This is a genomic window from Aquabacterium sp., assembly GCF_044226965.1.
GTDB lineage: Bacteria > Pseudomonadota > Gammaproteobacteria > Burkholderiales > Burkholderiaceae_C > Pseudaquabacterium.
On record NZ_JBGAGA010000006.1, the window covers coordinates 57,133 to 111,886 of the forward strand.

Sequence of the window (54,754 nt, forward strand, 5' to 3'; positions counted from 1 at the left end):
GGTTGCTGTGGGGGCTCAAGCGGCTCGAGCACTGGCGGCCGGCGCCGGGCTGGCCCTTGCTGATGGTGCGGGCGCTGCTGGCCTGTGCGGTGATGGGCGCCGGCCTGGCCTGGGCCGCCAGCGGCTTCGACTGGTTGGCCCTGGGCGCCCACGAGGCCCGGCGCGCCGGACTGCTGGCGCTGGTGATCACCGCGGCCGTGCTGGTCTACTTCGGCACGCTGGCCCTCAGCGGGATGAACCTGCGCCAGGCCTTCCGCCGTCAGGTCTAGACTGCGGGCCATGAGATACCTGCCCGAGCAGGCACCCAGCCCGCTGGCGTACTTTGCGGCGCTGGTCGCCGATGACGACCACTTCGCGCTGCTCGAAGCCGCGATCACCGTGGCCCAGGACGACCATCCCCAACTCGACATTCAGGCCGTGCTCGACGAGATCGACGCGCTGGCCGAAAGGCTCAAGCGGCGGCTGCCCGCCGACGCCTCGGCGATGCAAAGGCTGCGCGCGCTGAACCGCTACTTCTTCGAGGAGCTCGGCTTCTCGGGCAACGTCAACAACTACTACGACCGGCGCAACAGCTACCTGCACGAGGTGCTGGCCACGCGGCGCGGCATCCCGATCACGCTGGCGCTGCTGCACATCGAGCTGGCCTCGCAACTGGGCCTGACGGCGCGCGGTGTGTCCTTTCCCGGTCACTTCCTGGTCAAGCTGCGCATGCCGCAGGGCGAGGTGGTGCTCGACCCTTTCAGTGGGCGCTCGCTCTCGCGCGAAGAGCTGGACGAGCGGCTGCAGCCTTACCGCCGGCGCCACGGCCTGGGCGGCGAGGACGAGACACCGCTGGGCCTGTACCTGCAGGCCGCCGAGCCGCGCGAGGTGCTCTCGCGCCTGCTGCGCAACCTGAAGGAGATCCACCGCAGCGGGGGTGACTGGCCGCGGCTGCTGGCGGTGCAGCAGCGACTGGTGCTGCTGCGGCCCGATGCCGCCGAGGAAGTGCGCGACCGTGGCCTGGCCTGGGCGGAGCTCGGCCGCTGCGACGAGGCGGTGCACGACCTCGAAGACTACCTGGCGCAGCGGCCCGACGCGGCCGACGCCAGCGGCCTGCGCGAACGGGTCCGCGAGCTGCGCCGGTTTGGCGCGCCGCGGCTGCACTGAGCGCTACTCCTAGAATGCGAAATGGCACGCGCGGGCCCCGCCGGCGCGTGATCGCACAGGCCGCCAACCCGGCCCATCCGTCGCCGGCCCCGGCCGTGCACCTACGCAGACGATGACGCTGACGCCCGCCCAACGACAGACGCTGACCTGGCTTGGTCTCGGCCTGGCCGCGTGCCTGTTGCTGTGGCTGCTCGCGCCGGTGCTGACACCCTTCGTGATCGCCGCGGTGCTGGCCTATGTGCTGCACCCGCTGGTCGAGCGTCTGGCCGCCCACCGTGTGCCGCGCGTGGCAGCGGTGGTGCTGGTCGAGGTGCTGGCCCTGCTGCTGATGCTGGCCCTGCTGTTGCTGCTGGTGCCGGTGCTGGTGAAGGAAGTGCCGCTGCTGAAGGCGCAGATCCCGCCGCTGCTGGACAAGCTGGACCAGGCGGCGGCGCCCTGGTTGCAGCAGTACGGCATCCAGATCAGCCTGGATTTCGCCAGCCTCAAGCAATGGCTGTCCAAGCTGCTCGATGCCAACATGGAAGACTGGCTGGGCGCGGCGCTCAGTTCGGCGCGCATCGGCGGCAGCGTGCTGCTCTCCGTGCTGGGCAATGCGCTGCTGGTGCCGGCGGTGCTGTTCTACCTGCTGATGGACTGGCCCAGGCTGATGCACCAGCTGCACGAACTGGTGCCGCCGCGCCTGCGCGCCAGCTCGCAGGGCTTTCTCGACGAGTGCGACAGCATGCTCGGCCAGTACCTGCGCGGGCAGCTGGTGGTGATGGCCGTGCTGGCGGTGTATTACGCCGCCGGTCTGGCCCTCGCTGGCTTCGACCTGGCCTTGCCGGTGGGCGTGTTCACCGGCCTGGCGGTGGCGATTCCCTACGTCGGGTTCGGCCTGGGCCTGCTGCTGGCGCTGCTGGCCGCGCTGCTGCAGTTCGCCAGCGTGAAGGGGGTGATCGTCGTCGCGGTGGTCTATGGCATCGGCCAGCTGCTGGAAGGCTTCGTGCTGACCCCGCGGCTGGTGGGCGAGCGCATCGGCCTGAGCCCGCTGGCGGTGATCTTCGCGTTGCTGGCCTTCGGCCAGCTGTTCGGCTTCGTCGGCGTGCTGGTCGCGCTGCCGGTCAGTGCCGTGGCGGTGGTGGCGCTGCGCCGTGCGCGGGCCAGCTACCTGGCCAGCCGGTTGTACCAGGGATGAAGCAGATCCCGCTGGCCATCACGCCGCCCCCAGCGGTCGGTTTCGACTCGCTGCTGGTCGGACCTAACGCTGAAGCGGTGCAGCACCTGCGCACGCTCGCGCTGCCCGCGGCACCGGTGTACCTGTGGGGGCCCAGCGGCACCGGCAAGACACGGCTGCTGCAGGCGCTGGCCGCGCAGCGCCAAGCCGAAGGCGAGCGCATGGGCTGGTTCGACGCCGACGATGCCTTGCCCTGGACGCTGGACGAAAGCTGGAGCCTGGTGGTGGTGGACCGCTGCGAGGCGCTGGATCCGCAACGGCAGCAGGCGACCTTCGCGCTGTTCGTCGAAGCCGGCAGCCATGGCGTGCAGTGGGCCGCCGCGGGCCGTCTGCCGCCGGTGGACCTGCCGCTGCGCGACGACCTGCGCACCCGCCTGGGCTGGGGCCATGTGTTCGCGCTGCGGCCGCTGAGCGAGGGCGAAACCCGTGCTGCGCTGCGGCGCGAGGCCGACCGCCGCGGCATCCTGCTCACCGACGATGTGATCGACTACCTGATGACGCGCTTCGAGCGCGACCTGAAGTTCCTGATGAGACTGCTGGACCAGCTGGGCGAATACGCCCTCTCCGAGCACCGCTACGTGACGGTGCCGCTGCTGAAGAAGATGCTCAACGAAGAGGGCCTGGAGGCCGGCGCATGAGGCTCGCCCTGTTCGACCTGGACGGCACGCTGATCGAAGGCGATTCCGACCATGGCTTCTCCGAATTCCTGATCGCGCTGGGATGGGTCGATGGCGACGAGTTCCACCGCCGCAACAACGAGTTCTACAAGCACTACCAGGCCGGCTGCCTGGACATCCACGCCTACATCGATTTCGCGACGGCGCCCTGGCGCGAGCGCGCGGCGGACGAGCAGCGGCTGGCGATGCAGCGCTTCATGGCCGAGGTGATGGCGCCGCAGATCAAGCCGGCGGCGCTCGACCTCGTGCGGGCGCACCAGGCCGCGGGCGACATCGTGGCAATCGTCACCGCCACCAACGAGTTCATCACGCGGCCGATTGCCGATGCCTTCGGCGTGGCGGACCTGATCGCGGTGCGGCTCGAGCGCGATGCCGCCGGCCGTGTCACCGGCCGCATCGACGGGGTGCCTTCCTTCCGCGAAGGCAAGATCGCCCGTGTCGACCAGTGGCTGGCTGCACAGGGCCGGCGCTGGGAGGCATTCACCCACACCGTTTTCTACAGCGATTCCACGAACGACCTGCCGCTGCTCGAACGTGCCAGCGAGCCGGTGGCCACCAACCCCGGCCCGGCCCTGGCCACCATCGCGGCCGAACGCGGCTGGCGCATCCTGAAGCTCTTTGCATGACCACTCCATGATCAAACGACTGATCGACAAGCTGCTGGGCAAGCCCGCCAAACCCGCTGCAGCGGCCGAAGCCGCCGCGCCGACCGCGCCGCGCATCCCGCTGGGCCACCGCGTCGAAGTGCCTGCCAGCGAGCACGGCATCGACCCCTCGCTGGTGGACGAGCGTGCGGTGAAGGTGGTGCATGCGCTGAAGGAGGCCGGCTACGAGGCCTACGTCGTCGGCGGGGCGGTGCGCGACCTGCTGGTGGGCCGCCGGCCCAAGGACTTCGACGTGGCGACGAATGCCACGCCCGAGCAGGTGAAGTCCCTGTTCCGCCGCGCCTTCATCATCGGCCGGCGCTTCCGGCTGGTGCACGTGATCTTCGGCCGCGGCCGCGACCACGAGGTGATCGAGGTCTCGACCTTCCGCGCCTACCTCGACGCCAGCGAAGCCACGCAGATCGAGGGCAACGAGAAGACCTCGAAGGCCGAACTCGCCGGTCAGGCCCATGCGGTGGATGCCAGCGGGCGCGTGCTGCGCGACAACGTCTGGGGTCCGCAGATCGAAGACGCGGCACGGCGCGACTTCACCATCAACGCGATGTACTACGACCCGGAGACGCAGATCGTGGTCGACTACCACGGCGGTATCGGTGACGTGAAGCAGCGCGTGCTGCGGTTGATCGGCGACCCCGTCACGCGCTACCGCGAAGACCCGGTGCGCATCGTCCGCGCGGTGCGTTTCGCGGCCAAGCTGGGCTTCGGCTTCGAGGCGAAGACCGGCGCACCGATCCAGGAACTGGCGCCCCTGCTGGCCAACGTGCCGGTGTCGCGGCTGTTCGACGAGATGATCAAGCTGCTGCAGACCGGCCATGCGCTGGCCAGCATCGAGACCCTGAAGGCGCAGGGCCTGCACCGCGGCGTGTTCCCGATCCTCGACGCCGTGTACGACGACGTGCGCGCCACGCCGCAGCAGCAGGCCTTCGTGCGCCAGGCGCTGGCCGACACCGACCGGCGCGTCAACGAGGGCAAGTCCGTCGCACCGAGCTTCCTGCTGGCCTGCCTGCTGTGGCACGACGTGCTGGCCGGCTGGCAGCAGCGCAAGGCCGATGGCGAGCATGTGATCCCGGCGCTGCAGCAGGCCATCGACGCGGTGTTCGACGCCCGCATCGGCGACATCTCCGGCCGCGGCAAGCTGGGCGCGGACATGCGCGAGATCTGGATGATGCAGCCGCGCTTCGAGCGCCGCCAGGCCAACACCGCGTTCTCGCTGATCGAGCAGCCCCGCTTCCGCGCCGGCTTCGACTTCCTGCGGCTGCGCGCCGACGTGGGCGAGGCGCCCACCGAACTGGCCGAATGGTGGGAGGACTTCTCGCTCGGCGATGACGACGAGCGCGACGCCCTGCTGGCCGCTGCGCGGGAAGCCGCACGGCCGGCGCCGCGGCGCGTGCCGGCGCGTGCCGCGGCACCGGCACCGGCCGCCGGTGCGCCGGCAGCGCAGGAAACCGACGACGAAGCCGCGGAGTCCGGCGAGGCGGACGACACCGGCCCGCCCACCGGCGCCGAGGCGCCCGCGCGCAAGCGCCGTCGCCGCCGGCGGCGCTCGGGCGGCGGAGCGGGTGGCGCTGCGGCCGAGGGCGGCGGCGAGGGCGGCGCGGCACCATGATCGCTGCGCCACGCCCACGCGCTTACGTGGGCATCGGCGCCAACCTGGGTGATGCGCGCGCCACCGTGCGTGCGGCGATCGAGCGCCTGCGGCCGCTGGGGTTGCTGCGCGCTTCGAGCCTGTACCGCAGTGCGCCGGTCGATGCCCAGGGCCCGGCGTTCATCAACGCGGTGGCCGAACTGGAGAGCCCGCTGCCGCCCCATGCGTTGCTGGCGGCGCTGCAGTCGCTGGAGGCCGAGTTCGGTCGCGAGCGGCCCTACCACCATGCCCCCCGGACGCTGGACCTGGACCTGCTGCTGCACGGCGACACGGTGCTGCACACCCCGACGCTGACCCTGCCGCACCCGCGCCTGCACCTGCGGGCGTTCGTGCTGAGACCCTTGCTCGAACTGGCGCCGGCGCAGCGCGCGCCCGGGCTGGGCCTGCTGGCCGAGCACCTGCCGGCCACCGCCGGGCAGACGATCGAGCGCCTGACCTGAGGCCCGACGCGGGCGGCCCGCCTACAATCCCGACGTGACGAGCCGGTGACGGTTCAATGACATCGGCGGCCCGAACGCGGCCGGACCCCCCTGGAGATCCCCCCATGCTGTTCGGCAAGCTGCTGCCGCGCGAAGGCAACTTCTTCGAGCTCTTCAACGACCACGGCAAGCACATTGCCGAGGGCGCGCGCGCCTTCATGGCGATGGTGCAGTACTACAACGACCCGTCCTTGCGCACGAAGTACGCGGCCGACGTCGACAGTGCCGAGAAGCAGGCCGACCGCATCACGGCCGAGGTGAACCGGCTGCTGCACAAGACCTTCATCACGCCGATCGACCGCGAGCAGATCCATGGCCTGATCAACGCGATGGACGACATCCTCGACCTGTTGCAGGACTCGTCCGAAGTGATGTCGCTGTACGACCTGCAGACCGTCAGCGAAGACGTGCTGCGCCTGGGCGAGATATCGGCCAAGTGCTGCGAGCGTGTGCAGCATGCGGTCGGCCTGCTGCCCAAGCTCAGCCAGCCCAGCGTGGCCGAGGCCGCGCTGAAGACCTGTGAGGAGATCGACCGGCTCGAATCCGACGCCGACCGCGTGATGCGCTCGGCGATGAGCAAGCTGTTCCGCGACAACATCGAGGTGCGCGAGCTGATCAAGCTCAAGGCGGTGTACGAGCACCTCGAGTCGATCTCCGACCGCTGCGAGGACGTGGCCAACATCATCGAGGGCATCGTCCTCGAGAACTCCTGAACAGCGGCGTACGCCGCGGGTCTCCACGCATGGATGCCATCCAGGTCAGCTTCTGGGTCGTCGCACTGCTGGTCGTGCTGGCGGTCGCGTTCGATTTCATGAACGGGTTTCACGACGCGGCGAACTCGATCGCCACCGTCGTCTCCACCGGTGTGCTCAAGCCGCAGCAGGCGGTGCTGTTCGCGGCGGCGTTCAACGTCGTCGCGATCATGGTGTTCCACCTGAACGTGGCCGCCACTGTCGGCAAGGGCATCGTCGAACCGGGTGTGGTCGACCAGCACGTGGTGTTCGGCGCGCTGCTGGGCGCCATCAGCTGGAACGTCATCACCTGGTGGTACGGCATTCCGTCGTCGAGCTCGCATGCGCTGATTGGCGGCATCGTCGGCGCGGTGATCGCGAAGGCCGGCGCCAACAAGCTGGTCGGGGCCGGCATCGCGAAGACGGTGGCCTTCATCTTCGTCTCGCCGCTGCTGGGTTTCCTGCTCGGCGGCCTGATGATGGTGCTGGTGGCCTGGGTCTTCCGCCGCACGCCGCCGTTGCGGGTGGACCGCTGGTTCCGCCGACTGCAGCTGCTGTCGGCCGGTGCCTATTCGCTCGGGCACGGCGGCAACGACGCGCAGAAGACCATCGGCATCATCTGGATGCTGCTGATCGCCACCGGCAACGTCGCCACTGGCGACAAGCTGCCGCCGGCCTGGGTGATCTGGGCCTGCTACCTGGCGATCGGCCTGGGCACCATGTTCGGCGGCTGGCGCATCGTCAAGACCATGGGCCAGAAGATCACCAAGCTGAAGCCGGTGGGTGGTTTCTGCGCCGAGACCGGTGGTGCGATGACGCTGTTCATCGCCACCGCCATGGGGGTCCCGGTGTCCACCACGCACACGATCACCGGTGCCATCGTCGGTGTCGGCTCGGTGCGGCATCCCTCGGCCGTTCGCTGGGGTGTGGCCGGCAACATCATCTGGGCCTGGATCTTCACGATCCCGGCGTCGGCCTTCGTCGCCGCCGTGGCCTACTGGGCCAGCCTGCAGTTGTTCTGAGCCCGGCGGCGTCAGTGCTGGTCCGCCTGCTCGGCCTGCCACTCGAAGTACTTCTGGCCGCTGAAGGCCAGCGTGCCCATCAGCACCGCGCCACCGACCATCAGCGCCGCGACAACGCCGATGACCGCCGGCCAGCCCCCCGGCTGATCGGAAGCAAAGCGTGCCTTCCAGCGTTCATCCGGCGTGAGACCGATCACGATGGCCGCGAGCATCGCCTGGCTCAGCATCAGGCCGAGGATCGGGATCAGCAGCCAGGCCAGGTGATCGTCCTGCCCCAGCGCACGCATGCGCAGCACCCCGACCAGGCCGGCCAGCGTGGGCCAGGGGTGCAGCCAGGCCCACACATCGCGCCGGCCATGCAGGTAGAAACGGTGTGCGCCGACGCTGCCCCCGAGCAGCGCGAGCCAGGTGGCCAGGGCCTTGGATTTGGCGCGCATCAGGCAACTCCGTTCGCGGCCGCGAGGCTGTCGCCGGCACCGAGGCCCCGCTGCATCAGCACCACGTCGAGCCAGCGCTCGAACTTCCAGCCCGCCGACTTCAGCAGGCCGGTGTGCTCGAAGCCCAGCGCGGCATGCAGGCCGATCGAGCCCGCGTTGGCCGAGTCGCCGATCACCGCCAGCATCTGCCGAGCGCCCAGCGCTTCACAACGCGCGACCAGTTCGGCCAGCAGCAGGCGCCCCAGGCCCAGGCCGCGTGCGTCAGGGCGCAGGTAGATCGAATCCTCCAGGCAGAAGCGGTAGGCGCGGCGCGGACGGAAATGGTTGGCATAGGCATAGCCCAGCACCTGCTGGCCACGCTCGGCCACCAGCCAGGGCAGGCCCTTGGCGAGAATGTCGTCACGGCGGCGCGCCATTTCGGCAGCATCCGGCGCTTCGAGTTCGAAGGTGCCGGTGCCGTGCAGCACGGCGTCGGCATAGATGGCGGTGATGGCGGGCAGGTCGGTCGCGGCGCTGGGGCGGATCAGCAGCTTGCTCACGGGAGGCTTTCACGCCTGCACTGGCAGGCATCGGATCGCTTGCAGTTTATAATGCTTGGTTTCGGCGCTGGTCGGTGGGAACACCGGCGTATCTACGGTGCCGAAGCGGCGCTGGCTTCCGGCACTCGGCAATCGATGGGCCGGTGGCAGCACAACCGATGGCTCGGCCTCGCGTGTCTCCTTGGCTGGTCTGTCGCCTCAGACATTTCGGAAGATCAACATGGTCGTCATTCGACTGGCTCGCGGCGGCGCCAAGAAGCGCCCGTTCTACAACATCGTGGTGGCTGACTCGCGCGAGCGTCGCGACGGTCGCTTCATCGAGCGCGTGGGTTTCTACAACCCGATGGCCGCCGGCGGCGAGCAGCCGCTGCGCGTGGCGCTGGACCGCGTCACGCACTGGAAGGGTGTCGGCGCCCAGCTGTCGCCCACCGTCAAGCGCCTGGTGGCCGAAGCCGCCAAGGCCCAGGTCGCCCCCGCGGCCTGAAGACCCGCCAGCGCTGCCTTGCGCTCGCGCCCTGCTGACGGCTTTCGCGCGTGATGGCGCCTTCCGCTGCAGGGTTGTCCGATGAGCCCGCCTTCCCCGACGACGCTGTCGAGGTCGGCCGGATCCTCGGCGCCTGGGGCATCAAGGGCTGGATTCGCGTCCAGCCCTTTTCCACCGACCCCAAGGCCTTGTTCTCCTCGCGCCGCTGGTTTGTGCGCCCGCCCGAGGTTGCCGGCCCGAAGCCGGTGCCGCTGCCGCCGCTGCTGCGCATCACCCAGGCCAAGGAGCATGGCGATGGCGTCGTCGCCACTGCGCAGGAACTGCCTGACCGCACCGCCGCCGAAGCGATGAAGGGCGCGCGCCTGTTCGTCGCGCGCTCCAGCTTTCCCACGGCCGGTGACGGCGAGTACTACTGGATCGACCTGATCGGCCTCGCGGTGGTCAATCGCGAAGGCGCGCTGCTCGGCACGGTGACCGACCTGCTCGATACGGGCGCGCACAGCGTGCTGCGCGTGCGCCGGCCGGAGGCGGTGGCCGGTGCGTCGCTCGACGAGAGTGAGCGCCTGATCCCCTTCGTCGCCGCCTACATCGACGACGTGAACCTGGCCGAGCGACGCATCACGGTCGACTGGGGCCCGGACTACTGATCCCGGGCGCGGCCATGCGCTTCGACGTCATCACGCTGTTCCCCGAGTTGTTCGGCCCGCACCTGTCGCACGGCATCACGCGCCGGGCGTTCGAAAGTGGGCAGGTCGAGGTCCGGCTGTGGCCGCTGCGCGACCACGCGCTCGATGCCTACCGCCGTGTTGACGACCGGCCCTATGGTGGAGGGCCGGGCATGGTGATGCTGGTCGAGCCGCTCGAGCGGGCGCTCGCGGCGGTGCGGGCCGCCCGCGGCGACGCTGCGCCGGTGCCCGTGGTGCACTTCACGCCCACCGGCCAGCCCTTGACGCAGGCGCTGGTGCGGCAGTTCGCGGCCGGGCCCGGCGCGGTGCTGCTGTGCGGGCGCTACGAGGGCATCGACCAGCGCTTCATCGACCGCCATGTCACGCAGGAAGTGAGCCTCGGCGACTTCGTGCTCTCGGGCGGCGAGTTGCCGGCCCTGGCCCTGCTGGATGCCGTGGCGCGCTTGCAGCCCGGCGTGCTCAACGCCCCGTCCCACGAGCAGGACAGCTTCTCGGCCGGTCTGCTCGATTGCCCGCACTACAGCCGGCCCGAGGTGCTGCAGACCCCCGAGGGACCGCTGCCCGTGCCGGCGGTGCTGCTGTCGGGCCACCATGCCGAGATCAACCGCTGGCGACGCGAGCAGATGCTGGCACTGACCGCCCGGCGCCGACCCGACCTGATGGCCGCGGCGCGCGAGGCGGGACAGCTGACTGCGCAGGACGAGCAGACACTTGCCCGACTTGGCCTATAATTGAAGGCTTTTCGATCCTCTGCCGGGCACCGACTTCACGTCAACCCCCGATCAGCGCCGGCACGATCGCTCCAGGAGAACCCAGTGGATCTGATCCGCACCCTCGAACAGGAAGAGATCGCTCGCCTGAACAAGACCATCCCGGCCTTCGCCCCTGGCGACACCGTGATCGTCAATGTCAACGTCGTCGAAGGCAACCGCAAGCGCGTGCAGGCCTACGAAGGCGTGGTGATCGCCAAGCGCAACCGCGGCCTGAACAGCAGCTTCATCGTCCGCAAGATTTCCAGCGGCGAAGGCGTCGAGCGCACCTTCCAGCTCTACAGCCCGCTGATCGCCTCGATCGACGTCAAGCGTCGTGGCGACGTGCGCCGTGCCAAGCTGTACTACCTGCGCGAGCGTTCGGGCAAGTCGGCCCGGATCAAGGAAAAGCTGTCCTGAAGCAGGCGGCTGTGCTGCACACCGGGAAGGGCTGCCGCGAGGCGGCCCTTTTTGCTTAGCGCTATCCTTTGACATGGCCACCTTGCCGCCGGCACCGCCGCGCATCACCGATCCCTGGAGCATCCCCGTCGTCGGCAGCGACGACCATCTGCCGCCGGTGCGGCCCGCGGCGCTGACGCCCGAGGCGCTGCGCCAGCGCTTCGCTGCGCCGCCGACCTGGACGCCCGAGACCACCGGCGATGGCCCGCGCTTCCAGCTCGAGCGCGAACCCAGCCATGCCTCGGTGCTGGTACCGCTGGTGATGCGCGATGACGGCCTGCGCGTGCTGCTGACGCGCCGCACCGACCACCTGCGCGACCATGCCGGCCAGATCAGCTTTCCCGGCGGCCGCGCCGAAGACGACGATGCCGACGCGGTGGCCACCGCGCTGCGCGAGACCGAGGAAGAGGTGGGCCTGGCCCGCGCGCATGTCGACGTGATTGGCACGCTGCCGCACTACAACACCGTCACCAGCTACATCGTGACGCCGGTCGTCGCGCTGGTGCGCCCGGACTTCACGCTCGCGCTCGACAGCTTCGAGGTGGCCGAAGCCTTCGAGGTGCCGCTGAGCTTCCTGATGACGCCGGCGCACCACCGCCGCCACCGCATGGAGTTTGGCGGCCAGACGCGCCAGTTCCTGTCGATGCCCTGGACCGGCACCGCGGCCGACGGTCGTCCGCGCGACTACTTCATCTGGGGCGCCACCGCGGCGATGCTGCGCAACTTCTACCGCTTTCTCGCGGCCTGACGCGCGCTGCCGGGCGCGGCAGAACCCGTCGGTATGATGCGCGGCGATGAGTTTCTTCGCCGTCCTGTTTGCGCTGATCATCGAGCAGCTGAAGCCGCTGCCGCGCGACAACTGGGTCCACCATGGGCTGGTGACCTGGGTCAGCTGGACCGGACGCAACTTCGATGCGGGCCGCGCCCATCACGCCTGGGTCGTGTGGTGCGTGTCGGTGCTGGCGCCGGGGCTGCTGATCTCGGCGCTGTACTTCGCCATCCACTACTACAGCGTCGTGCTGGCGCTGGTGTTCAACGTGCTGGTGCTCTACCTGACGCTGGGCTTCCGCCAGTTCAGCCACTATTTCACCGACATCCGCGACGCGCTGGATCGCGGCGACGAGATCGAGGCGCGTCGCCTGCTTGCCGAATGGCGGCACCTGGACGCCAGCGAGCTGCCGCGCACCGAGCTGATGCGCCATGTCATCGAGCACGCGCTGCTGGCCGCGCACCGCCATGTGTTCGGCGTGTTCTTCTGGTTCGTGCTGCTGTCGACGCTGGGCCTGGGCCCGGTGGGTGCGGTGCTCTACCGCATGGCGGAGTTCGCCAGCCGCTACTGGACCTTTCCGAGCAAGGCGTTGGGCGCGCCGGCCAATGACCGGCTGATGCGCGTGTCGCAGACCATGTTCGCGTTGATCGACCATGTCCCGGCGCGGCTCACCGCCTTCGGCTTCGCGGTGGTCGGCAACTTCGAGGAGGCCATCAACAGCTGGCGTCGCGATGCGGCGTTGTGGAAGCATGCCAACGAGGGCGTCATCCTCGCGGCCGCTGCGGGCGCCGTGGGCGTGCAGCTGGGCGGCGATGCCGCGCCGGGCGTCACGCCCGACCGCTCGCGCACCTTCGAGGCCGGTCCGACCGAGACCCCCGATGCGGCCGGCTCGACCGGTGGGCTGCCGCCGCAGATGGGGCATCTGCGCAGCGTGGTCGGCCTGGTGTGGCGCTCGGTGATCCTGTGGATGCTGCTCGTCGCGCTGCTGACCCTGGCGAACCTGGTCGGTTGACGGCGCACCGCTTCAGTAGCGTGTTGCCGACAGCTCGGCGTGCAGTTCCTGGTAGATGCGGTAGCGCGAGGCGCTGATCTCGCCGCGCGCCAACGCGTCGCGCACGCCACAGCCGGGCTCGTGCAGGTGGGTGCAGTTGTAGAAGCGGCACTGCCCGGCATGGGCGCGGATGTCGGGCATCCAGTGCGGCAGGTCGGCGGCGGCCACCTGCCGCAGGCCGAATTCCTGGAAGCCGGGCGAATCGATCAGCGCGCTGCGGCGGGCCTCGTCCAGCCAGTACCAGGTCGTGGTCGTGGTCGTGTGGCGGCCGGTGTTCAAGGCCTGCGAGATCTCGCCCACCTGCGCGGCGGCGGCGGGCACCATGCGGTTGATCAAGGTGCTCTTGCCCATGCCGCTGGGTCCCAGCACCAATGTGGCGCGGCCATCGAGCAGCGGCGCAAGCCTGTCGGCAGCCTCGGCACCATGGGCCTTCAGCGACAGCTCGATCATGGCCACGCCCATTGCGCGATAGGGTTCGAGCCGCTGGCGGGCGGCCTCGGCCTGCGGCAGGTCGATCTTGTTCAGCGCGATCAGCGCCGGAATGCCGGCCTGCTCGGCCGCGATCAGCGCGCGCGCCAGCTGGGTTTCGGCGTACATCGGCTCGGCCGCCACCAGCACCAGCAGCTGGTCGAGGTTGGCGGCGAAGGACTTGCTGCGCCATTCGTCCTGGCGGAACAGCAGGTTGCGGCGTTCGGCGATGCGCTCGATGACGCCCTCGTCGCCGGCCGGCTGCCACAGCACGCGGTCGCCGACCACGCAGTCGCTCTTCTTGCCGCGTGGGTGGCAGCGGATGCGGCGGCCATCGGCCGCCTCGACCATGAAATGCCGGCCGTGCGCGCCGACCACCAGGCCTTCGGCCTGCGTCATGCGTGCACGGCCTGGGCCAGCGCCGCCAGGCGCTCGCTGGCCGGCGGGTGCGAGTAGTAGAAGCCGGCGTACACCGGGTCCGGCGTCAAGGTCGACGCGTTGTCCTCGTGCAGCTTGATCAGCGCGCTGGCCAGCGCGCGGCCGTCGGACTGTGCACAGGCATAGGCATCGGCCTGGAACTCGTGCCTGCGCGACAGCCGCGCCGCGATGGGCGACACGAAGAAGCCGAACACCGGCACCACCATCATGAACAGCAGCAGCGCCAGTGCCGCATTCGGCGCGCCGATGTTCGGCTGCACGCCCAGGCCGGTGTAGAAACTGCTCTGGCCGGCCAGCCAGCCCAGCAGCGCCAGGCCGGCCAGGCTCAGGCCCATCATCACGACGATGCGCTTGGTGACGTGGCGATGCTTGAAGTGGCCCAGCTCGTGCGCCAGCACCGCCTCCACCTCGCCGGGCGAAAGCTTGGCCAGCAGCGTGTCGAAGAACACCACGCGCTTGGCGGCGCCCAGCCCGGTGAAGTAGGCATTGCCATGCGCCGAGCGCTTGCTGCCGTCCATCACGAACAGGCCCTTGGCGGCGAAGCCGCAGCGCTGCATCAGGCCTTGCACGCGCTCGGCCAGCGAGGCATCGGCCAGGGGCTCGAACTTGTTGAACAGCGGCGCGATCACGGTCGGGTACAGCACCATGATCAGCAGGTTGAAGGCGGCCCAGGCGCCCCAGGCCCACAGCCACCACCAGGGACCGGTGGCCTGCATGATCCACAGGATCAGCGCTGCCAGCGGCAGGCCGATCACCGCGCTGACCAGCAGGCCCTTCAACAGGTCGATCACGAACAGTTTTGGCGTCGTGCGGTTGAAGCCGAACTGCTGCTCGAGCCGGAAGGTGCTCCAGAGGTCGAACGGCAGTTCCAGCGCGCCGCCAATCAGCGCAAAGGCGGTCAGCAGCGCCAGCTGGTAGGCCATGTCGCCGTAGTGCGCATGCACGGCCTGCAGCAGCCACACGTTCAGCCGGTCGAGCCCCCCCAGCAGGGTCCAGCCCAGCAGCACGGTGCTGCCAAAGGCCATCGTCAGGATGCCGAAGCGGCCCTTGGCCAGCGTGTAGTCCGCCGCGCGCTGGTGCGCCTGCAGCGAGACCGTGCCGGCAAACGCCGGCGGCACCGCCTGGCGGTGGGCGGCCACGTGGCGCATCTGGCGTGTCGCGAGCCAGAGCTTGAGCGCGAGCGAGAGCACCAGCGCAGCGGCGAACAACAGCGTGAGCAGCGTCGAAGACATAGCCCGCAAGTGTAGGCCGGCCGCCTTCCTTCCCCCCTGCGAGCGGGGCGGGCTGCCACAATGCCGGGATGACGGAAAACGCCCCCACCCCCAGCGCGGCGCCGGCCCTGGCCCGCAGCGAGCAGAACCTGATCTGGATCGACCTCGAGATGACCGGGCTGTACCCGGCCACCGACCGCATCATCGAGATCGCCGTCGTCGTCACCGACCCGCAGCTGGTGGCGCGTGTCGAAGGCCCGGTGTTCGCGGTGCACCAGAGCGACGCGACGCTGGATGCGATGGACGCGTGGAACAAGGGCACGCATGGCCGCAGCGGTCTGATCGACCGCGTGAAGGCCTCCACCGTGGACGAGGCCGCCGCCGAGGCTGCGGTGATCGAATGGCTGCAGCAGTACGTGCCCGCCGGCAAGAGCCCGATGTGCGGCAACTCGATCTGCCAGGACCGCCGATTCCTCGCGAACTACATGCCGAAGCTGGAAGAGTTCTTCCACTACCGCAACCTCGACGTCAGCACGCTGAAGGAACTGGCCAAGCGCTGGAAGCCTTCGGCCCTGGAAGGCTTCAAGAAGGCGCAGGCCCACACCGCGCTGGCCGACATCCACGAGTCGATCGAGGAACTCGACCACTACCGCCGCACCTTCCTCGCGCTGTAGCACGAGGTCCGACTTCAAGCCGGCAGCGGCCGGCCCAGCAGTCGCTCGAGGTCCAGCGACAGCAGTGCCTGCACCAGTTCCTGCAGGCACTGGCGCAGCGGCTCGTAGCCGGCGTGTCGCTGCAGCGTGTCCTCGTTCATGTACAGGCGCTTGTTCAGCTCCAGCTGGATAGCGTGCCGCTGCTCCGCAGGCTGGCCATGCCGCCTGACAAGCTCGACACCCTTGTAGGGGTGGTTGATGCTGACGGTGTAGCCGCGGCTGTTGAAGAAGCGCTCGATCCAGCGCGTCAGCCGCGGGTCGGCACTGCTGCCGTCGCGGTCACCGAGGACGACGTCGGCGTGCACCAGCCATGGGTGCTCGGTGGCATGGCGTTCGGCCACGGCCGGCATCGAGTGGCAATCGAGCAGCAGCACCCGGCCATGGCGCTGGTGCGCGGCCTCGAGGCAGCCGGCCACCGCGCTGTGGTAAGGCGCCCAGCAGCGGCGGATGCGCTGCTCGATCTCGTCCACCGTCAGCTGCCGGTCGTAGATCGGCGTGCCATCGTCCAGCATCCGCCACACCAGGCCCTTGCCCAGGCGCACCTTGCTGCTGCCCGATAGCCGCCCGGGCCAGGGTTCGGCCAGCAGCGCGGGGTCGATCTCGTCCAGCGCGCGGTTGGCGTCGATGTAGGTGCGCGGGAAGCGCGCTGCGATCAACGCGGCGCCCAGCGCGGGCGCGAAGTCCCACAGCGCATCGACGTGCGTGTCCTCGGCGCAACGCAGCTGCGGCAGCGGGCAGGCGCTGCGAAAGTCCGGCGGGTACTCGGTGCCGCTGTGCGGAGAGTCCAGCACCAGCCAGTGGCTGCCGGGCTGGCAGCGGACCCAGGCTTCGTGGTCTTGTGTGGCATGCATGGCGGTTGCGCGCTCAATCGAGTTCGATCTTCGCGTAGCGGGCCACGCGCTGCATGCGATCGATCTCCTTGCGGATCTGCACGCCGAAGTCCTCGGGCGTGATGTCCGAGGGATACAGGCCCTGCGCGATCAGCCGCGCCTGCAGTGCCGGGTCGGCCAATGCCTTCTGCACCGCGCCATAGAGCCGCCGCACCATCGGCATCGGCGTGCCCGCCGGCGCGACCAGGCCGAACCACGAGGGCAGGTTGTTGCTCGCCAGTGCCAGCTCGGCGAATGTGGGCACCGCGGGCAGCGCCTCCACATGCGCGGGCCAGGACACCGCCAGCGCCTTCAGCCGCCCGGCGCGGATGTGCGGCAGCGCCGAGGCCAGCTGGTCGAAATAGGCCTGCACCTGGCCGGCCAGCAGGTCGTTCAGTGCCGGCGCCGCGCCGCGGTAGGGGATGTGGACCATGAAGGCGCCGGTCGTGCTCTTGAACAGCTCGGCCCACATGTGGCTGATGGTGCCGACGCCGGCCGAGGCATACGAATACTTGCCGGGCTGCGCCTTCACCAGGCGGATGAAGCCGGCATAGTCCTTCACGCCCAGCGAGGCCGGCACCACCAGCACCGCCGGGGCCTTCACCAGCTCGGCCACCGGCGCGAAGTCCTTCACCGCGTCATAGGGCAGCTTCTTGTACACGGCCGGGTTGACGCCATGGGTGGACATGGTCGCCAGTCCCAAGGTCATGCCGTCCGGCGCGGCGCGGGCCACTTCGGCCATGCCGATCGAGCCACCGGCACCGGCACGGTTGTCCACCAGCACCGGCATGCCGAGGTCGCGGCCCAGCGGTTCGCCGATGGCACGCGCCACGATGTCGGTGGCGCCACCGGGCGGGAAGGGCACCACCAGGCGCAGCACCTTGCTCTGCGCGAACATCGCCAGCGGGAATGAACCCACGGCCGCTCCCAACAACACCTGTCGTCGTTTCATCGTCACTCCTTGCGGTTGAAGCGTCGGCATGGTGGCCGCGGGTGCGGGCAGGCACAATCGAAATTCCGGCAGCAAGTTCATTCCCCATCAGAATGTTTCGACCCCACGCCCCGCCGCTGCACCTGCTGCGTGCCTTCACCGCCACCGCGCGCGCCGGCACGATCTCGGCCGCCGCGCAAGGGCTGCACCTGACCCAGGGCGCGGTCAGCAAGCAGGTGCTCGAACTCGAGACCTGGCTTGGCGTGACCTTGTTCGACCGCGTGAAGAAGCGCCTGCTGCTCACCGCGCCGGGCCACCGTTACCTGCATGCGGTGCAGCCGCTGCTGCAGCAGCTCGACGCGGTGAGCATCGACCTGATGAGCAACCCGCTGGGTGATGGTTCGCTGCACCTGGCCAGCCTGCCGACCTTCGGCGCGAAGTGGCTGATCCCGCGCCTGCCGTCCTTCCAGGCCGAGCATCCGCGCATCACCTTGCACTTCCTGCCGTATGTCGACGGCTACCAGTTCAACCGGGCCGACCTTGACTGCGCCATCCGCTACGGCAGCGGTGAGTGGCCGGATGCCGACGCGGCGTACATCACCGGGCGTCGCATGCTGCTGATTGCGCCACCACCGGTGCGCCGGCGCCAGCCGCTGCGCAAGCCTTCCGATCTGGCGCTGCACACCTTGCTGCACCACCAGACCGTGCCTGGCGCGTGGGCAGCGTGGGCGAAGGCCCATGCGCCACGGCTGGGCCTGCCGGCGGCCGGCCCGCAGTTCGACCAGTACCAGACGCTGATCCGCGCGGTGGTCGCGGGCCTCGGCGTCGGCCTGGTGCCGGCCTGCCTGATCGAGCAGGAGCTCGCGCATCGTGAAGTCAGCGCGCCGCTGCGCGCGCTGACCCTCGAGTCCGAGGCTGGCTACTACCTGTGCGCGCCGCGGGCACGGGCGGCCATGCCTTCGTTGCAGGCCTTCCGCCAGTGGCTGCTGGACGCAGCCGGCGGCCCGGCGGTCAGGCCGGGCTGAGCCCGCCGCGCTGCATCGCGCGCCAGGTGCTCATCAGCGCGCGCGCTTCGGCGTCGGGCCGTGCCGGCAGCTTGCGGTACTCGGAGCAATCGGGCTTGCGCGCCATCAGCCGGTGGTTGATGAGTTCGCGGCGCAGCGTGACATGGTCGCCGAAGGCATTGGCGGCCTTCAGCACCTCGTTGACCTCGCGCTCGGTGTAGACGCGGCGGCCGTCGAAGCGCGACCACAGCAGCCACATCGCGAGCTTCTGCACGCTGAACTTGTGGGGCCAGCGGACCAGGCGCCCGCGCGAATCGAACTGCATCAGCGCCTTGCGCGCGTTGTGGCTCAGCGCCGGCGGCGCCGGCAGGTCTTCGGCCGCGGTCGGCAGGGTCGGCAGCGCTGCCGAACGCGCCGCCTGCAGGCTCTGCAGGTTGCGGTGGCCCAGCGCGCGGGCGATCAGGTTCAGCAGCTCGACATGACCCGGGGGTGGCGCGCCGGTGGCGTGGCGGGTCTTCAGCGATTGGCCGAGCGACTTCGCGAACTGCGAGGCATCGGGCACGACGAACGAGAGCGGCAAGTGGCTCATGAGCGGAGTCCTTTCGCGCGTGCAGTGCCGCTCCGGAAGGAGCGCGCTGGCGGTTGCCGGCTTCCAGACCCTGCACGCGCAGAAAGCGACGCATGAGGCTTGGGATGTCGAGGGCAGGTTTAGCTCGCGAGGGCTTCGCGCGGCAACGCCTGGGTGAACTGCCGACCGGACGCGGATTCTAGCCAGCAGGTCGCCTGCGCGACAGGGCTGCAGCGTGCAAACCCGCAATCGCGCTGTGGCGCGGCTGGCATACCCTCGTCGGCATGTCCGCACCGTTCATTCCCCAGATCCGCCTGTACCAGGACTGGCTGCGCTGCGCGCGCGGCCTCGCGTTCGAGGACTATGAAGCGCTGTGGCGCTGGTCGGTCGAGGACCAGGCCGCGTTCTTCCAGAGCGTGTGGGACTTTGGCGGCATGCAGTCGCCCACCGCGCCCAGCGCGGTGCTGGCCGATGACCGCATGCCCGGTGCGCGCTGGTTTCCCGGCGCGCAGCTGAACTACGCGCAACGTGTGCTGCGGCATGCGGCCGCAGCCGACGCGGCCGGCATGCCCGCGGTGATCGCCGAGGATGAACTCGGCCGCGTGCAGCAGCTGTCCTGGCCCGCGCTGCGGCGCCAGGTGGCTTCGCTGGCGCTGGCCCTGCGCGGGCTGGGGGTGCAACGCGGCGACCGCGTCGCGGCCTACCTGCCCAACGTGCCGCAGACTGTGGTGGCCTTCCTGGCCTGCTGCAGCATCGGCGCGATCTGGAGCGTCTGCGCGCCGGACATGGGCACGCAGGCGGTGACCGACCGCTTCAAGCAGATCGAGCCACGGGTGCTGATCGCCGCCGATGGCGTGCACTACGCCGGCCGTGCGCAGGACCGCAGCGCCGTCGTCCAGGCCCTGCGTGAGGCCTTGCCCAGCGTGCAGCAGCTGGTGCTGCTGCGCACGCCGCACGCGTCGGCCACGCTCGAAGCCGAACTGCTGTTCGACGACGCCATCGCCCGCGACGATGCCGCCACCGCGGCCTTCGAGCCGGAGTGGCTGCCCTTCGACCACCCGCTGTGGATCGTCTACTCCAGCGGCACCACCGGCCTGCCCAAGCCCATCGTGCACGGCCATGGCGGCGTGCTGCTGATGCAGATGGCCAACGGCCTGCACAACGACCTGGGCCCGAGCTACGAGGCCAACAGCCTTGGCGAGCGCTTCCACTGGTACAGCTCCACCGGCTGGGTGATGTGGAATGCCCAGGTCGCGGGGCTGCTGAGCGGCACCACGATCTGCCTGTTCGACGGCAGCCCGGCCGGCCCGAAGGACCAGCCCGACTGGGGCGTGCTGTGGCGCTTCGCGGCACGGCATCGCGTCACCTACTTCGGCGCCGGCGCGGCCTTCTACGCCAGCTGCATGAAGGCCGGGCTGCGGCCGGACAGCTGCGGCGACCTGTCCCGCGTGCGTGCGCTGGGCACCACCGGCTCGCCCCTGTCCGAAGACGTGCAGCGCTGGGGCAGCGAGGCCTTCGCGCGGCTGGGCCGGCCCGACCTGTGGTGGAACAACATCTCGGGCGGCACCGACTTCGCGGCCTCGGTGATCGGTGGCCATCGCGAGCTGCCGCTGCAGCCGGGCCGCATGCAATGCCGCCAGCTCGGCTGTGCGGTCCAGGCCTGGGACGAGCAGGGCCGCCCGGTGGCCGGCGAGGTGGGCGAGCTGGTGATCACGAAGCCGATGCCCTCGATGCCGCTGTACTTCTGGGGTGACGCGCAGAATGCGCGTTATCTCTCGAGCTACTTCGACGTCTACCCCGGCGTCTGGCGCCATGGCGACTGGCTGTCGATCGGGCCGGACGGCTCCTGTGTCATCTACGGCCGCAGCGACGCCACGATCAACCGCCACGGCCTGCGCATGGGCACCAGCGAGATCTACGCCGCGGTCGAGGCGCTGCCCGAGGTGCTGGACTCGATGGTGATCGACCTCGAGTACCTGGGCCGCGAGAGCTGGATGGCGCTGTTCGTCGTGCTGCGCGAGGGCCTGGCGCTCGATGCCGCATTGACCGGCCGGATCCAGGGCGCGATCAAGGCCGCGCTGTCGCCGCGCTTCGTGCCCGATGCGGTGATCCAGGCGCCCGAGATCCCGCGCACGTTGTCGGGCAAGAAGCAGGAGGTGCCGATCAAGAAGATCTTCCTCGGCCAGCCGCTGGAAAAGGTGGTCAACCGCGATGCGATGGCCAACCCGCAGTGCCTGCCCTGGTACCGCGAGCAGGCTGCGGCGCACCTGGCGCGCAGCGCCGCGAAGGTTCAATAGACCCAACGTCCGAAAAGAGCGGCCAGCGAACGGCCGGCGGCGGCTTCCATTGCCCGCTGCAGGTCGGCCGATACCACCCGCCGGCCCAGGTTCGCGCGGGTATAGCGCTGCAATCCGTCCCAGAACGCCGCTTCGCCGATGTCCTGCCGCAGCGCGTGCAGGAACAGCAGGCCCTTGCTGTAGCGCACCGCGCGCGAGAGGGCCAGGCTCGGGTACTCGCCCGGCCAGGCCAGCGGCTTGTCGAAGCCGGCGTCGACGGCACGTTGCAGGCGCTGGCGCGCCAGCGACAGCTCGCGCTGGTAGGCGGCTTCGCCCCAGCGCTGCTGCTTCCAGGCTGCGGTCATGAACACCGTGATGCCTTCGTTGAGCCAGAACTCGGACCAGCGGGCGCAGGTGATGGCATTGCCCCACCACTGGTGCGCCAGTTCGTGCGCGATGACCCAGTCCTCGTCGGGCTGCTGCTCGATCGGGTCCAGCATCTCGTGGCCGATCACCGAGTAGCTGGCCACCTCCTGCGCCGCGCCGCCGGGGACCAGCAACTGGCTGTACTGCGGCACCGGCAGCGGTGCGCCGGCGCGGGCTTCGAAGAAGGCCAGCATCGCGCGGGTCGGCGCGAACAGCCGGCGCAGCCGCGCCGCATCGTCCTGCACGCCGAGGTAGCGCAGCCGCGGCTCTTCGGTGTCCAGCGCCGATTCGAAGCGGCCGGCGGCAAAGCCGAACAGGTACAGCGCGATCGGCCTGCGCTGCTGCCAACGGTGGCCGGCCGGGTCCGCGCGCTCGCCGATGCCGAGCGAGTCGTAGCCCGCGGGCAGGCGCAGCGTGAGGTCCAGCGTGGCCGCGTCTAGCAGCTCGCCCACGCAGGGCATCCAGTGGCAGGTGTCGTAGGCGCTGTAGACATGCTGCGTCCCGAACACCAGCCCGCGCGTCGGCTGGCCGTGGTAGCGCAGGCTCAGCTCGCGCGTGCCGGGCGGCAGCCGGGCCTCGAGCTGGTCGGCGTCCTGGGTGAAGGGCAGCGCCGCACCGTCGGCGGACAGCGCGTCGATGCGCAGGCCGTTCAGTGCCAGGCGCAGCACAGGGTCGCGCTCGTCGGGGCGCAGCGTGACGCGCAGCTCGCCGCGCAGGCTGCGGGTGGCGAGGTCGGGTTCGAGCGCCAGCGCGTAGTGGATGCCGCGCGGGGCGGCGGCCGCGGCCCCGGCCCACAGCGTGGCCAGCAGCAGGGCCGCCCGCAGCGCGGCGCGCGCGCTCAAACCGACAGCAGGTCGACCTCGAACAGCAGCGTCGCGTTCGGCGGAATCACGCCGCCGGCGCCACGCGCGCCGTAGCCGAGCTCGGCCGGGATCAGCAGCAGCCGCGTGCCGCCGACCTTCATGCCCTGCACGCCTTCGTCCCAGCCGCGGATCACCTCGCCCGCCCCGAGGTGGAAGCGGAACGGGTCGCCGCGGTCCTTGCTGGAATCGAACTTCGCGCCGCGGCCGCCGGGTTGCGCGGGGTCGTGCAGCCAGCCGGTGTAGTGCACGGTGACGGGCGTGCCGGCCTTGGCCTCGTTGCCGCTGCCGGGCGTGGTGTCGTCGTATTGCAGACCGGAGGGGGTGGTGATCATGGCGAGCCTTTCGAAGGTGGGGGGCGTGCCGCCGCGGCCGCTAACGGCCGATGGCGCGGGCCCGCATCATGCCACCCAGCGCTGGGCCCAGGCCCGCACCGCGGCGCCCAGCCATTCGCCCACGCTGCCGGCCTCGATGGTCGGCAGTGCCAGGGTGGTGGCGGCAATCTGCAGCGCGGCGAGCGGGTTGCTCGCGTCCAGCGGCTTCGCGCCGTTCTGCTTGCTGAGCTTGTGGCCGTCCGCGCCCAGCACCAGCGGCGTGTGCAGGTAGCGTGGCTGCGGCAGGCCGAGCAGGCGCTGCAGATGGATCTGGCGCGGGGTGTTGTCGGCCAGGTCCTCGCCGCGGACGACGTCGGTCACGCCCTGCGCGGCGTCGTCCACCACCACGGCGAGCTGGTAGGCCCACAGCCCGTCGGCCCGGTGCAGCACGAAGTCCCCGACCTCGCGCGTGACGTTCTGCTGCTGCGCGCCCAGGCGCCGGTCGACCCAGCTGACCACCGATTCCATGCCGCCGCACAAGGTGAGCACGCGGGTGGCACGCGCCGCCCTGCCGAACAGGCCGGCACGGCAGGTGCCGGGGTAGACGCGTTCCTCGAAGCGCTCGTGCAGGATGCCAAGTGCGACCAGCGCGTCTTCGATCTCGCGCCGCGTGCAGCCGCAGGGGTAGGTCAGGCGCAGCGCGTGCAGCTGGTCCAGCGCGGCGGCGTAGGCGCTGCCACGGCGCGACTGGTACAGCGGCTTCTCGTCGGGCAGCAGGCCGCAGATGGCCAGCTGGCCGAGGATCACCTGGTCGGCGCCGGGCATGCAGCGCGGGGTGTCGACGTCCTCGATGCGCACCAGCCAGCGCCCGCCATGCGCCCGCGCGTCGAGCCAGCTGGCCAGCGCCGCCACCAGTGAACCGGCGTGCAGCGCGCCGGTGGGCGAGGGCGCGAAGCGGCCGGTGTAGCTGCGGGCCGTGGCGGCGTCCATCATTCCGCCGGACGGCCGATGTGGCGCTCGAGGAGTGCCTGGCGAGTTGCCGGGCTCTTCAATTGCTGCAGGAACCAGTGCAGCGCCAGGCCCTGCGGCGCGCGCTTGGGCTGCGGCGTGGCCGCGCTGCGCCAGGCGTAGCCGCAGCGCATCGGCGGCAATTGGCGCGCCACCGGCTTGACCACCAGGCGGCCGGCGCGCACATGCTCGCGCACCATCGGCTCGGGCAGGAAGCCGCAGCCCAGGCAGCGCAGCTGGGCCTCGATCTTCGCCAGCATCGACGGCACGGTCAGCACGTCCTGCCCCGGCAGCAGGTTCACGGTCATCGGCGACATGCGCTGCGCCGAATCGGCCACCGCGATGGCGCGGTAGCCCAGCAGTTCCTCGTCGGTGATCGGATGCTCCAGCGCGGCCAGCGGGTGGTGCGGCGCGACGACGAAGACGAACTGCACCTCGCCCAGCGGCTGCAGCTCGATGCCCACCTGCGGCGGCGCGCTCATCGAGACGCCGATGGCCAGGTCGGCCTGGCCGCTGAGCAGCGCCTCCCACAGCCCGGTCATGATCTCGGTGCGCAGGCGCAGGCGGGTGCTGGCGGCGCGTGGCGCGTCCGAAGCGGCCTCGGGCGGGGCCTGCAGGGCGTAGAAGCCTTCGATCAGCTCGAACACCGTGAGGCGCGAGATGATGCCGTCGATCGCGATGGTCAGCTGTGATTCCCAGCCGGTGGACACGCGCTTGACGCGGTTGGCCACCGCATCCATCTCGGCCAGCAGGCGCCGGCCCTCGTCCAGCAGTTCCTGGCCCGCCGCGGTGAGCTGGGCCTGGCGCGAGCGGCGGTCGAACAGCAGCACGTCCAGCGCGTCTTCGAGCTGGCGCACGCTGTAGGTCAGGGCCGAGGGCACGCGGCCCAGCTCGCGCGCCGCGGCCGCGAAGCTGCCGCTGCGGGCGATGGTGTCCATCATCTGCAGCGCTTCGGGGGTCAGGGCATTGCGGCGGGGGGCGGACATCGTGCCCTTCATCTTATTTGAACGTGCGCTTCAAGCGCGGCCGCCTTGCCTGCAGCGGCTCCGGTGCCACCATCAGGGCTCACTGAAGGAGAGTCCCGCATCATGCTGACACTGCGTCGATCGCAAGACCGCGGCGAGGCCGACCACGGCTGGCTGCACAGCTTCCACAGCTTCTCGTTCGCCGACTACCACGACCCCGCGCACATGGGCTTCGGCAACCTGCGCGTGATCAACGAAGACCGCATCGCGCCCGGCACCGGCTTCGGCACCCATGGCCATCGCGACATGGAGATCGTGAGCTACGTGCTCGAAGGCGCGCTGGCGCACCGCGACAGCCTGGGCAACGGCGCGGCCATCGTGCCCGGCGAGGTGCAGCGCATGAGCGCCGGCACCGGGGTGCGCCACAGCGAGTTCAACCACGCGCAGCACGAGACCACGCACTTCCTGCAGATCTGGCTGCTGCCCGACCGCACCGGCATCACGCCCGGCTACGAGCAGAAGGCGTTTCCCGACAGCGAGAAACGCGGCCGGCTGCGCCTGGTGGCGTCGCCCGATGGCCGCGAGGGCTCGGTGACGGTGCATGCCGACGCCGCGATCCATGCCGGCCTGTTCGATGGCGACGAGGCGGCCACCTTGTCGCTGGCGCCGGGGCGGCTGGGCTATGTGTTCGTCGCGCGCGGCACCGTGCATGTCAACGGCCAGGCGCTGGGCACCGGCGATGCGGCGATGCTGCGCGGCGAGCCTGTCCTCAAGCTGGACCAGGGCCAGGGTGCCGAGGTGCTGGTGTTCGACCTCGCGCCTTAGCGTGACCGCGCCATGGGCCGCTAAAGTGCGGCCCATGGAACTGCTGATCCGCCTGTTCACCTTCCTGCCCTGGCCGGACTGGGCGGCGATGGGGCTGTTCTTCGGCGGCTGGATCGGCTATGCGCGCTTTGCCAAGCAGCGCGCCGGCGTGCAGCCCTCGATCCTGGCCACCACCAACCGCTGGCGCCGCCACTGGATGCTGCAGGCCACGCGGCGCGAGAACCGCATCGTCGATTCGGCGGTGGTGCAGAACCTCTCGGGCAGCCCGCAGTTCTTCGCCTCCACCAGCATCCTGATCATCGGCGGCCTGCTGGCGGTGCTGGGCACCACCGAGAAGGCCACCGAGCTGGTGCGCGACCTGCCGTTCGCCGCGCGCACAACGGTGCTGGTGTTCGACCTGAAGCTGGTGCTGCTGACCGGCATCTTCGTCTACAGCTTCTTCCGCTTCACCTGGAGCCTGCGGCAGTACAGCTTCGGCGCGATCCTGGTGGGCGCGGTGCCGGATGCCCGTGAGCTCGACGATGCCGAGCGCGAGGCCTTCGCCGACCGCGCCGGCCACGTGATGGGCCTGGCGGCCGAGACCTTCAACGACGGCCTGCGCGGCTACTACCTGTCGTTCGCGGTGGTGGCCTGGTTCTTCTCGACCTGGGCCTTCATGATCGGCACGCTGCTGGTGCTGTGGGTGCTGTACCGGCGCGAGTTCCATTCCGAGGTCCTGGTCGCGTTGCGCCAGGGCCTGAAGTAGCCGCCGCCCGCGTCGACACCGCTTACCGTTAGTTGCCGCGCGGCCTGCCGCCAGCGCGCACAGTCGCGCCCCAACGAACGAGCGCACGGGGGGCAGCGATGGACGAATCGTCGGTGGACGTCGACAGCACGGTCCTGCCACAGGTCGGTCTTGCCGACCCGGCTGGTCAGGTCGGCCTGGCCGACCCGGCTGGCTGGTCCGGTGCGGCCGCTGCGGCCGGCCTGCTGGTGCTGGCGGGTTGCGGTGGCGGCAGCAGCGATGCGCCGACCAGCGGATCGCCCGCCACGCCAGGCGCGCCGACCACCCCCGCCGCCCCGCCCAGCACGCGCGACGCCGCGCGTCTCCTCAGCCAGGCCAGCTTCGGCCCGCGCAGCGCGGACGAAGTGGAGGCGCTGCGCCAGACCGGCTACGACAGCTGGCTCGAGCAGCAGTTCAACGCACCGACCTTCGGCCACGTGGCCTACCTCGAGCAGGAGCGCAGCCGCGAGGCCGACAACAAGGTGCGCGAGGAGATGAGCTACGAGGCCATCTGGCAGCAGTGGCTGTTCGGCGAAGACCCGCTGCGCGCGCGCATGAGCTGGGCGCTGCTGCAGATCTTCGTGATCTCGAACATCGCACCGGACATCCGGGCCCACGCGATGAGCAGCTACCTGGACATGCTCAACCGCAACGCCTTCGGCAACTACCGCCAGCTGCTCGAGGACGTGACGCTGCACCCGGCGATGGGCTACTACCTGAACATGGCCGAGTCGGAGAAGGAGGATCCGAAGAAGGGCACGCACCCGAACGAGAACTACGCGCGCGAAGTGCTGCAGCTGTTCTCGATCGGCCTGACGAAGCTGAACCCCGACGGCTCGGCGCAGTTCGATGCCAATGGCCAGCTGGCGGCCAGCTACGACGAGGCAGTGGTGCGCGGCTATGCGCAGGCCTTCTCGGGCTGGAGCTTCGGCGGCTCGGACAACACGGTGGCCAAGAACTTCCACCGCTACGACCCGGACAACGAGGCGCTGTGGCAGACCCCGATGCAGCCCTGGAGCCAGTACCACGACAGCGGCGCGAAGACGCTGCTCGACGGCCGCGCGCTGCCCGCCAACCAGACGCCCGAGCGTGACCTGAAGGACGCGCTGGACAGCATCTTCAACCACCCGAACGTCGGCCCCTTCATCGGCCGGCAGCTGATCCAGCGCTTCGTCACCAGCAACCCGAGCGCGGCCTACATCGGCCGCGTCAGCGCCGTGTTCGCCAACAACGGCCGCGGCGTGCGCGGCGACCTGCGGGCGGTGCTGCGCGCGATCCTGCTCGACGCCGAAGCGCGCGGCGACGATGCGACGACGCGTGCGCGCTACGGCAAGCAGCGCGAGCCGGTGCTGCGCTTCGCGCAGTTTCTGCGTGCCCTGGGGGCAAAGAGTGCAAACGGCCGTAACGCCATCCACTACCTCGATTCGTCGGACGATGCACTGGGGCAGAGCCCGCTGCTGGCGCCCTCGGTGTTCAACTTCTACGCGCCGGGCTACCGGCCCGCCGGGCCGCTGGCCGCCGCCGGCATGGTGGCGCCGGAATTCCAGATCACCAACGAGACCACGGTGGTCGGATCGTTGAACTTCTTCTCGCAGCTGTTCCGGCGCGGCGCCTACGGCAGCGGCGATACCAAGCTGGTGCTGGACTACGCGCCGCTGGCCGCGCTGGCCGATGGCGACGGCAGCACCCTGATCGACCGGCTGGACCTGCTGTTCTTCGACCGGCAAATGAGCGCCAGCACCCGCGCGCGCCTGGGCACGATGCTCGGTGCGATGCCCGCAAGCTCGGCTGATAAGAAGCTGCAGCGGGTGCGCGCCGCACTGACGCTGGTGGCGATGTCGCCCGACCACGTGATCCAGAAATAACATTCGAAGGACGCGAGCATGGATGCCCAGCCGATGGATCTGAACGCGCTGCGCCGCCGGCGCCTGCTGCAGGCCGGCGCGGTGGCGGCGCTGACGCCGTTTCCCGCGCTGCAGGCGCTGGCCCAGGCCACCAGCGGCAGCGGCTACCGCGCGCTGGTGTGCGTGTTCCTGTTCGGCGGCAACGACGCCAACAACCTGCTGGTACCGCTGGATGCCACGCGCTACGGCGCTTACCAGCGCGCGCGGCCCAACCTGGCGCTGTCGCAGGCCAGTCTGGTGCCGCTGGGCACCAGCGGCTTCGGCACCCATCCGGCGATGGCGCCCCTGAAGCCGCTGTTCGACGCCGGCCAGGCCGCCGTGGTGGCCAATGCCGGACCGCTGATGGTGCCGACCACGCGCGCGCAGTACCAGGCGCGCAGCGTGCCGCTGCCCAGCAACCTGTTCTCGCACAGCGACCAGCAGGGGGCCTGGCAGAGCGCGATCGCCGACGCGCCCACGCGCAACGGCTGGGGTGGCCGCCTGCTCGAGCGCCTGGTGGCCAGCGACAGCAGCAACCGCGGCTATTGCAACCTCAGCGTGGCCGGCAGCAACATCTGGGAGAACGGCGACCGTGGCCTGGCGCCCTACCGCGTGTCCTCCAGCGGCGATTTCGGCTTCGACTTCTACGATCCGAAGGGTGGCGATCCGCTGTCGGCCGCCGTCAACAGCCTGCTGGGGGAGGCGCGCAGCGATCCGTTCGAACAGACCTGGCTGTCGATGATGGGCCGCTCGATCGACAACCAGCGCGTGCTCAGCACCGCGCTGCAGGCCTCCGCGCTCAAGACGGCCTTCCCCGGCACCGGCCTGGGCCGCCAGTTGCAGATGTGCGCGCGGCTGATCGCGGCGCGCGGGCAGCTGGGTGTGCCGCGGCAGTGCTTCTTCACCAGCATCGGCGGCTTCGACACGCATGGCGACGACCAGCTCTCGCGCCAGAACGAGCTGCTCGGCGAGATCGCCGAGGCGGTGGCGGCCTTCCAGGCGGCGACGACCGAGCTGGGCGTCGCGCGCGATGTCACGCTGTTCACTGCCAGCGACTTCAGCCGCACCTTCGCCTCCAACGGCCAGGGCACCGACCACGGCTGGGGCGGCCACCACTGGGTGGTGGGCGGGGCGGTGCGCGGCGGCCGCATCGTCGGGCGCTTTCCGGAACTGGCGATCGGCGGGCCGGACGATTCCGGCGGCCAGGGCAACTGGATTCCGGGCATCGCGGTCGACCAGCTCGGCGCCGAGCTCGGCCGCTGGTTCGGCGCCGACGAGGGCCTGCTCGACGACGCCTTCCCGCGGCTGCGCTACTTCGATCGCAGCATCGGGCTGATGGGCTGATGGCTGATGGGTTGAGCCGCTAATGCGTGTTTGACGCGGCCTCGGCCGCGGGCCAGACGAAGGCCTTGACAGGCGCGACGGTGGCGGCCGGGTCTTCCTCGTGCGGCACATGGCCCAGCGTGTCGAACACGATCAGCTGGCTGCCGGCGATGTCGGCCTGGAAGCGGCGCGCGGTGGCCACCGGGATCAGGTGGTCGCGCCCGCCCCAAAGGATCAGGGTCGGCAGCTTCAGCGTCCGGATGCGTTCGGCATCGGCGCCCTGGCTGAACTGCTGCAGCCGTTCGCCCAGCGCGCGGCGGTTGCCTTCGCGCAGGGTCAGCTCGAAATAGCGGTCCACCAGCGCGTCCGTCACCTTGGCCGGATCGCCGTAGACGTTCTGCACGCTGGCCACCACCACCGGCCGTGGCAGCAGGTACTGGCCCAGCCAGTTGATGCCCGGCAGCCGTGCAATGCGAAAGCCCAGCGGTACTTCGTCCGGCTTGAAGGCGTAGCCGCCCGAGTCCACCAGCACCAGCTTCGCCACCCGCTGCGGCGCGGCGGCGGCCACATGCCAGGCCACCTCGCCGCCCAGCGAGTTGCCGGCAATCGCGAAGCGCGGCACCTGCAGCCGGTCCAGCAGGTCGAGCACGAAGCGCGCGTAGTGGTCGCCGACGTAGGTCTGGCCGGCATAGGCGCCGCTGAACGGGCCGGTCAGGCCGAAGCCCGGCAGGTCGAAGCTGATCACGCGGTGCTGGCCGCGCAGCGCCCGCGCCCAGCCTTCCCAGGTGTGCAGGCTGGCCGAGGTGCCATGCAGCAGCACCAGCGGCAGCGGGTCGTTGCGCGGACCTTCGTCGCGGTAGTGCACCAGCTGGCCGTTCAGGTCCAGGAAGTCCGAGGGCGGCGGGGCCCAGCGCTGCACCAATGAGGCCACGTCGCGGTCCGGAGCGCGCATCAGCGGCAGGGCCAGCGCCGTCAGCATCAGCAGCAGGCCGAAGGCCCGGACCAGGAAGGTGGTCACGTCGCCAGCGTGGTGTCGAGCGCCACGCGCTCGTCGAACACGAAGCAGCGCCCGCGCCAGCCGGGCGCAGCACCGCCGGTCTCCTCGAAATACTTCAGGATGCCGCCCTCGAGCTGGTAGCTGTGCGGCAGGCCCATCGCCTGCATCACCAGCGCCGCCTTCTCGCAGCGGATGCCGCCGGTGCAGTAGCTCACCACCGTGTGCGAGGCCAGACGCTCGCGGTGCGCGGCCAGCGCGGCCGGGAATTCGCTGAACTTCGCGAGCCGCCAGTCCACCGCGCCTTCGAATGCGCCGGCGTCCACCTCGAATCCGTTGCGGGTGTCCAGCAGCAGCAGCGGGCGGCCGCTGTCGTCGCAGCGCTGCGCAATCCAGCGCGCCAGCGTGGCGCTGCCCACCGCCGGGGCGCGGCCGCTGGCGGGTTGCACCGCCGGCATGTCCATGCGGATGATCTCGCGCTTGATCTTGACCTTCAGGCGTTTGAAGGGCTGGGCCTCGCTCCAGCTTTCCTTGGCCGGCAGGCCCGCGAAGCGCGCGTCGGCCCGCAGCGCATCGAGCCAGCCGTGAACGGCCTCGGCGGCGCCGGCCAGGAACAGGTTGATGCCTTCCTCGGCCAGCAGCACCGTGCCCTTCAGGCCCCGCGACTGCGCGGCCTCGAACAGCCGCTCGCGCAGCGCCGGCAGGTCCTGCAGCGGCACGAAGCGGTAGCTGGAGATGTTGAGGATGCGGCCGGCGTTCACCGCGCGATTTTAGGAGGCCGGCTTCGGCGCCGGCCGGGTGGGCACCGTGGCGTTGCACAGGCCGATGTGGCCGCTGCGATGCACGAACCACGGCTCGCGCCGGTTGCGCCGCGCTTCGAGCAGGGCGCGCCAGGTGGCGGTGTCGGTGCGCAGCACCTGCAACGCGGGGCGCTGGTCGGGCGGCAGTTCGTCGAGCACGCGCACGCTGCGGATCGCCAGGCGCTGCTCGGGCTGGTCGTAGAAGCCCATGTTGGCGCCGCCGCGCGGCAGCGACGAGAGCAGGTCGATGCCGCTGAGCACGCGACCCACCACGGTGATGTTGCGGTCCAGTCCGCGCGGCGCATGGCCGATCACCGCGTACAACTCGGTGCCGTTGCTGCTGTCTGCCGGGTTGTCGCGACCGGCGCCGACGACACCGTAGCAATGCGCCAGCCAGGCGCGATTGGCACGTGGGTCGGCCGCGACCGCGAAACCATCGACCCAGCCGGTGACCTGCGCCCAGCCGTCCACGTCGGGCAGCCGGCTCAGCGGCAGGCCACGCAGCGGGACCTCGAACTCGGCCGGCAGCTTGCGCTCGGCCTGGCCCAGGGGGCGCGCCTTCTCGGCGCTCTCGGCCTCGGGGTCGCCCCATTGCGCGACGTAGTTGTCCTGCACCCGCAGCACCGCCAGCCCGTCGAAGTAGCGCTCGCGCACCAGCGTCAGGATGTTCGCCACGTGGCGCGGCGCGAAACGCGGGGCCAGCTCGATCAGCACCTCGCCGCCCTTCGCGTCACCCGTGGCGCCCAGCTGCATCAGCAGCGTGCGGCCCGGGTCCAGCGGGCGCCAGTCGTCGGCGCGGCTGGCCTGCAGCACCTCGGCCGCGGTGGGCTTCGCGGGCGGCGCTGCATGAGACACGGCGGCAGCCAGGGCCAAGGCGAGAGCGGTGAGTGAAGGGCGCATCACGCAAGCCTATCCCTAAAATCCCGACATGGCCTTCGTACATCTGCGCACCCACTCCGAGTTCTCCGTCGTCGATGGCACCCTGCGGGTGGACGATGCCGCCGCGGCGGCCAAGGCCGATGGGCAGGTGGCGCTGGCGATCAGCGACCTGTCCAACCTGTTCGGCGCGGTGAAGTTCTACAAGGCCTGCCGCGGCAAGGGCGTCAAGCCGATCATCGGGGCCGACATCTACCTCGAACCCGATCCGGCCGTGAGCGGCAGCGAGAAGCAGGCCAGCCGGCTGCTGCTGCTGGTGCAGAACCGCCAGGGCTACCTGAACCTGTGCGAGCTGCTGGCGCGCGGCTGGGTGCGCAATGCGCAGCGTGCGCAGGCCTGGATCAAGTGGGAGTGGCTGGCCGAGCTGGGCGGCGGGTTGATCGCGCTGTCCGGCGCCGACCAGGGCGCGGTGGGCATGGCGCTGCTGGCGGGTGACACCGCTCGGGCCACGGCCGCGGCACAGCGCCTGGCGGCGCTGTTCCCGCAGCGCTTCTACCTGGAACTGCAGCGCGCCGGGCTGCCGACGCACGAGGCCCATGTGCGCGCCGCGGTGCCGCTGGCCGCGACGCTGGGGCTGCCGGTGGTGGCCACGCACCCGGTGGAATTCCTCACGCCCGACGACTTCGATGCGCACGAGGCCCGCGTGTGCATCGCCGAGGGCGAGACGCTGGCCAACCCCAAGCGCATCAAGCGCTTCAGCCGCGAGCAGTATTTCAAGACCCAGTCGCAGATGATGGCGCTGTTCGCCGACGTGCCCTCGGCCGTCGCCAACACCGTGCGCATCGCGCAGCGCTGCAACCTGACGCTGGCGATGGGCAAGAACTACCTGCCCGACTTCCCCACGCCCATCGAGAACGGCACGCCGATGCCGATGGACGCGTACTTCCGGCGTTTGAGCTTCGAGGGACTCGAGGAACGCCTGGCGGCGCTGTTCCCCGACGCGGCGCAGCGCGACGCGAAGCGGCCCGAGTACGTCAAGCGGCTGGAGTTCGAGATCGAGACCATCCTGAAGATGGGCTTCCCGGGCTACTTCCTGATCGTGGCGGACTTCATCAACTGGGCCAAGAACAACGGCTGCCCGGTGGGCCCGGGCCGCGGTTCGGGCGCCGGCTCGCTGGTGGCCTATGCGCTGAAGATCACCGACCTCGACCCGCTGCAGTACAACCTGCTGTTCGAGCGCTTCCTGAACCCCGAGCGCGTGTCGATGCCCGACTTCGACATCGACTTCTGCCAGGGCAACCGCGACCGGGTGATCGACTACGTCAAGGACAAGTACGGCCGCGAGGCGGTGAGCCAGATCGCCACCTTCGGCACGATGGCCGCGAAGGCCGCGCTGCGCGACGTGGGACGCGTGCTGGGCATGGGCTACGGCCATGTCGATTCGATCGCCAAGCTGATCCCCGCGCCGCCCGGCAAGACGGTGACGCTGGCCAAGGTGCCCGACGAACCCGACGGCGGCATCATCTACGCGCGCAAGGAAGCGCCCGAGCTCGAGGAGCGGGAAAAGGCCGACGAGGAAGTGGCCGAGCTGCTGAGCCTGGCCACGCGGGTCGAAGGCATCGTGCGCAACATCGGCATGCATGCCGGCGGCGTGCTGATCGCGCCCGGCAAGATCACCGACTTCTGCCCGCTGTACCAGCAGCCGGGCAGCGAATCGGCGGTGAGCCAGTACGACAAGGACGACGTCGAGGCCATCGGCCTGGTGAAGTTCGACTTCCTGGGCCTGGCCACGCTGACCATCCTGGAGCTGGCCAAGGACTTCATCGTCGCACGCCACCCGGAGAAGAAGGGCTTCTCGTTCGAGACCGTGCCGCTGGACGACCCGCGGGTCTACAAGCTGTTCTCCGAAGGCCTGACCGAGAGCGTGTTCCAGTTCGAATCACGTGGCATGCAGGGCATGCTGCGCGATGCCAAGCCCAGCCGGCTGGAAGACCTGATCGCGCTGAACGCGCTGTACCGGCCGGGGCCGATGGACCTGATCCCGAGCTTCGTCGCGCGCAAGCACGGCAAGGAAGAGGTGATCTACCCGCATCCGCTGCTCGAGGGCGTGCTGTCCGAGACCTACGGCATCATGGTCTATCAAGAGCAGGTGATGCAGGCCGCGCAGGTGCTGGGCGGGTATTCGCTCGGCGGCGCCGACCTGCTGCGCCGCGCGATGGGCAAGAAGAAGGCCGAGGAGATGGCCAAGCACCGGGCCATCTTCCGCGAGGGCGCGGCGAAGAAGGGCATCTCGGAGCAGACGGCCGACGAGGTGTTCGACCTGATGGAGAAGTTCGCGGGCTACGGCTTCAACAAGAGCCATGCCGCCGCGTACTCGCTGCTGGCCTACCACACGGCCTGGCTGAAGGTGCACTACACGGCGGAGTTCTATGCCGCGAACATGACCATCGAGATGGACGACACCGACAAGCTGAAGGTGTTGCTCAACGATGCGAAGCTGTTCAACATCGCCTTCGAGCCGCCGGACGTCAACCGCGGCACCTACCGCTTCGAGCCGGTGAACGACAAGCTGGTGCGCTACGGGCTCGGCGCGGTGAAGGGCACCGGCCAGGGCGCGATCGAGGCCATCGTCGAGGCACGCAACGAAGGCGGCCCGTTCCGCAGCTTCTTCGACTTCTGCGGCCGCGTCGACCGCAAGCGGGTCAACAAGCGCGTGGTCGAGGCGCTGATCAAGGCCGGCGCCTTCGACGCGCTGCAGGCCGACCGCGCCAGCCTGCTGGCCAGCGTGGGCCTGGGCTTCGACTGGGCCGACACCCAGGTGGTGAACGCCTCGCAGGGCGGCCTGTTCGACGACCTGGGCGACGCGCACGGCTCGTCGACGCAGGAGCCGGCGCTGGTGCAGGCCGAGCCGCAGAGCATCCGCGAGCGGCTGATGCTGGAGAAGACCGCGATCGGCTTCTACCTCTCGGGCCACCTGTTCGAGCAGAGCGAGGCCGAGGTGCGCCGCTTCTGCAAGCGCCGCATCGCCGACCTGGTGGACAGCCGCGAGCCGCAGCTGCTGGCCGGCATCGTCAGCGACCTGCGCCTGGTCAATGGCCAGCGCGGGCGCGTGGCGATCTTCAAGCTCGACGACAAGAGCGAAGCGATCGAGGCCGTGGCCAACGACGAGCTGATCGAGGCCCACAAGGACCTGCTGAAGGACGACGAACTGCTCATCGTGCAGGGCAAGGTGCAGCCCGATCGCTTCTCGGGAGGCCTGCGGCTGAACGTCAGCGCGATCTGGGACCTGGCGTCGGCGCGGGCGCGCTTCGGCCGCTTCATGCAGGTGTCGCTCAATGGCGGGCTCGACGGCGAGGTGCGCCCGCTGGCCGAACTGGTGCAGCTGTGGCCGGCCAAGCGCGTGCAGACCGAGCAGGGGGAGCTGACGCAGGGCCTGGCCGTGCGGCTGCAGATCCGCCGGCCCACCGCCTGCGCCGAACTGGACCTGGGCGAGGCCGGCCGCTTCTGGCCCTGTGACGAGGCGCTGGCGCGCTGGCGGGCGCTGGCCAGCGAGGGCCGGGCGGCCATCGTCTACGAGGCCTGAGGCCGGGCCGGCGCCTTACGCTTGCTCACAGCACCAAGGACAACCCGGGCACGGCGCTTGCCGTTGAGAAGCTGTCAATGCCAGAGGAGTGATTCATGAAGCCCTTGTTAGCAGCCTCCGTTGCGGCGCTGGCCCTGGCCGGCGCCGCCGGCGCCGCGCGGGCCGCCGACGTCGGCGTGTCCGTCGGCATCAGCCAGCCCGGGGTCTACGGCCGCATCGACATCGGCCGCTTCCCGCAGCCGGTGCTGGTGACGCCACGGCCGGTGATCGTGACCCCGGCGCCGGTAGTGGCCGAGCCGGTGTACCTGTGGGTGCCGCCGGGCCACCGCCGCCACTGGCACAAGCACTGCGCGCAGTACGGTGCCTGCGGCGCGCCGGTGTACTTCGTGCAGGACCGCTGGTACCAGCAGCACGTGGCGCCGCCGCCCCCGCCGGGGCACCACCACGGCCACCGCCACTGAACGGGGCCGGGATATCCAGGGGCCGGTGAGCGCGGGCCGGGCCACAGAATGGCCCGATGTACGAGACCCCGCTCACCGGCCTGGTGCTCACCGGCGGCGGCGCCCGCGCGGCCTACCAGGTGGGCGTGCTGGGCGCGATCGCGAAGCTGCGGCGCGAGTCCGGCGCCGACCTGCGCCGCAACCCCTTCGGCGTGATCTGCGGCACCTCGGCCGGCGCGATCAATGCCGCTGCGCTGGCCTGCCAGGCCGACCGCTTCGATGCCGCGGTGGAGGTGCTGACGCGGGTGTGGCGCGAGTTCCGCGCCGAGCAGGTGTACCGGGCCGATTCGATCGGCGTGATCCGCAGCGGCGCGCAGTGGCTGACGATGCTGTCGATCGGCTGGGTGCTGGCGCGCTGGCGCAAGGCGCGGCCGCGCTCGCTGCTGAACAACGAGCCGCTGGCCGATCTGCTGGCCCGCACCGTGCAGTTCGACCGCCTGCCTTCGCTGCTGAGCGCGCGGCACCTGCAGGCGCTGGCCATCACCGCATCGAGCTACAGCAACGGCGAGCACGTCACCTTCTACCAGGCCGCCGCGCCGCTGCAGCCGTGGACGCGGACGCAACGCGTGGCCGTCAGCAGCGCGCTGACCGTGCCGCACCTGCTGGCCTCGGCGGCGATCCCGTTCGTGTTCCCGGCCACCGAGCTCGAACGCGACGGTGGCAAGGAATGGTTCGGCGACGGGTCGATGCGCCAGACCGCCCCGATCTCGCCGGCCATCCACCTGGGGGCGCAGCGGCTGGTGATCATCGGCGCCGGACGCATGCACGAGCCGCCCGGCCGGCGGGTCGCCAACACCGGCTATCCCTCACTGGCGCAGATCGCGGGCCATGCGATGTCGGGCATCTTCCTGGATGCACTGATGCTCGACGTCGAACGCATGGAGCGCATCAACCGCACCTTGGCGCTGCTGCCCGAATCGGCGCGGCAGCAGACGCCGCTGCAGCCGATCCACGCGCTGGTGATCGCGCCTTCGCAGCGGCTGGACGACATTGCCGCGCGCCACCAGGCGCAGCTGCCGGCGCCGGTGCGCGCGCTGCTGCGCGGCGTTGGCGTCAGCGGCTCGGGCGCCGATGCGCGCGGCGCGGCGCTGGCCAGCTACCTGCTGTTCGAGTCGGGCTACACGCAGGAACTGATGGCGCTGGGCGCGGCCGACGTGCAGGCGCGGCGCGACGAGGTGCTGGCCTTCTTCGACTGGCACGACGCGAAGCCGCCGCTGCCGCTGCCCGTGCGCGAGCAGGCCGGCTCCTAGCGACCGACAGGGGCGTCAGCCAGGTCAGCGCCGCTGGCGCCGCGCCCAGGCCAGTCGCACGCGCAGCCGCCAGGTGCGGCGGTCGTTCAGGCCCAGGCGCCGGCGCGCATCGACGATCAGGCCCGCTGCTTCCAGCTCGCCCAGCGTGAGCAGCCGCCGGCACAGGTCGTGCGCGTCGAGGCCGCGCATCATCTCGTCGGGCAGTGTGGCGAGCAGCGCCTTCAGCTCGGCCATCGGCATCACGCGATCGAAGTTGAACAGGCCGTGGAAGCCAAAGGTCGGCACCGTGGGCTCGGTGCGCTCGTAGGCAAAGTGAGCGGCCAGGGCGCGCGGCGCGAAACGGATGCCGTGCTGGTGTTCCAGCGCCTCGCGGTGGCGGGCGCAGATGCACAGGTCCTCGGGATGCGAGGGCTGCAGCGCCGGGTCCTGCAGCGCCCGCAGCAGCTTCAGCGAGCGCAGCGAGAAGCCGCCGTTGCCGACGCCGGCATCGCCTTCGATGTCGTGCCAGGGCGCACCGATGTAGTCGTAGCGCAGGAACGCCGGGTCCCAGGCGCCGGGATCCAGCACGTAGCCGTCCCACTGCACCACCAGCAGGTGCGAGGTGTGCACGTAGGGCAGCAGGCCGCGCAGCATGAACTCGGAATACGCCGGCACGGTGGGGATGCGCAGGTCGATCACCTCGATGCCCAGCGGCGGCGTCGGCAGCAGCGCGCGGTCGGTGAACAGCAGCACGCGCGCGAAGTGCACGCTGGCCGTGCAGCGGCGCAGCGCGGCCAGGGCCAGCGCCGGCGTGCGGGTGTCCACGCAGCACAGCGTGACCTCGGACAGGTCGAGCATCGTCGTCGTGGTCATCGGGTGTCCAGCAGTTCGAGGTACAGCGCGACATGTGCCTCCGCGCAGCGCTGCCAGCTGAACTGGCTGGCGTGCCGTCGCAGCGCGGCGGCGCGCCCGGGTTCGGCGGCATGGCGTGCCAGGCCCTGTTCGACGACCCGGCGCATCGCCGGGCCGCTGAAGTCGTCGAAGTAGTCGGCCAGCGCACCGCCCACCTCGGGCAGCGAGGTCAGGCGCGACAGGAACACCGGCTTGCCGAAATGCATCGCCTCGATCGGCGGCAGGCCGAAGCCTTCGGCCAGCGAGGGGAACAGGAAGCCCTGGCAGTGGGCGTAGAGCCAGGCCTTCTCGGCCTCGGCGACGTCGAGCCGGAACTGCACGTTGTCCAGCCCGCGGGCCGCCACGGCCGCCTGCACTTCGCGGCTGTAGGCGCTGCTGGCGCCCGCCAGCACCAGCCGCTGGCCGGGCCAGGCGGCGGCCAGCGCGAGCAGGGCGTCGATGTTCTTGGTCGGTGCGAGGCGGCTGACGTGCAGCAGGAAGGGCTGGTCGCCCAGCCCCGGCACCTCGCGCTCCGGCGCCGGGCTCAGGTCCGTGGCGCCGTTGTGGATCACGCGTGGCGCGGTGGGCAGCGGCGCCAGCTGCTGCAGGATGTCGCGCGCCACGTGGTGCGTGATGGCGATCGTCGCGTCGGCGCGCAGCAGCCGGCGGCGCGTGCGCTGGCGGTAGCGTTCGATCTTGGCGCCGCGCTTGGTGTGCAGGAAGTTCAGGTCGTGCACGGTCTCGACGATGCGTGCCGTGCCCAGCGGCGCGCGCAGCCGGTTGTGCTGGTGCAGCGTGTGCCACAGATCGAAGCGCTGCCCGCGCCAGTGCAGCCAGCGCTGCAACGTGTGCGTGCCCAGGTAGCCGACGCGGTCGCCGAACACGCCGTGGAAGGGCTCGGGCAGGTGGAAATGCAGGCGCAGGCCATGCGCGTCAAGCAGCGTGTTGGCACGCGCGGCCAGCGCCAGGCCCAGCTGGCGCGAGAACTCGCCGAGCCCGTCATGCCAGTGCGTGAGCCGGCCGATGCCGATGCCCACGTGGCGCAGTGTTGCCCTGTCCTGGTGGACGCTCATTTTGCGAGCTGGGATTCGACCCGCGCGATGACCTCGTCCACCGTCGGCCATTCGGGCCAGCGCCGCACCACCTCGACCGTCGGTCCCCAGGGGGCCCATTGTTCGGGCTTGGTCGGGCCCAGCACGCTGAGCACCGGCGCGCCCACCGCCGCGGCCAGGTGGGCCGGGCCGGTGTCGTTGGAGACCACCAGCGCCGCGCGGCGCAGCAGGCCGCCGTAGGCGCCGAGCTTGACGCCGGCCAGCAGCTTCACGCCCGGATGGTGGTCGCGGATGATCGCGTCCTCGCCCGGGCCCGGGCAGGCCACCACGTCGCGGCCGCAGCGCAGCAACGCCTGCGTGAAGGCCGGAAAGTCGGGCCAGGTCTTCTGCTGCGCCTCGAACAGGCCGCCGGCGAAGGGGCAGATCACGACGAAGCCCTGACGCACATGGTGAGCGGCCAGCACCTCGTCGGCGGCGCGCTGGTCCTCGGGGTGGGTGGCCAGGCCGATGGTCGGCGGCGGGGCCACCAGCGGCTGGCGCAGCAGCCGGCAGGCCAGCGCCCAGTAGCTCACGAGTGCATGGCCGCCGTAGGTGATGGGCTCGCTGCGCCTGAGCAGCAGGCCGCGTGCTTCCTGCGCATAGCCCACCGCCTTCAGGCCGGCCAGGCGCATCTCGAGCGCGCTGGAGAACGACGTCGGCAGCACCATCGCGTTCTCGCGCGCATCGAAGCCGGGGTCGGCGCGGCGGGCTTCGTCGCGCAACGCGCGCAGCTGGGCCACGCGCTCGCGCAGCCGGCCGTTGGCGCCAGGGCGCACATGCACCGGCCAGCCCTGGCCCTTCAGCAGCGCGGGCGCCCAGCCGGCGCCGACCAGCTGCAGCGCGTAGCCGTGGTCCTGCAGCAATCGCAGCGCCGGAACGCCGAGGATCACGTCGCCCACCCAGTTGCGCAGGCGAACGATCAAGGGGCGTGGCGTCATGCGGGTCGGCAGAGGGAAAGCAGGGACGGGGCGACCCGCGCAAGGTCGATAATTTCAGCTTTTCGATTCTGCCACCCGACCATGCCCTCCTTGCTTCCCGCTGCGGCGGAGATCACCGCCTTGCACGACGCCCTGCTGGCCACCGCCGGCTGGCCGCAGCAGGAGCCCGCGCCGCGCGACGACGGCCTGTGGCGCTGGGTGCAGACCAACCACCTCTTCAACTGCCGGCTCTGGGCCGAGGAAGACCTGGCCCGCCGCACCAAGGTGAGCGATGCCGAGATCGCGAAGAACAAGCGTGCGATCGACGGCTTCAACCAGGCCCGCAACGACGCCACCGAGCGCGTGGACGAAGTGCTGCTGGTGGCGCTGGGCCTGGTCGACCCGGCCTCGGCGCGCACCGACGCGCCGGTGTCCACGGTGCCGGCGGGCGCGCGGCTCAACAGCGAGACGGCTGGCAGCATGATCGACCGGCTGTCGATCATGGCGCTGAAGATCAACGCGATGCGGGCGCAGACCGAGCGCCGCGATGCCGATGCCGAGCACATTGCCGCCAGCCGCGTGAAGCTGGCGCGCCTGGAACAGCAGCGCGCCGACCTCGCCGGCTGCCTGGACGCGCTGCTGGCCGATGCGCAGGCCGGCCGGGCCTACTTCAAGGTCTACCGCCAGTTCAAGATGTACAACGATCCGCGCTTCAACCCGGTGCTGGTCGCCGAGTCGCGCCAGCGCTGACGAAGCGGCCCGCGTGCGCATCCTGATCGTCAAGACCTCGTCGATGGGTGACGTGGTCCATGCCTTGCCGGCCCTCAGCGACATCCGCCGGCAGCGGCCCGGCATCACGGTCGACTGGCTGGTCGAGGCGCCCTTCGCGGCGATTCCGCGGCTGCATCCGGCGGTGCGCAAGGTGCTGCCGCTGTCCTGGCGCAAGTGGCGCAAGAGCCTGTTCAAGCGCGAGACGCGTGAGGCGATGGCCGCGCTGCGCGCCGAGCTGCGGGCCGAGACCTATGACCTGGTGCTGGACCTGCAGGGCCTGCTCAAGAGCGTGATGTGGGGCCTGCAGGCGCGCGGGCCGCTGGTCGGCTACGACCGCGCCAGCATCCGCGAGCCACTGGCCGCGCTGTGCTACCAGCGTACCGCCCAGGTGTCGCGCGAGCTGCATGCGGTGGAGCGCTGCCGGCGCCTGGCCGCCGCGCACCTGGGCTACGGGCTGCCGGTGTCGGCCCCCAGCTTCGACATCACGCCGCCGGTGGGCAGCTGGCGCGCGCCGGTGCTCAGCGCGGCGCTGATCCCCTGCGCCAGCCGGCCCGAGAAGCTGTGGCCCGAGGCACACTGGATCGCGATCGGCCAGCGCCTGCAGCGGGCCAAGCTCAAGCCGGTGGTGATCTGGGGCAGCGACGAGGAACGCCAGCGCGCCGAGCGCATCGCCGCCGGCTGCGACGGCCTGGTGCCGCCGTTCCTGAGCGTGGCCGACACCGCGGCCGTGCTGGGCCAGGCGCGCCAGATCATCGGCCTGGACACCGGCTTCTCGCACCTCGGCGCCGCCTTCGGTGCGCCGACCATCGGCATCTACTGCGACCATGAGCCCGGGCTGGCCGGCATCACCGGCCCGGGTCGCGTGGCCAGCTTCGGCGGCAAGGGCCAGGTGCCGAGCCTGGACGAGGTGATGGCGCAGCTCGAGGCGCACCTGCGCCGCTGAGGCAGGCTACTGTTCTTCGATGCGCTGCGGCGGGAAGCTGTCCCAGCTGAGGCAGCCGGGGCATTGCCAGAAGTGGCGCTGCGCCTCGAAGCCGCAGGCCGCGCAGCGGTAGCGCTGCAGCGGTCGCGCGGCGCGGGCCACGGCGTCGCGCACGGCGGTGCGGGCGGCCTCGGGCCAGCTGGCGCGCGGGGTGTCTAGCAGTTCCAGCGCGGCCGACAGGCTGGGCTGGTCGCGCAGCAGGTCCATCAAGCGCGGCGAGGCGCCCGGCACGCTGCCCTCCAGCGTGGCCAGCGCGCGCAGCAGGTCGATGCAGGGCATGCGCTCGTAGAGCTTCGCCAGCGCCTGGGCCGCAGCTTCGGTCTGGCCGGCCGCCTGGGCGCAGGCGACAAACTCGTGCGCGACGCGGGCGAACGATTCGGGTGCGCGCTGCCGCATCTCGGCCCAGGCGGCCAGCGCGGCGTCGTGCGCGCCCTGGCGCGCCAGGCGCTGCGCGCGCAGCAGCAAGGGTCGTGCGGCATGCGGTGCGACGTCGATGGCCCTGGCCAGCGCGCCGTCGGCCGCTGCGGTGTCGCCGCGGTCGTCGGCTTCCAGCGCCAGCTCGCACTGGTAGTGTGCAATGCGCGTGGCGAACGAACCGGTGCCGCTCTTCTCCAGCTGCGCGGCCACCTCGGCGGCGGCGCGCCAGTCGCGCGAGCGTTCGTACAGCCCCAGGCGCGCCAGCCGGGCTTCGGTGTCGAAGGGCGTGCCTTCGAGCGCGCGGAAGGCTTCCTCGGCGCGGTCGAAGAGCCCGGCCTTCATGAAGTCCTGCGCCAGCGCATGCTGGGCCCGCTCGCGCTCGGCGCGGGGCAGGTCGGCGCGCTGCAGCAGGTGCTGGTGCACGCGCACCGCGCGCTCGAACTCGCCGCGGCGGCGGAACAGGTTGCCGAGCGCGAAATGCAGCTCGCTGGTGTCGGGGTCGGCCTGCACCGCCTCGATGAAGGCATCGATGGCCTTGTCCGGCTGCTCGTTCAGCAGCAGGTTCAGGCCCTTGAAGTAGGCCTTGGGCGCCTCACGATCGGTGCGCTTCCACTGCCTGAGGTCGAAGCGCGAAGCGACCCAGCCCAGCGCGAACGCCACGGGCAGGCCGATCAGGAGCCACTGCCAGTCGAAGTCCAAGGCCTAGAGTCCTTCGCGCGGCGGATGTTCGGGGCCGAACTCGCTGGGCGCGGCGGTGATGGGGTCCAGCGCCGGCTTTGGCGGTGGCGCTGGCGGTGGCGCATTGCGCCGGGCCACGCGACGATGCTTCCACCAGGCGGGCACCATCGCCAGCACGCCCAGCGCCGCGCCGCCGGCAAACGCCACCAGCACGATGATCACCATCGGCGCGTGCCACTGGGCGCCGAAGAACCAGTGCACGACGGCCTGCTGCTCGTTGTTCAGCGCGAACGCGAACAGCGTGAAGAAGATGAAGGCCCGGAAGGCCCAGACGAAGAAGCGCATCGCGGGGGGCATTCTACGAAGGCGCGGCCATGAAAAAGGGCCCCCGAGGGGGCCCTTCGATGGGATGGCGCAACGTCGATCGACGTGGCCCCGCCAGCTAACCTGCGATGGCCTTGGTGCGCGTGTCGGGTTCGTCGTCGCGCACCGGCAGCCGGTCGTCCACCGCTTCGCGCAAGGCCTTGCCCGGCTTGAAGTGCGGCACCAGCTTCTCGGGAATCGTCACCTTCTCGCCGCTGCGCGGGTTGCGACCCACGCGCGGCGGACGGCGGTTGATCGAGAAGCTGCCGAAGCCACGGATCTCGATGCGATGGCCACGCGCCAGCGCGTCGCTCATCGCGTCGAGGATGGTCTTCACCGCGAACTCGGTGTCGCGCTGCGTCAGCTGGCTGAAGCGTTCAGCCAGCTTGGCGACGAGGTCGCTGCGCGTCATCGCGGCGGCTTATTCCCGGTTGTCGAGCTTGGCGCGGAGGAGGGCACCGAGGCTGGTGGTGCCGGCGGTCTCGCGCTCGTTGCTCTGCGCCAGGCGCTGCATCGCCTCCTGCTGGTCGGCGGCGTCCTTGGCCTTGATCGACAACTGGATCGAACGCGCCTTGCGGTCGATGTTCACGATCATCACCGTGACCTCGTCGCCTTCCTTCAGCACGTTGCGCGCGTCTTCGACGCGGTCGCGGCTGATCTCGCTGGCACGCAGGTAGCCGGTGACGTCGTCGCTGAGCTGGATCTCGGCGCCGCGCGGGTCGACGGTCTTGACCTTGCCGTTCACCAGCGCGCCACGGTCGTTGACCGAGGTGTAGTTGGCAAACGGGTCACCGTCGAGCTGCTTGATGCCCAGCGAGATGCGCTCGCGCTCGACATCGATGCCCAGCACCACGGCCTCGACTTCCTGGCCCTTCTTGTAGTTGCGCACGGCCTGCTCGCCGGCTTCGTGCCACGACAGGTCGGACAGGTGCACCAGGCCGTCGATGCCCTGGGCCAGGCCCACGAACACGCCGAAGTCGGTGATCGACTTGATCGGGCCCTTGACCTTGTCGCCGCGGTGCACGTTCGCGCTGAACTCTTCCCACGGATTGGCCTTGCACTGCTTCATGCCCAGGCTGATGCGGCGCTTGTCCTCGTCGATCTCCAGGACCATGACTTCGACCTCGTCGCCCAGCGAGACGACCTTGGCCGGGGCCACGTTCTTGTTGGTCCAGTCCATTTCGGAGACGTGCACCAGGCCTTCGATGCCCGGCTCGATCTCGACGAACGCGCCGTAGTCGGCGATGTTGGTGACCTTGCCGAACAGGCGCGTGCCGCTCGGGTAGCGGCGCGACACGCCGTGCCACGGATCGTCGCCCAGCTGCTTGATGCCCAGCGAGACGCGGTTCTTCTCGGCGTCGAACTTCAGCACCTTGGCGCTGAGTTCCTGGCCGACGGTGACCACTTCGCTCGGGTGACGCACACGGCGCCAGGCCATGTCGGTGATGTGCAGCAGGCCATCGATGCCGCCGAGGTCGACGAACGCACCGTATTCGGTGATGTTCTTGACCACGCCGTGCACGATGGCGCCTTCCTGCAGCGTCTCGAGCAGCTTGGCGCGCTCTTCGCCCATCGAGGCCTCGACCACCGCGCGGCGCGACAACACGACGTTGTTGCGCTTGCGGTCGAGCTTGATGACCTTGAACTCCATGGTCTTGCCTTCGAACGGCGTCAGGTCCTTGACCGGGCGCGTGTCGATCAGCGAGCCGGGCAGGAAGGCGCGGATGCCGTTGACCAGGACGGTCAGGCCGCCCTTGACCTTGCCGGAGACGGTGCCGGTGACGAAGTCGCCCGACTCGAGCGCGTTCTCCAGGCTCAGCCACGACGCCAGGCGCTTGGCCTTGTCGCGCGACAGGATGGTGTCACCGTAGCCGTTCTCGATGGCGTCGATGGCCACCGAGACGAAGTCGCCGACCTGGACTTCGACTTCGCCCTGGTCGTTCTTGAATTCTTCGATCGGAACGTAGGCCTCGCTCTTGAGGCCGGCGTTCACCACCACGTAGTTGTAGTCGATGCGCACGACTTCGGCGGAGATGACCTCGCCGGCGCGCATGTCGCTCTTCTGCAGCGACTCTTCGAACAGGGCGGCAAAGCTTTCCATGCCGGACGTGGTGGCGGATTGGGTTTGGGACATGAGGGGTTCCTTGGTGCCGGCGGAAACCAAGTTTGAGAAGCCGGCGGGGGTTGCGTGCAACGGGCGTTGCGGTTGGTTGACGAGATCGCCGCACCCAAGGCCGTCTGGCGACGAAGGTGGGAAGTGCGGCGGGCGAGAACTACAAGAGGATCAGAACGGCAGCCGCTGGTTCCACCACCCGAGCACGAGATCGACCGATTCGTCGACCGTCTGCCCCGAGTTGTCGAGCCGCAGCGCGTCTTCGGCCGGCTTCAAGGGCGCGACGGCGCGATTGCGGTCGCGCTCGTCACGCGCCTCGAGGTCTGCGCGAAGGTCGGCGATGGTAGCGGAAATCCCCTTTGAAATCAATTGCTTATACCGGCGTTCGGCGCGCATGGCGGGGCTGGCGGTCAGAAACACCTTCAGCGCTGCAGCGGGGAAGATCACCGTGCCCATATCGCGCCCGTCGGCCACCAGGCCCGGCAGCCGGCGGAAGGCCAGCTGCAGCGCGTTCAGCGCGGTGCGCACGCCGGGCAGTGCGGCGATGCGCGAGGCCATCGCGCCGATGTGTTCCTCGCGCAGCGCAGCGGCCACGTCCTCGCCGGCCAGCAGCACGCGTTCACCGTCGAAGCGCAACTGCAGCGCGGTGGCCACCGCGGCCAGCGCGGCCTCGTCGTCGGCCGCCACGCCCTGTCGGTGGGCGGCCAGCGCGGTGGCGCGGTACAGCAGGCCGGAGTCGAGCTGATGCCAGCCCAGCCGCGCGGCGAGTCCGGCCGCCAGCGTGCCCTTGCCGGAGGCGGTGGGGCCGTCGATCGTGATCACCGGGATGTCGGCGGTCTCGGCGCGGGCGAGCGAGAACAGGGCCTCGAAGTAGTCCGGGAAGGTCTTGGCCACGCACTTCGGATCGAGGATCCGCACCGGCTGCCGTGCCGGGTTGAACGCGGCCAGCGACAGGCACATCGCGATGCGGTGGTCGTCGTAGGTGTGGATGCTGGCGGCGCGCCAGGCTTCGCTGCCGGCCGGCGGGGTCACCTCGATGAAGTCGGCGCCTTCGACGACGACCGCGCCCAGCTTGCGCAGCTCGGTGGCCATCGCGACGATGCGGTCGGTCTCCTTCACCCGCCAGCTGGCGATGTTGGTCAGCCGCGTGGTGCCTTCGGCGTACAGCGCCATCACCGCCAGCGTCATCGCGGCATCTGGGATGTGGTTGCAGTCGAGCGTGATGGCCTTCAGCGGCCAGGCGCCGCGGCGGATGCTCAGGCGGCCGGCACCGCCCTCGATGCGCGCGCCCATCGCCTGCGCGGCGTCGACGAAGCGGATGTCGCCCTGGATCGAGTCGAGCCCGACGCCCTCGACCTCGACCGGCGCGTCGAGGCCGGCGATGGCGCCCAGCGCGATGAAGTACGACGCCGACGAGGCGTCGGCCTCGACGTGGATCTGGCCCGGGGACTGGTAGCGGCTGCCCTGGGGAATGGTGAAGCGCGCGAACCCTTCGCGCTGCACCGCGATGCCGAAGCGCTGCAGCAGGTTCAGCGTGATCTCGACATAGGGCTTGGAGATCAGTTCGCCATCGACCGCGATGACCACCGGCCCTGCGCCGCTGGCCAGCGGCAGCGCCAGCAGCAGCGCGGTGAGGAACTGGCTCGACACATCGCCGCGCACGCGGATCTCGTGCTGCGTCTGCAGTGTGCCGCCGGCCTCGCCGCCCAGGCGCAGCGGCGGGTAGCCGCTGTTGCCGAGGTAGTCGATGCGGCAGCCGAGCTGGCGCAGTGCATCGACCAGATCGCCGATCGGCCGCTCGTGCATGCGCGGCACGCCGGAGACCTCGAAGCGCCCGCCCTGCAGCGCGGCCAGCACCGCCAGCGCCGCGGCAAGGGGCCGCATCGCGGTGCCGGCATTGCCGAGGAACAGCGCCGCCTCATGCACGCGCAGCCGTCCGCCGATGCCGGTGACGGTGAGCACGCCGTCAGCCGATGTGTCCAGCCCGCAGCCCAGCGCGCGCAACGCAGCGAGCATCACGCGCGTGTCGTCGGAGTCCAGCAGATCGTGCACGCGCGTCTGGCCCTCGGCCAGGCCGGCCAGCAGCAGCACGCGGTTGGAGATGCTCTTCGAGCCGGGCAGGCGCACGCGGCCGCCGGCCGAGCGCAGCGGGGGCAAGTCAAGGGCAGGGATGTCGAACATGGGATCGATCAGGAACCAGGGCCGGCCGCGCGCGAGGCGCGGTGCGGGTGCTACTTGCCGGGCGCACCGCCGCCACGTGCGCTGCCGATCTGCCAGTTGCTGCGGCCCTCGGCCGCACCGCGGATCAGATCTTCCAGCGCCTGCGGGTTGCCGGCACGGATGACGTGCTCCAGCGCGTCGAGGGCGTGGCGGAAGCGCTGCGTCTGCTTCGTCACCTCTTCGCGGTTGGCCAGCAGGATGTCGCGCCACACGGCGGGGTCGCTGGCGGCGATGCGGGTGAAATCTCGGAAGCCCGGCCCGGCCAGCGACAGGTAGTCGCGCCCGGCGGGCTGGTTCATGATGGCGCTGAAGTACGCGAAGGCCAGCAGGTGCGGCAGGTGGCTCACGGCGGCGAAGGCGGCGTCGTGGTTCTCCGGCGTCATCTTCAGCACCTGCGCGCCGATGGCCGACCACACGTCGGTGGCCTTCTGCACCAGCTCGGGCGCGGTCTGCGGCAGCGGCGTCAGGATCACCTGGCGGCCCGCGTACAGCGCCGCATCGGCATGGGCCACGCCCGCGCTTTCCTTGCCGGCGATCGGGTGCGCCGGCACGAAGGCGCCGACGCGTTCCTTCAGCACGCGGCGCGCGGTGTCGACCACGTCGCGCTTGGTCGAGCCCACGTCCATGAACAGCACATGCGGCTCCACCAGGTGGCGGATGGCCTTGAAGGTGGCCTCGGTGGCGGCGACCGGCACCGCGATCAGCACGATGTCTGAACTGGCCACCGCCAGCAGCGCGGATTCAGCGGCGACGTCGATCACGCCCAGGCGCTTGGCGAGCTCGGTGGTGGAGGGCGACTTGCTGTAGCCGACCACGCGCTTGACCAGGCCCGCGCGCTTGAGCGCCAGCGCGAACGAGCCGCCCATCAGGCCGCATCCGATGACGCCGAGCTGGTTGAACATGGTCAGTGCACGTCGATCGGGTAAGTGCCCAGCACCTTGAAGAAGGCGCAGGCCTCGCGCAGCGCGCGCAGCGCGGTGCCGACGCGCGGGTCGTCCGGATGGCCTTCGATGTCGATGTAGAAGTAGTACTCCCACTGGCCCGAGCGTGCGGGCCGCGACTCGAAGCGCGTCATCGACACGCCGTGCACCTTCAGCGGCACCAGCATGTCGTGCACCGCGCCCGGCTTGTTGTCGACCGAGACGATGAGACTGGTGCAGTCGTGGCCCGACGGCTTGGGCGCGGGGTGGCGATCCGGGTGCGTGATGACGGCGAAGCGGGTGCGGTTGTGCGCATCGTCCTGGATCGCCGGAGCCACCACGTGCAGGCCGAACTCGGTGGCCGCGCGCGGGCTGGCGATGGCGGCCAGGCCCGGGTCCTGCGCAGCCAGCCGCGCTCCTTCGGCGTTACTCGACACCGGCCGGCGCTCGACGTCCGGCAGGTGGTGGCTCAGCCAGCCATGGCATTGCGCCAGCGCCTGCGGATGCGCGCACACCGCCTTCACCGCGGCCAGGCTGTTGTGCTTGCGCAGCAGGTTGTGGCGCACGATCAGGCTGGTCTCGCCGATGATGAACAGCGGCGTCGTCAGGAACAGGTCGAGCGAGCGGGCGACCACGCCCTCGGTCGAGTTCTCGACCGGCACCACGCCGAAGTCGGCCGCGCCGGCGGTGGTGGCGCGGAACACCTCGTCGAAGCTGGCACAGGGCACGCGCACGATCGAGCTGCCGAAGAAGCCGAGCGCCGCCTCTTCGCTGAAGGTGCCGGCCGGGCCGAGGTAGGCCACGCGCGTCGGCGTCTCGAGCGCGCGGCAGGCCGACATGATCTCGCGCCAGATCGGCGCCACGCTCTCAGTCTGCAGCGGGCCCGGGTTGACGGCCTTCAGGCCATCGATCACCTGCGCTTCGCGCTCGGGGCGGAACACCACCGAGCCCTCGCGCTTCTTGAGCTCGCCGACTTCCAGCGCCAGGCTGGCACGCCGATTCAGCATCGCCAGCAGTTCGCGGTCGAGTGCGTCGATGCGCTCGCGCAGCGCCAGCAGCTCGGGCTGCACGGCGGGCTTGTCGGTGGCGGTACTGTCAGCCATGGCGGCGGGCAAAGTCGTTCAGGAGGTCCACCAGCGCCTGCACACCTTCGAGCGGCATCGCGTTGTAGATCGACGCGCGCATGCCGCCGACGCTCTTGTGGCCCTTGAGCTGGAGCAATCCGCGTGCCTTGGCTTCCGCCAGGAAGGTGTCGTTCAGCGCCTCGTTCTTCAGGAAGAAGGGCACGTTCATGCGCGAACGGGCCTCGGGCGCTACCCGGGTCCGGTAGAAGTCCGACGCGTCGAGCGCGTCGTACAGCAGCCTGGCCTTGGCGATGTTGCGCGCTTCCATCGCCGCGACACCGCCCTGCGCCTTCAGCCACTGGAACACCAGCCCCGCGATGTAGATCGCGTAGGTCGGCGGGGTGTTGAACATCGAGCCCGCTTCGGCCACGGTCTTGTAGTTGAAGGCCGAGGGGCAGATGGGCAGCGCGCGGTCCAGCAGGTCCTCGCGCACGAACACCATCGTCAGGCCGGCCATGCCGACGTTCTTCTGTGCGCCGGCGAAGGCCAGGCCCACGCGCGACCAGTCGATCGGGCGCGACAGGATGTGCGAGGAGCAGTCGATCACCAGCGGCGCGTCGCAGCCGAGTGCGCGCAGGTCGGGCAGGGTCTGGAACTCGAGGCCGTCGATCGTCTCGTTGCTGCAGATGTGCACGTAGTTCGCATCGCGGCGCAACTGCCAGCGCGCGGGCGCTGGCATCGTGCTGTGGCCATCTGCTTCGTTGCTGGCGGCCACCGCCACGTCGGCATAGCGCCGCGCCTCGCGCGCTGATTTCAGCGACCACGAGCCGGTGACGACGAAATCGACCGCGCCACCACGCGAAAGGTTCATCGGCACGATGGCGTTCTCACCCAGGCCACCACCCTGCATGAACAGGATGCGGAACTGCGGCGGCACCGCCAGCAGTTCGCGCAGGTCGGCCTCGGCGGCTTCGGCGATCGAGATGAACTCCTTGCCGCGATGGCTCATCTCCATCACGCTCATGCCGCTGCCGTGCCAGTCGAGCATCTCGTCGGCGGCCTGGCGCAGCACGGCCTCGGGCACGGTGGCCGGCCCGGCCGAGAAGTTGTAGGGGCGCCGGGCCATGCTCACTTCTTGGGGGTCGAGGCCGCCGGCTTGGCGGCCGCGGCGGGCTTGCTGCCGCTGCCGGCACCACTGGCGGCGGCGGCCGCCATCGCGGCGTTGATGTGCTTGCCCATCGATTCCTGCAGCGCGCGCAGCTTGGGCTCGACACTGGTGCGCGTGTCGGCGACCAGCTTCTCGAGCAAGGCCCGCTGCATGTCGCCGCCCAGCGACTGGTACTTGCGGTAGATCGGCGCCTCGAGCATCGCGACGACCTGCTTGAGTTCGTCCTCGCTCAGTCGCTCTTCGAGCACCGGGCCGATCGTCGTCGGCGCGAGCTTCAGCGCGCGTTCGCGCAGCATGCCGACGGTCTCGTCGCCGAACTTCTTCAGGTCGCCCTGCAGCTCGCGTGCGAGTGCTTCGCGCTGTTCGGGCGGCACGCGGGTCTGCACCACCGTGCCGGCCTGCTGCACCAGCGGCGCGACCGACTGCTCGGCCAGCTGCCGCGCAGCCTGTTCGATGGCCGGCTGCTGCAGCTGCACCACCTTCTGTGCCAGCTCCTTCTTGGCACTGCTGGCCGGCGCACTGGCGCCCTGCGCGGCACACAGGCCACTGGCGGCAGCCAGCACGGCCACCACGGAAAACGAACGGATCAAGGTCATGGCGTCTCGGTCGGGGAAGGGGTGGGTTCGGCGTCGGTGTCGCCCTCGCCGCCGGCATCGTTCTCGACGATGCGCTGCAGGCCGGAGAGCTTGGCGCCGTCGTCGAGCGCGATCAGCGTCACGCCTTGCGTGGCGCGGCCGAGCTCGCGGATCTCTGAGACACGGGTGCGCACCAGCACGCCCTTGTCGGTGATCAGCATGATCTCGTCGTTCGGCCGCACCAGCGTTGCCGCAACGACCTTGCCATTGCGCTCGCTCTGCTGGATGGCGATCATGCCCTTGGTGCCGCGGCCGTGGCGCGTGTACTCGACGATGCTGGTGCGCTTGCCGAAGCCGTTCTCGGTGGCCGTCAGCACGCTCTGGGTTTCGTCCTCGGCCACCAGCATGGCAATGACGCTCTGGCCATCCTCCAGCATCATGCCGCGCACGCCGCGGGCCTGGCGGCCCATCGGGCGTACGTCGTCTTCGTCGAAGCGAACGGCCTTGCCACCGTCGCTGAACAGCATCACGTCGTGCTTGCCATCGGTGAGCGCGGCACCGATCAGGTAGTCGCCCGGATCGAGGTCGACCGCGATGATGCCGGCCTTGCGCGGGTTGCTGAACTCGTCCAGCGCGGTCTTCTTCACCGTGCCGAGCGCGGTGCCCATGAACACGTAGTGGTCGGCCGGGAAGCTGCGGAACTCGCCGGTGAGCGGCAGCACCACGGTCACCTTCTCGCCCGGCTGCAGCGGGAACATGTTGACGATGGGCTTGCCGCGCGAGTTGCGCGAGCCCTGCGGCACTTCCCAGACCTTCAGCCAATAGACGCGGCCACGATCGCTGAAGCACAGGATCCAGTCGTGCGTGTTGGCGATGAAGAGCTGGTCGATCCAGTCGTCTTCCTTGGTCTGCGTGGCCTGCTTGCCGCGGCCGCCGCGCTTCTGCGCGCGGTATTCGGTGAGCGGCTGGCTCTTGATGTAGCCGGTGTGGCTGAGCGTCACCACCATGTCGGTGGGCGTGATCAGGTCTTCGGTGCCGAGCTCCTGCACGTTGTGCTCGATCACGCTGCGGCGCACGGCCAGCTTGGTGCTGCCGAACTCGGCCTTCAGCGCGGTGAGCTCATCGCTGATGATCGTCGTCACGCGCTCGGGGCGGGCCAGGATGTCGAGCAGATCGGCGATCTGCGCCATCACTTCCTTGTACTCGCCGATGATCTTGTCCTGCTCCAGGCCGGTCAGGCGCTGCAGGCGCATCTGCAGGATCTCGCCGGCCTGGTCGTCGGACAGCCGGTACAGGCCATCGGGCTGCATGCCGTACTGCGCCGGCAGGCCCTCGGGCCGGTAGGCGCCGCGGCCGCCGGGGGTGTCGGCCTCGGCGCGCACCAGCATTTCGCGCACCAGCGATGAATCCCAGCTCTTGGCCATCAGCCCGGCCTTGGCCACCGGCGGCGTCGGCGAGTTCTTGATGATCTCGATGAACTCGTCGATGTTGGCCAGCGCCACCGCCAGGCCTTCGAGCACGTGGCCGCGCTCGCGCGCCTTGCGCAGCTCGAACACGGTGCGCCGGGTGACCACCTCGCGCCGGTGCTCGAGGAAGATCTCGAGCAGCTGCTTCAGGTTGCACAGCTTGGGCTGGCCGTCGATCAGGGCCACCATGTTGATGCCGAAGGTGTCCTGCAGCTGCGTCTGCTTGTACAGGTTGTTCAGCACCACCTCGGGCACTTCGCCGCGCTTCAGCTCGATGACGACGCGCATGCCCGACTTGTCGGACTCGTCCTGGATATGGCTGATGCCTTCGAGCTTCTTCTCGTGCACCAGCTCGGCAATGCGCTCGAGCAGCGTTTTCTTGTTGACCTGGTAGGGGATCTCGTCAACGATGATCGCCTGGCGCTGGCCGCGGTCGATGTCCTCGAAGTGGCACTTCGCCCGCATCACCACCTTGCCGCGGCCGGTGCGGTAACCCTCGCGCACGCCGTTCAGGCCGTAGATGATGCCGGCGGTGGGGAAGTCCGGCGCCGGGATGATCTCCATCAGCTCTTCGAGCGCCGCCGCGGGCACCTTCAGCAGGTGCAGGCAGGCATCCACGACCTCGTTGAGGTTGTGCGGCGGGATGTTGGTGGCCATGCCCACCGCGATGCCGGCGGCGCCGTTCACCAGCAGGTTCGGCAGCCGGGTCGGCAGCACGGTCGGCTCTTTCTCGGAGCCGTCGTAGTTCGGCGCGAAATCGACCGTTTCCTTGTCGATGTCGGCCAGCATCTCGTGGGCGATCTTGGCCAGCCGGATCTCGGTGTAGCGCATCGCCGCGGCGTTGTCGCCGTCGACCGAGCCGAAGTTGCCCTGGCCGTCGACCAGCATGTGGCGCAGGCTGAAGTCCTGCGCCATGCGCACGATGGTGTCGTAGACCGCGGTGTCGCCGTGCGGGTGGTACTTACCGATCACGTCGCCCACGATGCGGGCCGACTTCTTGTACGCGCGATTCCAGTCGTTGTTCAACTCGTGCATCGCGAACAGCACGCGCCGATGCACCGGCTTCAGGCCGTCGCGCGCATCGGGGAGGGCGCGCCCGACGATCACGCTCATCGCGTAGTCGAGGTACGAGCGCCGCATCTCCTCTTCGAGGCTGATCGGCAGGGTTTCCTTGGCGAACTGGGTCATGCACGAGTCGGCGCTGAGGGCCGGGCAATAGCGTCCGCAGCGGACGGCCCGCGCGGCAACCGTTCATTCTATGCGGCACCCGTTGTCGCAGCTTCGCAACATCACGAGGGGCGTGTCCTGCGTGGAGGCTGAAAATGCGATCCAGCGAAGATTCCGCTGGCACAATGACTCAGTCGGTGGTGAGGCTCGCCATAACGAGTTTTTGCCAGCTTTTCTTGCTTCCGATTTGGACGTATCGCAGGCTACTGCGGCTTTCCTCGAGAGGAGAATCATGAAGAAACTGAACATGGTGGCGGCGCTGGTGGTGTCGGCCGCATTGGCCGCACCGTTGGTGGCCTTCGCCCAGGCCAA

55 protein-coding genes (2 of these 55 running past the window's edge) are annotated in these 54,754 nt (G+C 70.1%); 28 read left to right on the forward strand and 27 right to left on the reverse strand.

Annotated features, from left to right (window positions below):
- The 9 genes from murJ to ACILR4_RS04425 all read left to right on the forward strand — a co-directional run.
- A protein-coding gene (gene murJ / locus ACILR4_RS04385) for a murein biosynthesis integral membrane protein MurJ (protein WP_395699612.1) crosses the window boundary here: on the forward strand, positions 1-269 show its 3' portion. The gene continues 1,297 nt to the left of window position 1, outside the view; 269 of the gene's 1,566 nt are visible here — the last part of the coding sequence; the start codon falls outside the window, past its left edge; it ends in the stop codon at positions 267-269.
- A 10-nt stretch (positions 270-279) separates the two neighbouring features.
- A complete protein-coding gene (locus tag ACILR4_RS04390) occupies positions 280-1,146 on the forward strand; it encodes a SirB1 family protein (protein ID WP_395699613.1) in 867 nt (288 codons plus the stop codon).
- A gap of 112 nt (positions 1,147-1,258) precedes the next feature.
- Entirely contained in the window at positions 1,259-2,320 is a 1,062-nt protein-coding gene (locus tag ACILR4_RS04395) for an AI-2E family transporter (RefSeq protein ID WP_395699614.1), read from the forward strand.
- Positions 2,317-2,997: a DnaA regulatory inactivator Hda gene (gene hda / locus ACILR4_RS04400; RefSeq protein ID WP_395699615.1), complete on the forward strand. Its 681-nt coding sequence runs from the start codon at positions 2,317-2,319 to the stop codon at positions 2,995-2,997. The genes ACILR4_RS04395 and hda overlap by 4 nt, the downstream gene beginning before the upstream one ends.
- Entirely contained in the window at positions 2,994-3,662 is a 669-nt protein-coding gene (locus ACILR4_RS04405; RefSeq protein WP_395699616.1) for an HAD family hydrolase, read from the forward strand. Before hda ends, ACILR4_RS04405 begins: the two co-directional genes overlap by 4 nt.
- A gap of 7 nt (positions 3,663-3,669) precedes the next feature.
- Positions 3,670-5,307, forward strand: a complete 1,638-nt coding sequence (pcnB, locus tag ACILR4_RS04410) for a polynucleotide adenylyltransferase PcnB (RefSeq protein ID WP_395699617.1) — start codon at positions 3,670-3,672, stop codon at positions 5,305-5,307.
- Complete coding sequence (gene folK / locus ACILR4_RS04415) at positions 5,304-5,786, forward strand: 2-amino-4-hydroxy-6-hydroxymethyldihydropteridine diphosphokinase (protein ID WP_395699618.1); 483 nt, start codon at positions 5,304-5,306, stop codon at positions 5,784-5,786. The genes pcnB and folK overlap by 4 nt, the downstream gene beginning before the upstream one ends.
- A 104-nt stretch (positions 5,787-5,890) precedes the next feature.
- Complete coding sequence (locus ACILR4_RS04420; protein ID WP_395699619.1) at positions 5,891-6,538, forward strand: DUF47 domain-containing protein; 648 nt, start codon at positions 5,891-5,893, stop codon at positions 6,536-6,538.
- A 29-nt stretch (positions 6,539-6,567) separates the two neighbouring features.
- Positions 6,568-7,578, forward strand: coding sequence for an anion permease (locus ACILR4_RS04425; RefSeq protein ID WP_395699620.1), 1,011 nt, complete (start codon positions 6,568-6,570; stop codon positions 7,576-7,578).
- Positions 7,579-7,589: 11 nt separating this feature from the next.
- Here ACILR4_RS04425 and ACILR4_RS04430 read toward each other — a convergent pair whose 3' ends face one another.
- Both ACILR4_RS04430 and ACILR4_RS04435 read right to left on the reverse strand, forming a co-directional pair.
- Positions 7,590-8,015, reverse strand: a complete 426-nt coding sequence (locus ACILR4_RS04430; RefSeq protein WP_395699621.1) for an NINE protein — start codon at positions 8,013-8,015, stop codon at positions 7,590-7,592.
- Positions 8,015-8,554: a GNAT family N-acetyltransferase gene (locus ACILR4_RS04435; protein ID WP_395699622.1), complete on the reverse strand. Its 540-nt coding sequence runs from the start codon at positions 8,552-8,554 to the stop codon at positions 8,015-8,017. The genes ACILR4_RS04430 and ACILR4_RS04435 overlap by 1 nt, the downstream gene beginning before the upstream one ends.
- A gap of 220 nt (positions 8,555-8,774) precedes the next feature.
- On the opposite strand from ACILR4_RS04435, the gene rpsP reads away from it, so the two are divergent.
- The 6 genes from rpsP to ACILR4_RS04465 all read left to right on the forward strand — a co-directional run bounded on the left by rpsP (position 8,775) and on the right by ACILR4_RS04465 (position 12,713).
- Positions 8,775-9,038, forward strand: a complete 264-nt coding sequence (gene rpsP, locus ACILR4_RS04440) for a 30S ribosomal protein S16 (RefSeq protein ID WP_395699623.1) — start codon at positions 8,775-8,777, stop codon at positions 9,036-9,038.
- 53 nt (positions 9,039-9,091) lie between these two features.
- Positions 9,092-9,685 carry a ribosome maturation factor RimM gene (rimM, locus tag ACILR4_RS04445; RefSeq protein ID WP_395699684.1) on the forward strand — a complete coding sequence of 198 codons (594 nt, stop codon included), beginning with the start codon at positions 9,092-9,094 and terminating at the stop codon, positions 9,683-9,685.
- Positions 9,686-9,699: 14 nt separating this feature from the next.
- On the forward strand, positions 9,700-10,455 hold the full coding sequence (gene trmD / locus ACILR4_RS04450) for a tRNA (guanosine(37)-N1)-methyltransferase TrmD (protein WP_395699624.1): 756 nt from the start codon (positions 9,700-9,702) through the stop codon (positions 10,453-10,455).
- 84 nt (positions 10,456-10,539) lie between these two features.
- Complete coding sequence (rplS, locus tag ACILR4_RS04455; RefSeq protein WP_395699625.1) at positions 10,540-10,893, forward strand: 50S ribosomal protein L19; 354 nt, start codon at positions 10,540-10,542, stop codon at positions 10,891-10,893.
- A gap of 73 nt (positions 10,894-10,966) precedes the next feature.
- A complete protein-coding gene (locus tag ACILR4_RS04460) occupies positions 10,967-11,680 on the forward strand; it encodes a CoA pyrophosphatase (protein WP_395699626.1) in 714 nt (237 codons plus the stop codon).
- 46 nt (positions 11,681-11,726) lie between these two features.
- On the forward strand, positions 11,727-12,713 hold the full coding sequence (locus ACILR4_RS04465; protein WP_395699627.1) for a CobD/CbiB family protein: 987 nt from the start codon (positions 11,727-11,729) through the stop codon (positions 12,711-12,713).
- Positions 12,714-12,725: 12 nt separating this feature from the next.
- Here ACILR4_RS04465 and rsgA read toward each other — a convergent pair whose 3' ends face one another.
- Positions 12,726-13,619 carry a ribosome small subunit-dependent GTPase A gene (rsgA, locus tag ACILR4_RS04470; RefSeq protein ID WP_395699628.1) on the reverse strand — a complete coding sequence of 298 codons (894 nt, stop codon included), beginning with the start codon at positions 13,617-13,619 and terminating at the stop codon, positions 12,726-12,728.
- On the reverse strand, positions 13,616-14,890 hold the full coding sequence (locus tag ACILR4_RS04475) for a M48 family metallopeptidase (RefSeq protein ID WP_395699629.1): 1,275 nt from the start codon (positions 14,888-14,890) through the stop codon (positions 13,616-13,618). The genes rsgA and ACILR4_RS04475 overlap by 4 nt, the downstream gene beginning before the upstream one ends.
- Before the next feature lie 68 nt (positions 14,891-14,958).
- On the opposite strand from ACILR4_RS04475, the gene orn reads away from it, so the two are divergent.
- Positions 14,959-15,543 (forward strand): oligoribonuclease, encoded by a 585-nt coding sequence (gene orn / locus ACILR4_RS04480; protein WP_395699630.1) that lies wholly within the window; start codon positions 14,959-14,961, stop codon positions 15,541-15,543.
- 14 nt (positions 15,544-15,557) lie between these two features.
- Here orn and ACILR4_RS04485 read toward each other — a convergent pair whose 3' ends face one another.
- A complete protein-coding gene (locus ACILR4_RS04485; protein WP_395699631.1) occupies positions 15,558-16,433 on the reverse strand; it encodes an N-formylglutamate amidohydrolase in 876 nt (291 codons plus the stop codon).
- A gap of 13 nt (positions 16,434-16,446) precedes the next feature.
- The gene (locus tag ACILR4_RS04490) at positions 16,447-17,403 is read right to left on the reverse strand and encodes a tripartite tricarboxylate transporter substrate binding protein BugE (RefSeq protein WP_395699632.1); all 957 of its coding nucleotides are present in this window, start codon (positions 17,401-17,403) and stop codon (positions 16,447-16,449) included.
- A gap of 92 nt (positions 17,404-17,495) precedes the next feature.
- Here ACILR4_RS04490 and ACILR4_RS04495 point away from each other — a divergent pair, with 92 nt between their 5' ends.
- Positions 17,496-18,407: a LysR substrate-binding domain-containing protein gene (locus ACILR4_RS04495; RefSeq protein WP_395699633.1), complete on the forward strand. Its 912-nt coding sequence runs from the start codon at positions 17,496-17,498 to the stop codon at positions 18,405-18,407.
- Here the strand turns inward: ACILR4_RS04495 and ACILR4_RS04500 are convergent.
- Positions 18,394-18,975: a DUF2087 domain-containing protein gene (locus ACILR4_RS04500; RefSeq protein ID WP_395699634.1), complete on the reverse strand. Its 582-nt coding sequence runs from the start codon at positions 18,973-18,975 to the stop codon at positions 18,394-18,396. The two genes, ACILR4_RS04495 and ACILR4_RS04500, sit on opposite strands and share 14 nt — an antisense overlap.
- A 263-nt stretch (positions 18,976-19,238) precedes the next feature.
- On the opposite strand from ACILR4_RS04500, the gene ACILR4_RS04505 reads away from it, so the two are divergent.
- A complete protein-coding gene (locus tag ACILR4_RS04505) occupies positions 19,239-21,251 on the forward strand; it encodes an acetoacetate--CoA ligase (protein ID WP_395699635.1) in 2,013 nt (670 codons plus the stop codon).
- On the opposite strand, the gene ACILR4_RS04510 is transcribed toward ACILR4_RS04505, so the two are convergent.
- The 4 genes from ACILR4_RS04510 to ACILR4_RS04525 all read right to left on the reverse strand — a co-directional run bounded on the left by ACILR4_RS04510 (position 21,245) and on the right by ACILR4_RS04525 (position 24,824).
- On the reverse strand, positions 21,245-22,498 hold the full coding sequence (locus ACILR4_RS04510) for a M1 family aminopeptidase (protein ID WP_395699636.1): 1,254 nt from the start codon (positions 22,496-22,498) through the stop codon (positions 21,245-21,247). The genes ACILR4_RS04505 and ACILR4_RS04510 overlap by 7 nt on opposite strands.
- Positions 22,495-22,851 (reverse strand): FKBP-type peptidyl-prolyl cis-trans isomerase, encoded by a 357-nt coding sequence (locus tag ACILR4_RS04515; RefSeq protein WP_395699637.1) that lies wholly within the window; start codon positions 22,849-22,851, stop codon positions 22,495-22,497. Before ACILR4_RS04515 ends, ACILR4_RS04510 begins: the two co-directional genes overlap by 4 nt.
- Positions 22,852-22,917: 66 nt before the next feature.
- On the reverse strand, positions 22,918-23,823 hold the full coding sequence (gene gluQRS / locus ACILR4_RS04520; RefSeq protein ID WP_395699638.1) for a tRNA glutamyl-Q(34) synthetase GluQRS: 906 nt from the start codon (positions 23,821-23,823) through the stop codon (positions 22,918-22,920).
- The gene (locus ACILR4_RS04525) at positions 23,820-24,824 is read right to left on the reverse strand and encodes a LysR substrate-binding domain-containing protein (RefSeq protein ID WP_395699639.1); all 1,005 of its coding nucleotides are present in this window, start codon (positions 24,822-24,824) and stop codon (positions 23,820-23,822) included. Before ACILR4_RS04525 ends, gluQRS begins: the two co-directional genes overlap by 4 nt.
- A gap of 102 nt (positions 24,825-24,926) precedes the next feature.
- Between ACILR4_RS04525 and ACILR4_RS04530 the strand changes: the two genes are divergently transcribed.
- The 4 genes from ACILR4_RS04530 to ACILR4_RS04545 all read left to right on the forward strand — a co-directional run bounded on the left by ACILR4_RS04530 (position 24,927) and on the right by ACILR4_RS04545 (position 29,618).
- On the forward strand, positions 24,927-25,628 hold the full coding sequence (locus ACILR4_RS04530; RefSeq protein ID WP_395699640.1) for a pirin family protein: 702 nt from the start codon (positions 24,927-24,929) through the stop codon (positions 25,626-25,628).
- 34 nt (positions 25,629-25,662) lie between these two features.
- Positions 25,663-26,373, forward strand: a complete 711-nt coding sequence (locus ACILR4_RS04535; RefSeq protein WP_395699641.1) for a DUF599 domain-containing protein — start codon at positions 25,663-25,665, stop codon at positions 26,371-26,373.
- A 98-nt stretch (positions 26,374-26,471) separates the two neighbouring features.
- Positions 26,472-28,256: a DUF1800 family protein gene (locus ACILR4_RS04540; RefSeq protein WP_395699642.1), complete on the forward strand. Its 1,785-nt coding sequence runs from the start codon at positions 26,472-26,474 to the stop codon at positions 28,254-28,256.
- Between the two features lie 18 nt (positions 28,257-28,274).
- Complete coding sequence (locus tag ACILR4_RS04545) at positions 28,275-29,618, forward strand: DUF1501 domain-containing protein (RefSeq protein ID WP_395699643.1); 1,344 nt, start codon at positions 28,275-28,277, stop codon at positions 29,616-29,618.
- A 19-nt stretch (positions 29,619-29,637) separates the two neighbouring features.
- Here the strand turns inward: ACILR4_RS04545 and ACILR4_RS04550 are convergent, their stop codons facing one another.
- From ACILR4_RS04550 to ACILR4_RS04560, 3 genes are read right to left on the reverse strand one after another with little or no spacing between them, the layout of a single operon-like run.
- On the reverse strand, positions 29,638-30,615 hold the full coding sequence (locus ACILR4_RS04550) for an alpha/beta fold hydrolase (RefSeq protein WP_395699644.1): 978 nt from the start codon (positions 30,613-30,615) through the stop codon (positions 29,638-29,640).
- Positions 30,612-31,352, reverse strand: coding sequence for a sulfurtransferase (locus tag ACILR4_RS04555; RefSeq protein WP_395699645.1), 741 nt, complete (start codon positions 31,350-31,352; stop codon positions 30,612-30,614). Before ACILR4_RS04555 ends, ACILR4_RS04550 begins: the two co-directional genes overlap by 4 nt.
- Before the next feature lie 9 nt (positions 31,353-31,361).
- Positions 31,362-32,264 carry a peptidylprolyl isomerase gene (locus ACILR4_RS04560; RefSeq protein WP_395699646.1) on the reverse strand — a complete coding sequence of 301 codons (903 nt, stop codon included), beginning with the start codon at positions 32,262-32,264 and terminating at the stop codon, positions 31,362-31,364.
- 55 nt (positions 32,265-32,319) lie between these two features.
- Here ACILR4_RS04560 and dnaE point away from each other — a divergent pair, with 55 nt between their 5' ends.
- The 3 genes from dnaE to ACILR4_RS04575 all read left to right on the forward strand — a co-directional run bounded on the left by dnaE (position 32,320) and on the right by ACILR4_RS04575 (position 37,600).
- The gene (gene dnaE, locus ACILR4_RS04565; RefSeq protein ID WP_395699647.1) at positions 32,320-35,850 is read left to right on the forward strand and encodes a DNA polymerase III subunit alpha; all 3,531 of its coding nucleotides are present in this window, start codon (positions 32,320-32,322) and stop codon (positions 35,848-35,850) included.
- A 95-nt stretch (positions 35,851-35,945) separates the two neighbouring features.
- A complete protein-coding gene (locus ACILR4_RS04570; protein ID WP_395699648.1) occupies positions 35,946-36,311 on the forward strand; it encodes a hypothetical protein in 366 nt (121 codons plus the stop codon).
- A 56-nt stretch (positions 36,312-36,367) separates the two neighbouring features.
- A complete protein-coding gene (locus ACILR4_RS04575) occupies positions 36,368-37,600 on the forward strand; it encodes a patatin-like phospholipase family protein (RefSeq protein ID WP_395699649.1) in 1,233 nt (410 codons plus the stop codon).
- 24 nt (positions 37,601-37,624) lie between these two features.
- Here ACILR4_RS04575 and ACILR4_RS04580 read toward each other — a convergent pair whose 3' ends face one another.
- Genes ACILR4_RS04580 through ACILR4_RS04590 form a run of 3 tightly spaced genes read right to left on the reverse strand, consistent with a single transcriptional unit; the run spans position 37,625 to position 40,499 of the window.
- Positions 37,625-38,452, reverse strand: a complete 828-nt coding sequence (locus tag ACILR4_RS04580; protein WP_395699650.1) for a DUF5672 family protein — start codon at positions 38,450-38,452, stop codon at positions 37,625-37,627.
- Positions 38,449-39,543 carry a glycosyltransferase family 4 protein gene (locus ACILR4_RS04585; RefSeq protein ID WP_395699651.1) on the reverse strand — a complete coding sequence of 365 codons (1,095 nt, stop codon included), beginning with the start codon at positions 39,541-39,543 and terminating at the stop codon, positions 38,449-38,451. The genes ACILR4_RS04580 and ACILR4_RS04585 overlap by 4 nt, the downstream gene beginning before the upstream one ends.
- Entirely contained in the window at positions 39,540-40,499 is a 960-nt protein-coding gene (locus tag ACILR4_RS04590) for a glycosyltransferase family 9 protein (RefSeq protein WP_395699652.1), read from the reverse strand. Before ACILR4_RS04590 ends, ACILR4_RS04585 begins: the two co-directional genes overlap by 4 nt.
- Positions 40,500-40,580: 81 nt before the next feature.
- Here ACILR4_RS04590 and ACILR4_RS04595 point away from each other — a divergent pair, with 81 nt between their 5' ends.
- Together ACILR4_RS04595 and waaC are read left to right on the forward strand one after the other, a co-directional pair.
- Positions 40,581-41,228, forward strand: a complete 648-nt coding sequence (locus ACILR4_RS04595) for a DUF4254 domain-containing protein (protein ID WP_395699653.1) — start codon at positions 40,581-40,583, stop codon at positions 41,226-41,228.
- Positions 41,229-41,241: 13 nt separating this feature from the next.
- Positions 41,242-42,192, forward strand: coding sequence for a lipopolysaccharide heptosyltransferase I (gene waaC, locus ACILR4_RS04600; protein WP_395699654.1), 951 nt, complete (start codon positions 41,242-41,244; stop codon positions 42,190-42,192).
- A gap of 6 nt (positions 42,193-42,198) precedes the next feature.
- Here waaC and lapB read toward each other — a convergent pair whose 3' ends face one another.
- The 10 genes from lapB to gyrA form a co-directional block, all read right to left on the reverse strand.
- Positions 42,199-43,347: a lipopolysaccharide assembly protein LapB gene (gene lapB / locus ACILR4_RS04605; RefSeq protein ID WP_395699655.1), complete on the reverse strand. Its 1,149-nt coding sequence runs from the start codon at positions 43,345-43,347 to the stop codon at positions 42,199-42,201.
- 3 nt (positions 43,348-43,350) lie between these two features.
- Positions 43,351-43,671 carry a lipopolysaccharide assembly LapA domain-containing protein gene (locus ACILR4_RS04610; protein WP_395699656.1) on the reverse strand — a complete coding sequence of 107 codons (321 nt, stop codon included), beginning with the start codon at positions 43,669-43,671 and terminating at the stop codon, positions 43,351-43,353.
- Between the two features lie 97 nt (positions 43,672-43,768).
- The gene (locus ACILR4_RS04615; protein ID WP_395699657.1) at positions 43,769-44,101 is read right to left on the reverse strand and encodes an integration host factor subunit beta; all 333 of its coding nucleotides are present in this window, start codon (positions 44,099-44,101) and stop codon (positions 43,769-43,771) included.
- A gap of 9 nt (positions 44,102-44,110) precedes the next feature.
- Complete coding sequence (gene rpsA / locus ACILR4_RS04620) at positions 44,111-45,823, reverse strand: 30S ribosomal protein S1 (RefSeq protein ID WP_395699658.1); 1,713 nt, start codon at positions 45,821-45,823, stop codon at positions 44,111-44,113.
- 150 nt (positions 45,824-45,973) lie between these two features.
- On the reverse strand, positions 45,974-47,983 hold the full coding sequence (locus ACILR4_RS04625; RefSeq protein ID WP_395699659.1) for a bifunctional 3-phosphoshikimate 1-carboxyvinyltransferase/cytidylate kinase: 2,010 nt from the start codon (positions 47,981-47,983) through the stop codon (positions 45,974-45,976).
- 50 nt (positions 47,984-48,033) lie between these two features.
- Positions 48,034-48,924: a prephenate dehydrogenase gene (locus ACILR4_RS04630; protein WP_395699660.1), complete on the reverse strand. Its 891-nt coding sequence runs from the start codon at positions 48,922-48,924 to the stop codon at positions 48,034-48,036.
- A 2-nt stretch (positions 48,925-48,926) separates the two neighbouring features.
- The gene (gene pheA, locus ACILR4_RS04635) at positions 48,927-50,045 is read right to left on the reverse strand and encodes a prephenate dehydratase (protein ID WP_395699661.1); all 1,119 of its coding nucleotides are present in this window, start codon (positions 50,043-50,045) and stop codon (positions 48,927-48,929) included.
- Positions 50,038-51,132: a 3-phosphoserine/phosphohydroxythreonine transaminase gene (serC, locus tag ACILR4_RS04640; RefSeq protein WP_395699662.1), complete on the reverse strand. Its 1,095-nt coding sequence runs from the start codon at positions 51,130-51,132 to the stop codon at positions 50,038-50,040. The genes pheA and serC overlap by 8 nt, the downstream gene beginning before the upstream one ends.
- Positions 51,133-51,134: 2 nt before the next feature.
- A complete protein-coding gene (locus ACILR4_RS04645; protein ID WP_395699663.1) occupies positions 51,135-51,770 on the reverse strand; it encodes a hypothetical protein in 636 nt (211 codons plus the stop codon).
- Complete coding sequence (gene gyrA / locus ACILR4_RS04650) at positions 51,767-54,403, reverse strand: DNA gyrase subunit A (RefSeq protein WP_395699664.1); 2,637 nt, start codon at positions 54,401-54,403, stop codon at positions 51,767-51,769. Before gyrA ends, ACILR4_RS04645 begins: the two co-directional genes overlap by 4 nt.
- 271 nt (positions 54,404-54,674) lie before the next feature.
- Between gyrA and ompA the strand changes: the two genes are divergently transcribed.
- A protein-coding gene (gene ompA, locus ACILR4_RS04655; RefSeq protein WP_395699685.1) for an outer membrane protein OmpA crosses the window boundary here: on the forward strand, positions 54,675-54,754 show its 5' portion. 604 nt of this gene lie beyond the right edge of the window; only the first 80 of its 684 coding nucleotides appear in the window; it begins with the start codon at positions 54,675-54,677; the stop codon falls past the right edge of the window.

Coding starts and splice junctions, on each gene's coding strand:
- ACILR4_RS04390 (WP_395699613.1), top strand. CDS start 280: ATGAGATACCTGCCCGAGCAGGCACCCAGCCCGCTGGCGTACTTTGCG.
- ACILR4_RS04395 (WP_395699614.1), top strand. CDS start 1,259: ATGACGCTGACGCCCGCCCAACGACAGACGCTGACCTGGCTTGGTCTC.
- hda (WP_395699615.1), top strand. CDS start 2,317: ATGAAGCAGATCCCGCTGGCCATCACGCCGCCCCCAGCGGTCGGTTTC.
- ACILR4_RS04405 (WP_395699616.1), top strand. CDS start 2,994: ATGAGGCTCGCCCTGTTCGACCTGGACGGCACGCTGATCGAAGGCGAT.
- pcnB (WP_395699617.1), top strand. CDS start 3,670: ATGATCAAACGACTGATCGACAAGCTGCTGGGCAAGCCCGCCAAACCC.
- folK (WP_395699618.1), top strand. CDS start 5,304: ATGATCGCTGCGCCACGCCCACGCGCTTACGTGGGCATCGGCGCCAAC.
- ACILR4_RS04420 (WP_395699619.1), top strand. CDS start 5,891: ATGCTGTTCGGCAAGCTGCTGCCGCGCGAAGGCAACTTCTTCGAGCTC.
- ACILR4_RS04425 (WP_395699620.1), top strand. CDS start 6,568: ATGGATGCCATCCAGGTCAGCTTCTGGGTCGTCGCACTGCTGGTCGTG.
- ACILR4_RS04430 (WP_395699621.1), bottom strand. CDS start 8,015: ATGCGCGCCAAATCCAAGGCCCTGGCCACCTGGCTCGCGCTGCTCGGG.
- rpsP (WP_395699623.1), top strand. CDS start 8,775: ATGGTCGTCATTCGACTGGCTCGCGGCGGCGCCAAGAAGCGCCCGTTC.
- rimM (WP_395699684.1), top strand. CDS start 9,092: ATGGCGCCTTCCGCTGCAGGGTTGTCCGATGAGCCCGCCTTCCCCGAC.
- trmD (WP_395699624.1), top strand. CDS start 9,700: ATGCGCTTCGACGTCATCACGCTGTTCCCCGAGTTGTTCGGCCCGCAC.
- ACILR4_RS04460 (WP_395699626.1), top strand. CDS start 10,967: ATGGCCACCTTGCCGCCGGCACCGCCGCGCATCACCGATCCCTGGAGC.
- ACILR4_RS04465 (WP_395699627.1), top strand. CDS start 11,727: ATGAGTTTCTTCGCCGTCCTGTTTGCGCTGATCATCGAGCAGCTGAAG.
- rsgA (WP_395699628.1), bottom strand. CDS start 13,619: ATGACGCAGGCCGAAGGCCTGGTGGTCGGCGCGCACGGCCGGCATTTC.
- ACILR4_RS04475 (WP_395699629.1), bottom strand. CDS start 14,890: ATGTCTTCGACGCTGCTCACGCTGTTGTTCGCCGCTGCGCTGGTGCTC.
- orn (WP_395699630.1), top strand. CDS start 14,959: ATGACGGAAAACGCCCCCACCCCCAGCGCGGCGCCGGCCCTGGCCCGC.
- ACILR4_RS04485 (WP_395699631.1), bottom strand. CDS start 16,433: ATGCATGCCACACAAGACCACGAAGCCTGGGTCCGCTGCCAGCCCGGC.
- ACILR4_RS04490 (WP_395699632.1), bottom strand. CDS start 17,403: ATGAAACGACGACAGGTGTTGTTGGGAGCGGCCGTGGGTTCATTCCCG.
- ACILR4_RS04495 (WP_395699633.1), top strand. CDS start 17,496: ATGTTTCGACCCCACGCCCCGCCGCTGCACCTGCTGCGTGCCTTCACC.
- ACILR4_RS04500 (WP_395699634.1), bottom strand. CDS start 18,975: ATGAGCCACTTGCCGCTCTCGTTCGTCGTGCCCGATGCCTCGCAGTTC.
- ACILR4_RS04505 (WP_395699635.1), top strand. CDS start 19,239: ATGTCCGCACCGTTCATTCCCCAGATCCGCCTGTACCAGGACTGGCTG.
- ACILR4_RS04515 (WP_395699637.1), bottom strand. CDS start 22,851: ATGATCACCACCCCCTCCGGTCTGCAATACGACGACACCACGCCCGGC.
- gluQRS (WP_395699638.1), bottom strand. CDS start 23,823: ATGATGGACGCCGCCACGGCCCGCAGCTACACCGGCCGCTTCGCGCCC.
- ACILR4_RS04525 (WP_395699639.1), bottom strand. CDS start 24,824: ATGTCCGCCCCCCGCCGCAATGCCCTGACCCCCGAAGCGCTGCAGATG.
- ACILR4_RS04530 (WP_395699640.1), top strand. CDS start 24,927: ATGCTGACACTGCGTCGATCGCAAGACCGCGGCGAGGCCGACCACGGC.
- ACILR4_RS04535 (WP_395699641.1), top strand. CDS start 25,663: ATGGAACTGCTGATCCGCCTGTTCACCTTCCTGCCCTGGCCGGACTGG.
- ACILR4_RS04540 (WP_395699642.1), top strand. CDS start 26,472: ATGGACGAATCGTCGGTGGACGTCGACAGCACGGTCCTGCCACAGGTC.
- ACILR4_RS04545 (WP_395699643.1), top strand. CDS start 28,275: ATGGATGCCCAGCCGATGGATCTGAACGCGCTGCGCCGCCGGCGCCTG.
- dnaE (WP_395699647.1), top strand. CDS start 32,320: ATGGCCTTCGTACATCTGCGCACCCACTCCGAGTTCTCCGTCGTCGAT.
- ACILR4_RS04570 (WP_395699648.1), top strand. CDS start 35,946: ATGAAGCCCTTGTTAGCAGCCTCCGTTGCGGCGCTGGCCCTGGCCGGC.
- ACILR4_RS04575 (WP_395699649.1), top strand. CDS start 36,368: ATGTACGAGACCCCGCTCACCGGCCTGGTGCTCACCGGCGGCGGCGCC.
- ACILR4_RS04580 (WP_395699650.1), bottom strand. CDS start 38,452: ATGACCACGACGACGATGCTCGACCTGTCCGAGGTCACGCTGTGCTGC.
- ACILR4_RS04585 (WP_395699651.1), bottom strand. CDS start 39,543: ATGAGCGTCCACCAGGACAGGGCAACACTGCGCCACGTGGGCATCGGC.
- ACILR4_RS04590 (WP_395699652.1), bottom strand. CDS start 40,499: ATGACGCCACGCCCCTTGATCGTTCGCCTGCGCAACTGGGTGGGCGAC.
- ACILR4_RS04595 (WP_395699653.1), top strand. CDS start 40,581: ATGCCCTCCTTGCTTCCCGCTGCGGCGGAGATCACCGCCTTGCACGAC.
- ACILR4_RS04610 (WP_395699656.1), bottom strand. CDS start 43,671: ATGCGCTTCTTCGTCTGGGCCTTCCGGGCCTTCATCTTCTTCACGCTG.
- ACILR4_RS04615 (WP_395699657.1), bottom strand. CDS start 44,101: ATGACGCGCAGCGACCTCGTCGCCAAGCTGGCTGAACGCTTCAGCCAG.
- rpsA (WP_395699658.1), bottom strand. CDS start 45,823: ATGTCCCAAACCCAATCCGCCACCACGTCCGGCATGGAAAGCTTTGCC.
- ACILR4_RS04625 (WP_395699659.1), bottom strand. CDS start 47,983: ATGTTCGACATCCCTGCCCTTGACTTGCCCCCGCTGCGCTCGGCCGGC.
- ACILR4_RS04630 (WP_395699660.1), bottom strand. CDS start 48,924: ATGTTCAACCAGCTCGGCGTCATCGGATGCGGCCTGATGGGCGGCTCG.
- pheA (WP_395699661.1), bottom strand. CDS start 50,045: ATGGCTGACAGTACCGCCACCGACAAGCCCGCCGTGCAGCCCGAGCTG.
- serC (WP_395699662.1), bottom strand. CDS start 51,132: ATGGCCCGGCGCCCCTACAACTTCTCGGCCGGGCCGGCCACCGTGCCC.
- ACILR4_RS04645 (WP_395699663.1), bottom strand. CDS start 51,770: ATGACCTTGATCCGTTCGTTTTCCGTGGTGGCCGTGCTGGCTGCCGCC.
- gyrA (WP_395699664.1), bottom strand. CDS start 54,403: ATGACCCAGTTCGCCAAGGAAACCCTGCCGATCAGCCTCGAAGAGGAG.